The organism is Nonomuraea sp. NPDC051191, assembly GCF_044455665.1.
GTDB lineage: Bacteria > Actinomycetota > Actinomycetes > Streptosporangiales > Streptosporangiaceae > Nonomuraea.
In genome coordinates this window covers 1-40,709 of the sequence record NZ_JBITEZ010000029.1, presented here as the reverse complement: position 1 = coordinate 40,709, position 40,709 = coordinate 1, and the positions used below count along the sequence as shown (strand labels likewise).

Below are 40,709 nucleotides of genomic sequence, written 5' to 3'. Positions count from 1 at the left end.
ATTTCTTCGTGCGGGGGGTGTCGCGGTCCCTGGTGGGGGTGACGGGATGGGTCCGTTTCCACGCCTAATTCTGCCGGCCCCAGGTGGTGCGCCGGCCGGGGGGGGCCCCCCCCCCCCCGCGCCTCCGCGTCCTCGACGGCGGAGGCGAACCGCAGGATCGGGTCGATCAGGCCGGGGAAGCGGTCGCTCAGGTCGCGGGCGCGTGCCCGGACCCGCCGGTGACGGCCGTCGACGGTCATGCTGATCAGCCCGGCCTCCCGCATGATCCGGAAATGGTTGGACAACGTCGACACCGGCACGCCCATGCCGTCGGCGAGCGCGGAGCAGGTGGACTCGGAGGTGGCCCAGGCGCGGCGCACGAGCTCCAGGCGGACCGGGTCGCCGAGCGCGTGGAGCAGCGGCGCGAGGGTCAGGGACTCGCGGGCCGGTTCGGGAAGCGGTCGCATGCCTCCATGCTACCAATACTTCGACTTTTCCGAAGTGTCGAACTATGGTGTGCGATCAGCGTCGCTTCACGACGGCCTGACGAGAGGGAGCACTGTGGTGACCGCACCCGAAAGCACGATGACGCCCGGCGCCGCGGGCGTCCCACCGAACCGGACCGTGTTGCTCTCGGTGGCCTGTCTGGGCCAGTTCATGGTGCTGCTCGACAGCACGATCGTCGGGGCGGCGCTGCCCGACATGCAGATTCGCCTGCACACCCAGCTCAGCGGGTTGCAGTGGATCGTCGACGCCTACGTGCTGCTGGTGGCCATGCTGCTGCTGTCCGGCGGCGTGTTCGCCGACCGGTTCGGCCGCAGGCGGCTGTTCCTGACCGGCGTCGTGGTGTTCACCGCCGCGTCCGTGGTGTGCTCCGTCGCGCCCTCGCTCGGCTGGCTGATCGCCGGACGGGTGCTGCAGGGCGTCGGGGCCGCGGCGCTGAGCCCCGCCTCGCTGGCCCTGATCGGCGCCGCGTACCCGGTCCCGCAGGAACGGGTGCGGGCGATCGGCATGTGGGCCGGGTTCAGCGGCATCGGCCTGGCCGCCGGACCGCTGGCCGGCGGCGTCCTGGTGGACGCCTTCGGCTGGCCGTCGATCTTCCTCGTCAACGTGCCCATCGGCGCGGTGCTGCTGGTCGCCGGGCTGCGGGTGCTGGACGAGTCGCGCAACCCGGCCGCGCCGGGGATCGACGTCCCGGGCACGGTCCTGTCCGTCCTCGGTGTGGGGGCGCTGACCTTCGCGCTCATCGAGGGCGGCTCCCGTGGCTGGACCTCGCCGGTGATCCTGGGCGGCTTCGCCGTCGCGGTGGTGCTGCTGGCCGCGTTCGTCGTCGTCGAAGGACGCGGTCCGGCGCCGATGTTGCCGCCGCGGTTGTTCCGTCAGCGGCTGTTCACGGTCTCCAACACGGCGATGGTCGTGGTGGGGTTCGCGCTCATGGGCTCGTCCTTCTTCTTCTCCCAGTTCTTCGTCCACGTCCAGGGCAGTTCGATCCTGCGCGCCGGCGTGCAGACCCTGCCCGCGACCCTGGCCATGGTGGTCGTCAGCCCGTACGCGGGCCGGCTCGCCGCCAGGTACGGCTTCCGGATCGTGGTCACCACCGGCCTGGCGCTGGCCGGGCTCGGGCTGGTGGCGCTGGGCTTCGTGCACGCCGACACCGGCTACGGCAACGTGTGGTGGCGGCTGGCCGTCGCCGGCGTCGGGTTCGCCCTGACCATGTCCCCGCTGACCGGCGCCGCCATCCAGGCGGTCGGCCCGCAGGAGGGCGGCCTGGCCTCGGGCGTCAGCAGCACCACCCGGCAGATCGGCGCGGTGCTCGGCGTGGCGGTGCTGGGCGCGGTCGTCCGCACGCGGGAGTCCGGCGGCGCGTCGTTCGAGGCCGGGCTCGGCAGCGCCTTCGTCGTGGCCGGCGTCGTCACGCTGGTCTGCGCGGTGTTCACCGGCCTGTGGCTGACGCGGTCCAAGTCCGCCCGGGGTTAGGCGGTCTCGGGGCGGGTGGCCTTGCCGTCCAGCCAGAGGATGTCGGACTCGTCGCGGTGGGAGCCGGAGGTGCCGACGTGCTTGGCGTCGATCTTCGGGCCCTTCTTGATCACGTGGACGAGGGCCATGGCGTGGCCGCGGCCGAGGTCGTAGTCCTGCTTGAGCCAGTCGATGATCGTCCCGGCCTTGGTGGAGGGGGCGTCGAAGCCGCGTTCCTGGGCCAGCGCGATGAACTGGCGGGGCGTCAGCCCGGTCTTCTCTTCGATGGTGTCCAGATACGCCTGGAACGACATGGCGTTCTCCCTCCGTCGTGGCACGTTGCGGCCTTAGTGTCCCATTGATGGCGGTTCGCCGTTCCAGTGCGGGGGCTGTTCTCAGTAGTGTCGAGGGGTGCAGATGGACGAGCGCGAACTGAGCTCCCCTTGGGAAGGGGTCCTGGTCACTCCGGGATCGGCCGGCCGGACGGGCGTCCTCGTGCTGGCGGGGTCGAGCGGGCGGATCGAGCGTGACCGGGCCCGCCTCCTCGCCGGGGAGGGGATGACCGCGCTGTCGATCCGGTGGTTCGGGGGCCCGGGGCAGTCGCCCGGCATCTGCGAGATCCCGCTGGAGACGTTCGTGTCGGCCGTCGACCTGCTGGAATCCACCGGGGTCCGGCGGATCTGCGTGCTGGGCATGTCGAAGGGGGCCGAGGCCGCGCTGCTGACCGCCGTCCGGGACCGGCGGGTCGGCGGGGTGGTGGCGCTGTCGCCGACCTCGGTCGTGTGGGGGAACGTCGGGCCGGGGTCCGACGGGGAGAAGCGTCCCTACCGGTCGTCCTGGACGTGGCGGGGGAGCCCGCTGCCGTTCGTCCCGTACGACGACGACTGGGCCGAGGTCGAGCCGGAGCACGGCCCGCTGGCCCTGCGCGCCCTGTACGAGCTCAGCGAGCGCACGTTCGCCGGCCTGCTGCCGGCCGCGGCGATCCCGATCGAGGAGGCGGCGGCCGACGTGCTGCTGGTGGCGGGCGGCGATGACGCCATGTGGCCGTCCGTGCCGTTCGCCGGGCGGCTGGCCGCCCGCCGTCGTGCCGCCGGTCGTACGGTCCGGCTGGTCAGCCGGGCCGAGGCCGGTCACCGTCCGCGCCTGCCGGGGGAGGGGCCCGCTCCCGAGTCACCCGACTTCCTCTACGGCGGCGACCCGGCCGCGGACGCCCGGCTCGGCGCCGACGCCTGGCCGCACATCCTCGATCTGCTGCACGGCTGACCGCGATCTGCTGGTGTGGTACGTTTTCTGGCGCATCGACCCGAGGAGGTGAGACCGATCAACGTTGTGACAGGTCGGGGCTCCCTCGCGCGCATCGCCTAGGGAGCGCCCGCACGAGGCATCCCGAAAGGCTTTCGACGCGCATGCGTTTCACCTCTCAGACGTCGGCCGACGGCGTCACCGCACGATCCTTCACCCTCGGCGAGATCCCCGGCGTGCTGTGGACCCCGCGGCACGCCGAACCTCGCGGCCTGGTCCTGATCGGGCACGGCGGCGGGCAGCACAAGCAGGCCCCGGGCGTCGTGGGACGCGCCCACCGGCTGGTGGCCGAACGTGGCTTCGCGGCGGCGGCCATCGACGCGCCGGCCCACGGCGACAGGCCCAGGAGCGCCGAGCACGAGCGCGTCATCACCGCGATGCGGGACCGGATGGCCGGCGGGGGCGACCCCACCCCGCTGCTGGCCGAGCTCCACACGTCGCTGGCCGCCCAGACCGTCCCGGAGTGGCGCTCGGTCCTGGACGCGCTCGGCGACCAGGGGCCGGTGGGTTACTGGGGCGTGTCGCTGGGCTGCGCCCTGGGGATGCCGCTGGTGGCCGCCGAGCCGCGGATCGGCGCGGCGGTGCTGGGGCTGAGCGGCACCTCCTCGGCCTCGGCCGAGGCCGCCGCCGGGATCACCGTCCCGGTGCGGTTCCTCCTCCAGTGGGACGACGAACGGGTGCCCCGGGCCGAGGCCCTGGCCCTGTTCGACGCGCTGTCCTCGGCCGAGAAGACGCTGCACGCCAACCCCGGCGGGCACGGGGACGTACCGGACTTCGAGCTCGACGACGCCCTGCGTTTCCTCGCCGACCGGCTGCGCTGAGCCTCCGTACGACGGGAGGCCGGCCGCCGGGCGGCCTCCGAATCCCGTTGCGGCCTGGTGATCGTTGCTCCCGGCCCGCCGGGACCTCGGCGTGTCGTTCTGCGGCGTGGGAAGGGTGGGTCAGGGGCCGCCGGCGATCTCCACGACGGCGTGGCGGTGGTGTTCGTCGGTGACGTGGGTGAGCAGGTAGTGGGCCAGGTCGGCGCGGGAGATCGAGCTCGCCTTGGCCAGCGGGCCGTTCAGGGCGGTTCGGTAGCGGCCGGTCAGGGGGCCGTCGGTGAGCATCGGCGGGCGCACGATCGTCCAGTCGATGTCGGGGGCGGCGGTGACGGCGGCCTCCATGCGTTCCATGTCGGCGTAGCCGTGCCGGTAGAGGCGCTGGATGACGAAGCGGGTGACCAGGCGGCGGCCCAGCGGCGTGTCCGGCGGGATCTCCAGGCCCGCCGACGACAGGCACAGCAGACGGCGCACCCCGCCCTCGCGCATGGCGGCGACGACGTTGGCGGTGCCCTGGGAGTAGACGGTGGTGGGATTGCCGCGGTCGGTGCTGCCCAGGCACGACAGCACGGCCTCGTTCCCGGCGACGGCCGCCCGCCAGGGGCCGGGGGCGAGCACGTCGCCGCCGATCACCCGCACCCGATCGGCCGAAGGGACGCGGGCGGGGTCACGGGCCAGGACGGTGACGTCGTGCCCGGCGGCGACCGCCTGCTCGACCACCTGGCGTCCGGTGCCGCCGGTCGCGCCCAGGACCATGAGCTTCATGCCGCACCGGCCAGCGCCCGTACGACGGCCGCGGTGATCTCGCGCTGGCCCTCGATGCTCAGGTGCACGCCGTCGTCGAGGAAGTGGTGGTCCTCGGAGACGGCGAGCCTGGTGTCCACGGTGAGCTCGGGACGGCCCAGCAGGTGGTCGGAGGTGACGTCGAGGTCCTTGGCGGCCCAGCTGATGCCGGCCCGCCGGAAGTGCGGGTAGGCGGCGGCGCGCGGCTCGTCGACGGGGCTGGGGGTGAGCCAGACCCAGCGGACGGGCCCCCGCTCCTGGGCCAGGTCGTGCAGCATGGCCAGGTTGCGTTCGGTCTCGGCGGCGCTGACCAGGGTCGGCGCGCCGGGGGCCAGGTGCTGGGCGTCGTTGGCGCCGATCATGCACAGCACCAGGTCGGGCCGCTGGAAGCCGAGGGCGGGGAGCTGGGTGAGCGCCTGGGTGGTGGTGCTGCCGGTGATCGCCAGGTTGGTGAAGCGGACGGCGTCGCCGGGGCGGCACAGCGCGACGAGCCGGCCCAGGATCTCGAACCAGGACAGGCGGTCGGCGGTGGTGCTCTCGCCGATGGCGACGACGTGGAAGGCGTCCCGGGGGCCGTCGGCGCCCTCGGCGTGCAGGGGCAGCCGGTCGACGGCGTCGGCGAAGCCGGGCCGGGCCAGCAGCGTCGCGGCGGCCTGCCGGGCCTGGCGGTCGAAGCCGTCCAGCAGGGAGCGGTAGGCGTCGGCGTCCAGGCCGAACAGGGCGGCGACGCGGGCCTCGTCCGCGCCGATCAGGTAGGGCAGGGCGCCGGGCCGCTGGAACCGGACGAGCCGCTCGGTCATCGGGTCGATCATGACATGGCCTCCGTCTGGACGGTGGGTGCGAGGGACGGGAAGAGCGCGGCGTTCATCCGGAGACCCGTCCGCCGGTGAGGTCGAGGGTCGCCCCGGTCACCCAGGCGGCGGCGGGCGAGGCGAGGTAGAGGACGGCCTGGGCGACGTCGGCGGGGTGGCCGACGCGGCCGAGCGGGAACGTCGCGGCGAGCTGGGCGAGCCGCTCGGCGGGCAGGGCGGCGAGCTTGTCGTTGAGCACGGCCGAGGGCGCCAGGCAGTTGACCCGGACGCCGTCGCCGCCCACCTCGGCGGCCAGATGCCGGGCGAACATGACGACGCCCGCCTTGGCCGCGGCGTAGGCGGCGTTGGCGCCGCCGGGACGGCGGCCCGCGGTGGACGACATCAGGATGATCGACCCGGCGCGCCGCTCCAGCATGCCCGGCAGGAACTCGTGGACGGTGAGGAACACCGAGGTCAGGTCGGACTCCAGGACGGCCCGCCAGCGGCCCGGGTCGAGCCCGGCGGTCGGCGCGGGCGCGCCCTGCCCCCCGGCGAACGGGGCGAGGATCTCCACCGGCCCCAGCGCGGCCTCGACCTCGGCGCGGATGCGGGCCAGGACGGCGGTGTCGGTCACGTCGCCGGGCGCGGCCAGCGCCTGGCCGCCCTCGCCGGTGATCGAGGCGACGACGCGGGCCACCGCCTCGGTGTCGCGGCCGGTGACCGCGACCTTGACGCCGTTGGCGGCCAGCGCGTGGCACGTGGCCGCGCCGATGCCGCGCGAACCGCCGGTGACGAGGGCGACCTTGCCCTCCAGTCCTGGATGCCTGGGCCAGTCGGTCCGATCGGTGGTCATCTCGGTAGCCATCGCATATTGCTTCTCTCTAGAGAAAGGTTCACTCTTGTGAAAGGTTCTGTGCGGAGTACAGTATGCGCTGTGTCCGCGTCCCGCAACCGCCCGATGGGCGTCGCCTTCCTGCTCGCGCAGCTCGGCGCGCACGCCGCCGGCCGCTTCGCCGCACGGGTCGCCGAGCTCGGCCTGTCGCCGTCCGACGTCGGGCTGCTGCGGATGATCGCCTTCCAGCCCGGCCGCAGCCAGCAGTCGCTCGCCGCCGATCTCGGCGTCGTGCCGAGCCGGGTCACCGCGCTGCTCGACCCGCTGGACCGGGCGGGCCTGGTGGAGCGGCGCCGGTCGGCCGGCGACCGTCGCAACCACGAGCTGCACCTGACCGAGCAGGGCGCGCGGGTCATGGAGGACATCAAGAGGACCGCGATGGCGCACGAGGCCGACGTGACCTCCGCCCTCAGCCCCGACCAGCGCGGGCAGCTGCTCGCCCTGCTGGAGCTGATCGCCGCCGACCAGGGCCTGACCCCCGGCGTGCACCCCGGCTACCGCCGCTCCTGACGCCCGCCCCGGCCCGTGGCGGGCCGTAGGTCCCCGCGCGATGGGACCTACGGCTCTGGCAGCCGCATCCGCGCAGGCCGGAGGCTGGGTGCATCACCACCGGATGCGAAGAAGGTGTTCACGAATGAGGCACAGGCCCATCGCCCTTGACGCCGACGACGTTCAGGTCAGGATCCGCGGCGGCGGCGTGCGCGCGGCCGACGTGCGGCGTGCCCGGCACACCGTGGCCGACCTGACCCGGCTCGCCCACGAGCCGGTGCTCGGGGCGACGGTCAAGCTCGCCGCCACAACGGAGGTCGCGGGTGAGCGGCGTACGGCCGAGGCCGTGGTGGACGTCCAGGGCCGGCTCGTCAGGGCCCGGGCCGGCGCCGACTCCACCCGCGCGGCCATCCACCTGCTGGGCGACCGGCTGCGGACGCGGCTGCTGGAGACCAGCAGGGACTGGGAGAACCGGCGCGGACGCCACCCCCGGCCGCCTCACCCCGCCCCGCCCGCCGGGGAACGCCGGATCGTGCGCACCTTCACGGCCGCCCGCGCCGTGCCCGACGAGGCGGCGGTGGACATGGAGGACCTCGACTACGACTTCCTGCTGTTCACCGAGACCGCGACCGGCCAGGACAGCGTGATCTACCGCACCGAGGACGGCTACCGGCTCGCCCAGCTCGACCCCGGGCCCGGCCTGCCGACGCCGACCTGCGCGGCGATCTCGGTCAGCCCGCTGCCCGCCCCCCGCCTCACCACCGGGCAGGCCCTCGACCGGCTGGAGCTGACCGGCTTCCCGTTCGTCTTCTACGCCGACGCCGGCACCGGAGCGGGCTGCCTGCTCTACCGCCGTGACGACGGCGACCACGGCCTGGTCACCACGGCGCACGAAGGCTGACCACGGCGCCGCCCCCGGACCGCGCCGCCCTGGATCGGGGGCGGCGCGGACCGCCTCAGCGGGACGCCGCGCGGGCGGCGTCGAAGTCGTCGGCCTCGAAGGCCACCACGGCCCGCCGGGTCGCCGCCGCCAGTTTCGACCCGGTCGCGGCACGGATCACGATGGACCGCCCGTCGAGACAGAAGTTCACCGGCTGGACGGCGGGCAGGGCGCGATCGGTGAACACGATCCGCCCGATGGGCACCGAGGACAGCAGCAGGAAGCACTCCTCCTCGGAGAGCACCTGAAGTCCGGACGAGTCGAGCCGCATGGTCTCCAGGATCCCAGTCCGGCCCCCGCCCCCGGCAGGGACGAAAGTCCCATCTTCCACCGCCGACCGCCGACCGCCGACCGCCGACCGCCGACCGGCCCTCGGGCGCACGCGCCCGGATGTCCCGTCCGGGACCTTCGGCCCTTCAACTGCGGACGTTCGCCCCGGTGAACGGCCCGGCCGCGCTCCTAGCCTGAGATCCGGCCCGCGATCGCGGGTACGTTCCCCCTGGGACTGTGGAGGTCACATGTTGTCCCCGGAATCCGCCGCCGTCGTCCGCGCCACGCTGCCCGTCGTCGGCGCCTCGCTCGACGCCATCACCGAGCGGTTCTACGCGACGATGTTCGCCGACCGGCCCGAACTGCTGGACGGCCTGTTCAACCGCGGCAACCAGGCCAGCGGCGAGCAGCGCAAGGCGCTGGCCGCCTCCGTCGCCGCCTTCGCCACCATGCTCCTGGACCACCCCGACCAGCGCCCCGACCACCTGCTCGCGCGCATCGCGCACAAGCACACCGCGGTCGGTGTCACCGACGACCAGTACGTGATCGTCCACAAGTACCTGTTCGGCGCGATCGCGGAGGTGCTGGGCGAGGCCGTCACCCCGCAGGTCGCCGCCGCCTGGGACGAGGTCTACTGGCTGATGGCCGGCGCCCTGATCGCGATGGAGGCCCGCATCTACGCCGAGGCCGGCGCCGTCGAAGGCCGCACGTGGCGGCGCTGGCGGGTGGCCGGCCGCCGCGAGGAGACGCCCGACGTCGCCTCCTTCCTGCTCAGCCCGATCGGCGAGGAGCCGCCGCCGCCCGCCCGCCCCGGCCAGTACGTCAGCGTCCAGGTCGAGATGCCCGACGGCGTGCGCCAGCTCCGCCAGTACACGCTGTCCAACGCCGGCGACGGCCTGCGCAGGATCACCGTCAAGCGCGTGGACGACGACCCCGCGGGCGAGGTGTCCACCCTGCTGCACGCCACCGTGCGCCAGGGCGACGAGCTCACCCTGTCGGCGCCCTTCGGCGACGTGACGCTGGACGACTCCGAGGCGCCCCTGGTCCTGGTGAGCGCCGGCATCGGCTGCACCCCCATGGTGGCCATGCTCGACCACCTGGCCGCCACCGGCTCGCGCCGCCGCGTCCTGACCCTGCACGCCGACCGCTCGCCCGACCGGCACGCGCTGCGCGAGGACATGGCCCGCCTGGCCCCCGAGCACGTCTTCTGGTACGAGCACGGCGCCCGGGGCGCCGACCGCGACGGCCTGATGGACCTCGGCGACGTCCCGATCCCGCAGGGCGCGGTCGCCTACCTGTGCGGGCCGCTGCCGTTCATGCGCGAGGCGCGCGCCGCGCTGCTGAGGGCGGGCGTGGCGGCGCGCGACGTGCGCTACGAGGTCTTCGGCCCCGACCTGTGGCTGGCCGCCGGCTGACGCCCCCGGCGATCCACCCGCGATCCACCCGCGATCCACCCTCGATCCACCCGCGATCCACCCTCGATCCACCCTCGATCCACCCTCGATCCACCCTCGATCCACCCTCGATCCACCCTCGATCCACCCTCGATCCACGTGAGGAGCATTGACATGAGCGCTGTCCGAGGCGCGGCGAGGGCGCTGCTGGGCGCCGCCGGCGCCGCGATGGTGGCCGCCGGGCCCGTCATGGCCGCCCGGGGCCTCCAGGCGCGCGGCGAGATCCGGGACGAGCTGCGCCGCCAGGCCATCAGCTTCCCCGGCAAGGGACTGCCCGCCGAGCTCGCCGCCCACCAGGGCCGCGACGTGCTGACCGGCCCGCAGGCCAGGGCCTACGCCCAGGTGATCGGCCGCAACGTGCTGACCGCCACCGGCGGCCGGACGTACGCGCAGGTCAGCGCCGAGCTGTTCGCGGCGGGCGGCGAGGACGCCGAGCTGGAGAGCCGGCGGCAGACCGCCTTCACCGGCCAGATGTTGCGCGCCTCCCTGCTCAACGCCTACCAGGCCTGGCAGCTCGGCAACCTGGTCATCGGCCTGGGCGGACTGCTGACCGTCACCGGCGCCGCCCTGCTGGCCACCGGCGCCACCCTCGCCGGCGACGAGTGAGGGGGAGGCGGACCATGCGACCGGCGACGTCCGGAACGACACAGCTGGAGGACTGTGTGCTGTCCATCGGCCAACACTTCACCGAGACCTTCCACGCCGAGCACCGCGAGGTCAGGGACCTGCTGCTCGCGCTGATCGACGCCTTCCGGACCGGCGCGGCGGCGCGGGTCGGGAAGCTGGTGGAGGCCCTGTCGGCGGCCGTCGGGCCGCACTTCCGCTACGAGGAAGAAGCCATGTATCCCGGCCTGAGATCCGTCTTCGGCGCGCACTACGTGGACAAACTGCTCAGCGATCACGACGACACGATCCGCAACATCCGCGAGCTGACCGAGCTGGCCGACCTGGCCGCGATCGACGGCCGGGGCGAGCTCGACGAGAACCTGGCCGCCTGGGGCATCGCCCTGGTACGGGAGATCCTGCCGCACGTCGGCGACTGCGACGGCCTGTCCCTCATGGTCGAGACGCTGCCCGAGGACGACGTCGTGCACATCCTGGCGACCCGCGAGGTGGCCAGGGAGATCAACGCCGACGTGCTCACCTGGGCCGGGACGCTGCGGGCGCGACGTGTCTGAGGCCGTTACCGAGGCCGTGTCCGAACTCGCGCTCCCCGTCCTGATCCAGGGCGGCATGGGCGTCGGGGTGTCCGGATGGCGGCTGGCGCGCGCGGTGGCCCGTACCGGGCAGCTCGGCGTGGTGTCGGGCACCGCCCTGGACGTCACCCTGGCCCGCCATTTGCAGCGCGGCGACCCCGGCGGCCACCTGCGCCGGGCGCTGGCCTGCTTCCCCATCCCCGGGATCGCCGAACGGGTGCTCGGACGCTACTTCGTGCCCGGCGGGATCGCGCCCGGCACGCCGTACCGGCCGGTGCCCCGGCTCGGGCTGCGGCCCAGCAGGGCCCGCGACGAGCTGGCCGTGGTCGCCAACTTCGCCGAGGTCTTCCTGGCCAAGCAGGGCCACGACGGGCCGGTCGGCGTCAACTACCTGGAGAAGATCCAGCTCGCCACGCCGGCCGCCGCGTACGGCGCGATGCTGGCCGGCGTCGACTACGTGCTGATGGGCGCCGGCATCCCGGCGGAGATCCCCGCGCTGCTCGACGCCTTCGCCGCGCACCGCCCGGCCGAGATCACCGTCACGGTCGCCGAGGCGGGAGAGGCCCGCCACACGACCGGACTCGACCCGGCCGCGCTGTGGCCCGCGCCCGCCGAGCCGCTGCGGCGCCCCAAGCTGCTGGCGATCGTCTCCTCCCACGTGCTGGCCCTCTACCTGGCCCGCTCGCCCGTGACCAGGCCCGACGGGTTCGTCCTGGAGACGCCGGTGGCCGGCGGGCACAGCGCGCCGCCGCGCGGCCGGCTGCTGCTGGACGAGCGCGGCGAACCCGTCTACGGGCCGCGCGACGAGGCCGACACCGCCAAGGTCGCCGCGCTCGGGCTGCCGTTCTGGCTGGCCGGCGGGTACGCCGTCCCCGGCGGCGCGGCCGGAGCGCGGGCCACCGGGGCCACCGGCATCCAGGTCGGGACGGCGTTCGCCCTGTGCCGGGAATCGGGCCTGGACGACGGCCTGCGGCGGCGCATGCTCAGCCGGGCACGCCGGGGCGCGCTGGAGGTCCGCAACGACCCGCGTGCCTCGCCCACCGGCTTCCCGTTCAAGGTCGCGAGCCTGCCCGGCACCCTGTCGGAGCCCGAGGTGCACGACCGGCGTCCGCGGCTGTGCGACCTGGGCTACCTGCGCACCCCGTACGCCAGGCCCGGCGGCGCGATCGGCTACCGCTGCCCCGCCGAACCCGTGGACGCCTACGTCCGCAAGGGCCGGCCCGCCGAGGAGGCCGAGGGCCGCCAGTGCCTGTGCAACGGGCTGACCGCCGCCATCGGCCTGGGCCAGCGCCGCGCCGACGGCTACCACGAGCCCGCCCTGCTCACCCTGGGCCAGGACCTCGGCTTCCTGGACGGCCTGCCCGACGACCACTCGGCCGCCGACGTCGTGGACCACCTCCTGCGAGGAGCACCCGCATGACCGCCCCACCCGGCCGCGGGCCGCTGCGCCGGGTCCGGCGCGACGTCGCCGCGAGCCCGTTCATCGTGATCTGGGAGGCCACCCGCGCCTGCGCGCCGGCCTGCCTGCACTGCCGCGCCGGGGCCGTGCCCGACCGGAACCCGGCGGAGCTGGGCACGGAGGAGGCGTACCGGCTCGTGCGCCAGGTGACGGACGTCGGCGCGCCCCCGCCGCTGTTCACCGCGCTGCGCGAGCCCGACCGGCTGGGCGGGCGGTGCGGGGCGTGCGAGTTCCGCACGATCTGCGGCGGCTCCCGCTCACGCGCCTACGCCTGCTCCGGCGACGTGCTCGGCGAGGAGCCGTGGTGCGCCTACGAGCCGGGCAGCTTCCCCTACCAGAAGGAACCGGCCGCCCATGTTTGAGAAGAGAAGGGCCGGCGGGCTGGCCGCGCCCTACGACACGATGCTGGCCGCGTACGCCGCCGCGCTGGCCGGCTCGCCGCTGGCCGCCTCCAGCCGGGCCAGCTACCTGCGCCGGGTCGGCCGCTACCTGACGTGGGTCGCCGCCGCCTCGGCCCGCGGCCTGCTGGCGGGCGAGCCGCTGGCCGACACGACCGAGGCCGTCCGCACCGCGCACGCCTACCACGGCGAGCTGGACGGCCGCTACGCCGCCAGCACGATCAACAGCACCCTGGCCGCCCTGGAGGACTTCTACGCCCGCCTCCACCTCGGCGCGACCGGCATCCCCCGCCGCCAGGCCGCCGGAGAGCGGGTGGGCGCGCGATGACCTGGTGGTCGGTGGTGCGCTTCCTGCACGTGCTCGGGGCCGCGCTGTGGGTCGGCGGCCAGCTCGCGGTCTCCCTCATGCTGCTGCCCCTGGCCCGCCGCCTGCTCGACGAGGAGCGCCGCGCCCGGATGCTCGACGCCGTCGGACGCCGTTTCGGCCTGCTCACCGCCGCCCTGTTCCTGCCCCTCCAGCTCGCCACCGGCCTGGCCATCGCCTGGCACAAGGGCGTCACCTGGGCCTCGCTCACCGAACCCGGCTACGGCCGCGTCCTGGCTGCCAAACTGCTGCTCTTCTGTGCCGTCATGGCCGCCGCCGCGCTGCACGGCTGGGCCGCGGCCCACGCCCGCCCCCGCCTGGCCCGCGCGATGGCCGTCAGCGCGCTGGCGGGGTCGATCGGCGTGGTCCTGCTGGCCGCCGCGCTGCCCGCCACCTGATCATGGCCGATCGGACGTACGGAAAGGGACTTTGGTCCCTGACGGCGGCACGGCCGGCCACGACATCGTGGAGACATGCCCGCAGTTACCGTCGCGCCGGGAACCCCGCGATGACCGGCGTCGGCGTCCCCGGCGCCCGCCCCTGGGACAAGCCCTTCGCCTCGCGCGCCGCCGTGCTCCGGGTCGTCGCCTCCGCCGTCGCCGCGCCCTCGGTGCACAACACGCAGCCGTGGCGCTTCCGCCGCCTCGACGACACCACCATGGAGTTGTACGCCGACCTCGACCGGCTGCTCGCCGTCACCGACCCGCTCGGGCGCGGGCTCGGCATCAGCTGCGGGGCCGCGCTGTTCAACCTGCGCCTCGCGGTCCGGATGACCGGGCACGACCCCCGCGTCCTGACGCTGCCCGACCCCGACCGCCGGCCCGAGCTGCTGGCGACCGTACGCGCCAGGCCCGGCGGGCCGCCCACCCCGGACGAGCGGCTGCTGCACGACATGATCCCGCACCGGCGCACCAACCGCTTCCCCTTCGAGGGCCGCCCGCTGCCCGGGGACGTCCTCGTCGACCTGGTCAACGCCGCCCACGACGAGGGCGCCACGCTGCTGCTCGTCAAGGGAGGCACGGCCAGGCGGGTGCTGGACATGGTCGCCGTGGCCGACGACACGCTGACGGCCGACGCCGCCTACCGGGCCGAGCTGGCCCGCTGGACCCGCCCGGACGGCGGCGCCGACGGCGTGCCCGCCGCAGCCCGCGGCCTCCGTCCCCGCCACGGCGAACTGCCCATGCGCGACTTCGGCGGCGACGCGCGGCGTGCGCCGGAAAACGGCGAGATCGCGGACTTCGAGGCCGACCCGCAGCTCGCCGCCCTGTTCACCCGGGGCGACGGCCCGCGCGACTGGCTGCGCGCCGGTCAGGCCCTGCAACGCGTCCTGCTCACCGCCACCGCGCATGGCGTGGCGGCCTCGATGTTCAGCCAGCCGCTCGACCTGCGCCCGCCGCAGCACCGCGGCGACCGGCCCGGGCCGTTCGGGCACGTGCAGATGCTGATCAGGCTCGGCTACGGCCCGCCGGTCCCGCGCGTCCCGCGCCGCCCGGTGTACGAGGTACTCGACCGGCTCGGGGCCCGGCGTGCCTGACCGGCGCGGGCGGCGTGAGGGCGGGTCTCGCTCCGCCGGCGTTCGTGTGACAGGGGGGTTCCCGGGATGCCCGTCGACGTCGGCATAGAGAGCGGCAGGCCGATCGACCTGCCGCCGAGACGGGCCCGCGCGTCCTGGCACCTGCGCGCGAACGCGGTCGTCGTCGCCTGGCTGGGCCTGACCGTCGTGGCCGCGCCGGCGGGCGAGGTGCTGCCGGCGCCGTCGTGGCTGCTGATCCACGTGTTCCTGCTGGGCGCGGTCAGCACGGCCGTCCTGATCTGGAGCGAGCACTTCACCGTGGCGCTGCTGCGCGTCCGCGGGCCGTCCGGGCGGGGGAGCCTGACCCGGCTGGCCCTGCTCAACACGGCCACGGTCGCGGTGCTGGCCGGGGTGGCGTACGGGCCGTGGCAGGTGGCGGCGGCGGGCGCGGCGCTGCTGACGGGCGTGGCGGTGTGGCACGCGGCCGTCCTGGCCCGGCTCGTACGCGGCGCGCTGCCCGGCCGGTTCGGCCACGTCATCGGCTGGTACGTCACCGCCGCCTGCGCGCTCGCCGCCGGAGGCACGCTCGGCGGGCTGATGGCCGCCCAGACCGTCCAGGGCGCGCTGCACGAACGGATGAGCGCCGCCCACTCCCAGGTGAACGTCTTCGGCTGGGTCGGGCTCACCGTTCTCGGCACCCTCTTCACGCTGTGGCCGACGGTGCTGCGCACCCGCATGTCGGAGCGGACCCGCCGGGCCTCGCGCGTGGGGCTGTGGCTGGCCGCGCCGGGGCTGACGGTGGCCGTCACCGGGCTGCTGGCGGGCTGGCGGTGGGTGGCGCTCGCGGGGTTGGCGGCGTACGCGGCCGGCGGGCTGGCGGTGCTCACACCGCTGGCCGACGCGCTGCGGCGCAAGAGGCCGCACACCGGCGCGGCCTGGACGCTGGGGGCGGCGATCGTCTGGTTCGAGGTGGCGCTGGCCGCCGATCTGGTGGTCGTGGCCACCAGGCCGGCGCACGAGGTCGCCGCCGCGCTGGCGCCGCTGCTGCCGCTGGTGCTGGCCGGGTTCGTCGGGCAGGTGCTGCTCGGGTCGCTGCTGCACCTGCTGCCCGCGGTGCTGGGCGGCGGGCCGGTCCGGTTCAAGGAGAACGCGGCGCTGCTGGAGCGCGGCCGGGCGGCCCGGCTGGTGGCGCTGAACGTGGGGGTGCCGCTGCTGGCGCTGCCGGTGCCGCGGCCGGTCACGCTGCTGGGGTGGGGGCTGGTGCTGGCCTCGGCGCTGGCCTTCGTCGCCCTGGCCGCGACCGCCCTGACCCGCGCCCGCCCACCCGCCGTCCCTCCGGTCGTCGCTCCTCAGCCTTCTCCACCCGCTGACCCTTCGGCTTCCGCCGTCGTCGCGGACGAGGGTGGCGCGGGGTGGCGGCGCACGCTGCCCGCCGTCGCCGGGGTGGTCGTCGGGTGCCTGCTGACGGCCGGCGCGGTCGTCGTCGCCACGAGCGGCGGCTCGGAACCGGTGACGGTGACCGCGACCGGCTCCCGTACGGTCGAGGTGACGCTGTCCGGGATGAGGGTCCGTCCCGCCGTGATCGAGGCCCCCATGGGGACCGTGCTGACGTTGCGCGTCACCAACGCCGACGCCCAGCGGCACGACCTGCGCCTGGCGACCGGCGAACGAACACCGCCGCTGGCCCCCGGCCAGAGCTCGGCGCTGCGCCTGGCGCCGCTGGCCGGGCCGGTGGACGGCTGGTGCACGGTCGCCGGGCACCGCGCCGCGGGCATGACCATGCGCCTGGCCCCGACCGGCGCCACGGCGGCACCGCGGCGACAGGAGGCCACCGGCCACACCGGTCACACGACGACCGGCGCGCCCCCGGGCGTCCCCGCGCCTCCCGCCGAGCCCGTCGAGCCCGCCGCCCCCGCCGGGCTCGACCTGGCGGCGCCCATGTCGTCCGGCTGGAAACCCCACGACGCGACGCTCAGGCCCGCCCCCGGCGGCACCGAGCACCACGTCGAGATCCGCGCCGACGACAGGCTCGTCCAGGAGGTCGCGCCCGGGGTGCGGCAACGCGTCTGGACGTTCAACGGCACCATGCCGGGCCCGGTGCTGCGCGGCAAGGTCGGGGACGTGTTCGTCGTGACGTTCGTCAACGCGGCGACCATGGGCCACGGCATCGACTTCCACGCCGGCGCCACCGCACCGGACGGGCCGATGCGCACGATCCAGCCGGGCGAACGGCTCACCTACCGCTTCCGCGCCGAGTACGCCGGAGCCTGGCTCTACCACTGCTCGACCATGCCGATGAGCCAGCACATCGCCAACGGCATGTACGGCGCCGTCGTCATCGACCCGCCCGGCCTGCCGCAGGTGGATCGCGAGTACCTGCTCATCCAGGGCGAGCTGTATCTCGGCGAGCCGGGCGGCCCGGCGCAGGTCGCCAAGATCCGGCGGGGTGAGCCGGACGGCTGGATGTTCAACGGCACCGCCGCCGGCTACGACCACGCCCCGCTGCGGGCCACGGCGGGGGAGCGGGTCCGCGTCTGGGCCGTCGCCGCCGGCCCCAGCTCGGGCACGTCGCTGCACGTGGTGGGCGCGCCGTTCGACACGGTCTACAAGGAGGGCGCCTACCGGCTGCGCACCGCGGACGCGGGCGGCGCCCAGGCGCTCGACCTGGCCCCGGCGCAGGGCGGCTTCGCCGAGCTGGTCTTCCCGGAGGCGGGCACGTACCCGATCGTGGACCACACGATGCGGCAGGCCGAGGCGGGCGCGCACGGCCTGTTCAAGGTCGGCGCCCCGGAGCGGGACTGACCCGCTCCGGGGGGCGCGCGCCGGTCAGCCGGTCGTCGCGGGCGACTGGCCGGGCGTGATGCGGTCCCAGGCGGCCATCGGCAGCATGATGACGGCCGCCGGGAACAGGCCGTGCTCCTCGTGGTCGATGTGCCAGTGGAGACGGTCGAGGGCGTCCAGCACGGCGGGCCAGTCGGGCGCGGCCGGGTCGACCGCGCCGAGGATGCCGTGGATGTCGGCGTGCTCGGCGCACAGCCGCTCCACCTCCTCGGCCAGCGACCCTTCGGCACGCAGCTCGGCGAACAGCCCGCTCTCCTCGGCGTCGGTGTGCGGGACGAGCCGGGCCATCAGCTCCTCCAGCAGTGACACGGCCTGGCCGTGACGCAGCTCCCCGATGGCGCGGCGCAGCGCCCCCGCGCACTCCTGGATGTCCCAATGCTCCTGGGACAGGCGGCCGATCAGCGGAAACTCTCGGCAGCCGCAGTAATTGCACATGGTCACGTCCTTACAGGAGGGTTGCTTGCCGAGGACGACAGCCGGGGCGCACACCTGCGCGTCCTGCTCCTCAGGCCGCCCTGGCCTCCACCCTTCCCGGCGGGACGCCGCCCCGGTCAGGGCCGAAAGTCCCGCATCGGCCAGGCCCTCCGTCGGGAAACCCACGTGACGGGCGTCGCCGGTCTGGCCGAGGCGGGGCTCACCGTGACGTGGAGCGCGCAGGCGCGGGTGCGGACGGTGTTCCACGACGTCGGGGCGCTCGTGCTGTTCCTGCGGATGGTGCCCTGGCAGGTCCCCGGCTTCGACGCCGCCCGGTACGGCCACCGCCTGCGCGCCCTGCACGAGCGGATGGCAGGCGGCCGCCCCCTGACGGCGTACGCCCACCGCTTCGCGCTGCTGGCCCGCCGGTCCACCGGAAGGGAGGGCGCGGAGGGACGGTGACGGGTTGTCCCGTCCGGGCTGACTCGTAGGCGGCTTCGACCAGGGCGACCGCCGCTGCCGCGTCCTCGCCCGGCGCGTGGTTGGGGCCCCGGCCCGCGATCAGCTCTCCGAACGCCTCCACCGGCGCGTGCTTGGCCCACGCGGCGTGGCTCGGATCGGGTGACAGGCGGGTCCGGGCGCCGTCGGGCCGGTGGACGGTCGCGGGCCCGCGCCAGCAGCTCGCGCTCCCGCGCGGCCACCTGACCGGCGGGGACGCGCCGCACCTGAGGTCCGGCCGGAACGAGCACGGGCTCATTCTCACATGCTCCACGCCTCGTGGATCGTGGTGACGGCCGAGGAGACGGGCCGCCCGCCGGGCCGCGTGACGGCCGGAGCGCCCGCCACGGGCACGCCGTCGACGGTGATCGAGGCGTGCTCGCAGGGGATGATCTGCATCGACAGCCCGTGGCTGACGCCCAGCAGCGGGAAGTCGGCCATCGCGAACGGCCTGGCGTCCAGCGGCCCGGTGATGGCGACCGCCAGCCCGGCCGCCGTGGCGTGCGCGCCCGTGGCGGGGTCGACGCGCAGCTCCACGTCCGCCCGTTCCACCCGCGCGACGGGCCAGGACGGCAGCGCCGTGGCCTCGTCGAAGTGCCGGACGAAGTGCTCCTCGATCCACGTCCCCAGCCGCAGGTCGTCGCCGACGACGCGCAGCCCGGCGGGCGTCCACACCACCAGGACGGCCCCGGCGCCGTGCGTGGACCAGTCCACCTGCCACAGGGAGGCGTACCCGGTGGGGGTGTCGCCGTCGTACAGGGTGACGTACGGGTTGGCCCCGGCGAGCAGTGGCCGGCGGGTCAGGTAGGCGCTCGCGGGCGTGCTTTCACTGGTGCTGAGCATGAACCGATCATGGACGCTCGCACCCCTCGCGGGCCAGCCCGTTGCGGGATTCCGCAACCCGTCCCGTCTGAGTAGGGCGGTACTCATGCCCTCCCGCCGCCCAGGGCGCAGCCTTCAAGGGACGGAACGCACGACGGAAGGGAGCAGGCGATGCGTGAGGGCGTACATCATCGGCGGATCGGCCGCAGGGCGCTGCTGGCGGTGATCACGGTCGTGTCGGTCGCCGTGCCCGTGTGGTCGGCGGCGGCGCCCGCCTCCGGGGCCGTGGCGGCACGCGAGCGGACGCTCGCCGAGCCCTGGTCCTACCTGTTCGAGATCCGCCGGCGCTTCCCAGCGCCGGAGAAATGCGTGGACGTCGACAACGGCTACACCTTCGACGGCGCCAACGTGAAGCAGTGGGAGTGCGTCAACGTCCCGCAGCAGCACTGGCAGTACCAGCGGGCGGCGCCCGGGAGCGAGTGGTTCTTCCTGCGCGCCCAGCACAGCGGCAAGTGCCTCGACGTCGACAACGGCTACACCTTCGACGGCGCCAACGTGAAGCAGTGGCAGTGCGTCGACGTCCCGCAGCAGTTGTGGCGCTGGAAGTACGCCTACACCGACGCGTGGTGGAACACCTTCTACTTCCTGGAGAACCAGAAGAGCGGCAAGTGCCTCGACGTCGACCATGGCTGGACCCACAACGGCGCCAACATCCAGCAGTGGACCTGCGACGAGTACGCCGGCCAGCAGTTGTGGTACTTCCGGCCCGTGTGACCGGGCCGGGCGTCCGCGAGGCCGGCCCGGTGCCGTCCGGCCGGCCTCGCGTCAGGACGTGGCCGGCGGGATGTTGTGGTTGACGCGGAAGAGCTGGGCCGGGTCGTACCGGGCCTTGAGCGCGGCCAGCCGCCGGTGGTCCTCCTCGGAGTAGGCCCGCCTGACCCGCTCCGGGGCCGAGTCGTGGTCGAACAGGAACCCCGGCAGCATGGCGCCGGTGTCCCAGGGCCGCAGCCGGTCCAGCACCTCGTCGGCGGCCTCGCGCGCGGCCCCGGCCTGTCCGGGCGGGGCCGGCAGCCGCATCCACAGCAGATAGGCCGCGCCCCGGGTGCCGACCGGGTGCGGACGGCCCGGCGGACGATCGAGCGCCCCGCCCAGGTGACGGAGCTGGATGCCGGGGAACGGGCCGTCCGCCCGCGCGGGGTCGATGAACGAGGCCAGCTCCGCCGCGGCGTCGTCGTCCAGGTCGCGCAGCAACGCGCTGCGCAGGTGAGCCGAGACCGGGTGCCGGGGGTCCTGGTAGATCCCGGTGACGCTCGGGTACGGCATGGCCGCGCAGGTGTCCTTCTCCGGGCCGAGCGCGCGCAACGGCGCCACCAGGCGGGCGCCCGGCTCCTCGTCCCCGACGCAGAGCGTCCGCACCTGCACCATCGAGCGGCCCCGGAACGCCTCCGGCAACTGCGGCACGTCGGGGAAGCGCACGAGCGTCACGGAGGACGACATCTCCTCCGGCTGCTCCCTGGCCCAGGCAAAGTAGGAGCGGAGCAGGCGGGCGGTGTGCACGGGGTCCTCGCCCGGGTAGTACAGCTCGCCGCCGTGGACGGTGCGCAGTGGCAGCAGCTCGATCTCGGCCGCGACGACGACGCCGAAGTTGCTCTTGCCGCCCCGCACCGCCCAGAACAGGTCCGGCTCCCGGTCGGGCGAGACGGTCCGCAGCAGGCCGTCCGCGGTGACGACCTCGAGCGAGCGGACGCGGTCGGCGGCGAAGCCGTACGTGCGGGCGGCCAGCGGGAGGCCGCCGCCGGTCAGGAAGCCCATCACGCCGACCTCGCCGGACGATCCGCACAGCGGCGCGAGCCCGTGCCCGGCCGCCGCGGTGATCACCTCGCTCCAGCGCAGCCCCGCGCCGATCCGCGCGGTGGCGGCGTCCGGGTCCACCGACAGCTCGCGCAGCCCGCCGGTGGCGATGAACACGGCTCTGTCGGCCGGCACCGACTTGCCGTGCCCGGTGGACTGCACCGCGACCGGCCGTCCGGTCCGGGCCGCGTACCGGACGGCGGTGGCCACGTCGTCGGCGTCGGCGGCGAGCACGACGACCGCGGGCCGGTGCTCGACCGTCAGCAGCCAGCCCGAGCAGGCGTCCTCGAAGCCGTCGTCGCCCGGGTGGAGTGTGCGGCCCCGGATCCGCGCGTCCAGGCCCGTCAGGTCGTGCGCGTCCGCGCCGCCGGGGGCGGACACGGTCGTGACGGGGGTCGTCCGGTCGTCGGTCGGGGTGTTCGGCATGTCGGTTCCATCTCCCCTGATAGTTGGCCGCGCCAACGTTGGCGCGGCCAACAATACAGACAATCGTGGGTTGTGCCAACGACTTGTTAGATTGCCTCTGTGAACACCCCGGAGACGAGGCCGCCGGAGCGGCTGCGCGCGCTGCCGAGCAGGCTGACCAACCACGCGGCGCTGACCGCCAACCGGATCGTGGACCAGGCGTTCGCCCAGGCCCATCTCCGGCGCTACCACTACGCGCTGCTGGCCGCTCTGGAGGAGTACGGCCCGGCCAGCCAGGCCGACCTCGGCCGGCGTACCGGCATCGACCGCAGCGACGTGGTGGCGACCGTCAACGACCTGGCCGGACGCGACCTCGTCGAACGCGCGCCCGACCCCGAGGACCGCCGCCGCAACGTCGTCACCATCACGGCGGAGGGCCGCGAACAGCTGGACGAGCTCGACCGCCTGCTGGCCCGCGCCCAGGACGAGTTCCTCGCCCCGCTGCCCCCCGCCGACCGCCGCCAGTTGATCGACCTGCTCACCCGCCTGGCCGAGCACCACGGCGGCCACCCCGTGTGACCCGGCCCCGACGGCGTCGGCAGGTCACGCGGGCGAGGTCCGCGGCCGTCGCGCCGACCGGAAGAACGCCACCGGGACCAGCGTGATCAGGCACAACCCGAGGGCCCACCAGAAGGCGGTGCCGTAGGCGTGCGCCGGGTCGGCGCCCTGGCGCAGCCGGCTGTCCAGGACGGTCGTGAGGATGGCGGTGCCCAGCGAGCCGCCGAGCCGGTTGACGACGTTCAGCGCGCCCGCGGCGCCCGGCGTCTGGTGCTTGTCCACGGCCCCGTACGCCGCCGCCATGGTGGGCGCGGAGACGCCGCCGATGCCCAGGCCGTACAGGACCAGGCAGGCGGCCAGCAGCCAGGTGTCCGGACGGGCGGGCGCCTGGGTGAAGGCGAGCAGCCCGGCGAGCGAGAGCACGAGCCCGGCGGTCACGACGGCGCGCGGGCCGTGCCGGTCGGCCAGCCGTCCGGCGGCGAACGAGCCCACGGCGGCCCCGAGCGCCTGCGGGGTGAGCAGCAGGCCGGTCCAGAGGGTGCTCGCCTGCCGGTCGTGCTGGAAGAACAGCGGCAGCAGGATCATGGAGCTGTAGAGCGAGGCCCCGAGCAGGAACAACGCCACGCAGGCGGCGGCGAAGCGGCCCCGGGCGAACAGGCGCACGTCGATCAGCGGCTCGCGGCGGGTGCGCAGCGCGTGCACGAGGTAGCCGGCAACCAGCGCCAGCCCGGCGCCCACGGTGGCCAGGACGGCCGGCGCGCCCGCCCCCTCGCGGCCGCCGGCCATGGTCAGCCCGTAGACCACCGCCGCCAGGCCGGGGGAGAGCAGTGCCAGGCCGAGCAGGTCGAGCCGGGACGTGTCCGGAGCGGTCTCGTCCCCGGTCAGGACGCGGGCGGCCACCGGCAGGACGGCCAGGCAGATGGGCAGGTTGAGGTAGAAGATCCAGCGCCAGTCGAGCTGCTGGACGACCAGCCCGCCCACGATCGGGCCGAGCACCGGGGCGAACATGACGGGGATCGTCAGCACGCTCATGGCCCGCCCGATCCGGGACGGCCCGGCCGCCTGGGCCAGGATCGTCTGCCCGATGGGGTTCATCAGACCGCCGCCGACGGCCTGCACGAGCCGGAAGGCGATGAGGGCCGGCAATGACCAGGCCAGCCCGCACAGGGCCGAACCGGCCGTGAAGACCGCGACGGCGGCCATCCACATGCGCCTGGCCCCGTACCGCCGGCTCAGCCACCCCGACAGGGGCATGACCACCGCGATCGCGAGCAGGTAGCCGGCCGCCACCCACTGCACGTCGGCCAGCGACGTGCGGAAGTGCGCCGCCATGGCGTCGGCCGCGATGCCCACGGCGGTGGCGTCGATCGTGGCCAGGATCGGGGCCGCGATCAGGACGATCCCCGTGCGCAGCAGTCGCGGGTCGAGCCGGTCGCGGGCGGCCCCCGACGGAGAGGTGACGGTCATCGCACCCCCTTAGGATCGATCGACTGGGACGACTCCAAACACTAGGTCCGACCTAATCATTAGGTCAAACCTAATCAGCGTGCGGAAGGGCAGAGCTCGTGACCGAACGATCCAAGGGCTTGCGGGAGCGCCAGAAACACCAGACCCGGCAGCTCATCTCCGACGTCGCGACCGGCCTGTTCCTCGAACGCGGCTACGACGGCGTCACCATCGCCGACGTCGCGGCCGCCGCGGGCGTGGCCAAGATGACCGTCACCAACCACTTCCCGCTGAAGGAGGACCTCATCCTCGACCGGCACGAGGAGATGGTCAACGGCCTGGCCAGGGCCGTGTCGCAGCGCGGCCCCGGCGAGTCGGCGCTCGACGCGGCGCGCCGCGACTACGACGAACGGCTGCGCCGCCGCGACAGCGGGATCCCCGACGCGGGCGCCGACTGGCAGCGCATGGTCCGGGACACGCCGGTGCTGCGGGCCCGCCTGCGCCAGCTCCACGACCAGGCCGAGGCCGGGCTCGCCGCCCTGCTGGCGGAGGAGACCGGCGATCCCGGCATCACGCCCCGCGTGGTGGCCGCCGCCCTCGCCGGGGTGGAACGGCTGCTGTTCGACGAGGGCCAGCGCCGGGTCCTGGCCGGTGAGGAGTCCGAGCAGATCTTCGCGGCCCTCGGCCGTACCGCTCGGCAGGCCTACGACCTGCTGGTTCCCGCCATCGGCGACTACGCCCGCCGCTGACCCGCGCCGGGCCCGGCGCCGTGGCCCCCGGCCCGGCGCCTACTCCTCGACGAAGCCGAGCTGCCGGAGCTGGGCGTGGAGGTCCACGACCCCCCAGAGGTCGATGATCAGGCCGTCGGCGAACCGGGCGATGAAGATCTCGTCGTACGTCACCGCCCGGCCGGTCGCGGGCCTGCCCCGGTACTCGCCGGTGTGGGTCCCCGTGACCCTCTGCCGGGCGACGATCTTGTCCTCCGAGACGAGCAGGTCCTCGACCGACACGTGAATGTCGGGGAAGGCCCGCAGCAACACGTCCCAGACCCGTCTCTGGGCCTGCACCGCGGGCAGGGCGCCGCCCGTCACGTGGAACCGCGCGTCCGGGTGGATGAACTCCTCGGCGGCCTTGACGATCACCTCCAGGTCGCCGCTGTTGACGGCGTCGTGGAAGCGCCGGTACGTCTCCCTGTTGCGGGCTTCCTCGGTCGACGGCATGTCGTGTCTCCTCACTCGTGACGGGACGCCCGGCGGGGAAGCCGGCGCCCTCACAGTGATCGACAGGACAGCCGCCCGGTTTGTGAGGCCGGGCGGCCGGATCAGCGGTTGAGGTAGGCGAGGACGGCCAGGACCCGGCGGTTGTCGTCCTCCGACTCGGGCAGCTGGAGCTTGCCGAAGATGCTGGAGATGTGCTTGTTGACCGCGCTGGCGGAGATCACGAGCTGGTGCGCGATCGCCGTGTTGGAACGCCCTGCGGCGATCAGGCTCAGCACCTCCCGCTCGCGAGGGCTCAGCTCGCCGGTGCGGCCGCGCGCGTCCCCCCGGGTCAGCAGCTTGGCGATGACCTGCGCGTCCATCGCCGTGCCGCCCCTGGTCACCGAGGTGACCGCGTCGATGAACTGCCCGGTGTTGGCCACCCTGTCCTTCAGCAGGTAGCCGACCGCCCCGGCGCCGTCGGCCAGCAGCTCGCGGGCGTAGAGCTGCTCCACGTACTGCGACAGCACGAGCACCGGGAAGCCGGGCCGTTCGCGCCGCGCCTGGATCGCGGCCTGCAACCCCTCGTCGGTGAACGACGGTGGCAGCCGCACGTCGACGACCGCCACGTCCGGCCGCTCGTCGGCCAGCGCCTTGCGCAGCGACGGCCCGTTGTCGACGGCGGCCACGACGGTGAAGCCGTGCTCGGTCAGCATGCGGACCAGCGCGTCCCGGATGAGGAACAGGTCCTCGGCGACGACTACTCGGACCTGATCGCGCACGGCACCTCCAGATGCACCCGGGTGGGCCCGCCGGGCGGGCTGTCGACGGCGATCGTCCCGTCGAAGACGGCCAGCCGGCTCTGGATGCCGCGCAGCCCGGTGCCGTCGGCCGGATCGACGCCGCCGCCGCCGTCGTCCACGACGTCGCAGCTCAGGATCCCGTGCCGGTAGCCGAGCGTGATCTGCACGGTCGCCGCGCCGGCGTGCTTGGTCGTGTTCGCCAGCAGCTCGTTGACGGCGAAGTAGACGGCCGACTCCACCGGCGGCGCGGGCCGCCCGGCCAGGTCGGACGACACCTCGACGTCGAGCAGGCAGTCCAGCGCCAGGGCCCGGATCGCGTCGGCGAGGCCGCGGTCGGCCAGGACCGGCGGATGCACGCCGCGTACCAGGTCGCGCAGCTCGTCCAGGGCCTTGGAGGAGGACTCGCGGGCCGTGGCCAGCAGGGCGCGGGCCGCCTCCGGGTCCTCGTCGAACAGCCGCTCGGCGTTGCCCAGCCCCATGCCCAGGGCGACCAGCCGGGCCTGCGCGCCGTCGTGCAGGTCGCGCTCGATCCGGCGCAGCTCGGCGGCCTGCGCGTCCACGCTGCCCGCGCGCGTCTCCACCAGCGTCTCGACCCGCTGCTCCAGCGCCGACGTCCGCGACGGCCCGAGCAGCGCGCCGGCCCACCGGGCGCGCAGGCGCAGCAGCGGCGGACCGATGTACAGGCCGAGCGCGATGAGCGCGAGCCCGACGGGGATCGCCGCCAGCGCGGCGGCCGTCGAGGTGACGTGGATGAGGCCGTAGGCGTTGGCGCCGCCGGCCCGCAGGTTGGCCTCCCACACGAACGGCTGCACGGCCACGCCGTACAGCCCGTAGAGCGGCATGCCGAGCGCCAGCGCCGACGCCCACGTGCCCATGAGCGGGTCGAGGACCCCCCAGAGGACGTCCCGCCAGGTCGCCGGGTCCCTCAGCAGCGCGGCCTGGTCCGTCCCGGGGCCGTAGGGACGTTCGACGCGTACGCCGACCCGGCCCGCCAGCCGCCGGGCCGCGTCCGCGACCGTCCGCAGCAGCGACACCGCCGGCGGGAACACCCACCGGCCGACGCCGGCCACCGCCGGCACCGCGCTGATCACGACCAGGACGGCCGCCACGACCCCGGCCACCGACAGGCCGATCATGGCCAGCGCCAGCGCCAGCACCGGCGTCGCCAGTCTCGCCTTCACTCCGCGTCTCCCTGTCGTGCTCGTCTTCCTGTTCCGCGCCCGTGGCATCATCGCACCTTCCTCCGGAAATCCCATGGTCAGCCCCGGTACGGGGCCCGCCGCAGCACGGCGACCCCGGCCAGGGCGGCGACCGCCGCGGCGCACAGCCCGGCGAACAGGTCGCCGACCAGGCCGTACAGCGTCCAGGTGCCGCGCGTCGGCACGGACACGACCATGCTCTGCTGCGTCGTGCTGAAGTAGTTCGTCCTGGCCAGGGGCGTGCCGTAGGGGTCGACGGTGATCGCCAGGCCGTTGCTGGTCTGCCGGACGAGGCTGTAGCCGTTCTCGACGGCGCGGAACACCGCGTTGGCGGCGTGTGTGCGCTCGATGCCCTTCCAGTCGTTGGCCGGGACGAACATGATGTCGGCGCGCGTGCGCAGCGTCGCGGGGAAGTCGGCGTCGAAGCAGATGACGTGGGCCAGCCGCCCGTACGGCGTGCCCGTCACCGGCACGACCCCGTCGCCCGGCCGCAGGTCCTCCATGCCGGGCACGGGATGGGCCTTGTCGAAGACCGACGCCACCCGGCCCTCGGGGGTCACCAGCACGGCGAGGTCGCGGGAGCGCGGCCGCCCGTCGAGGACGACGGCGACGCCCATGTCCAGATAGATGCGCTTCTCCTTGGCCAGTTCCTGTGCCTTGCGCAGGAAGGCGGGGTAGTCCTCGCCGAGCACGACCGCGGCGGTCTCCGCCCACGCCACGATCTTCGCGCCGCCGTCGGCCTCGGTCCTGGTGCGGGCGAACAGGTCGTCGTCCAGCACCGCGAACGCCTTGCGCAGCGTCGGCTTCTGCTCGGGCAGGACCTGCGGCGTGTGGAAGTTGTCGATCTCCCGCATGCGCTGCTCGGCCGCCAGCGACGCGCTGATCCCGGCGACGCGCACCAGCTCCGGCGCGGTCGCCGCGGTCGCCAGCCGCAGGCCGCCGCCGAGCAGGACCGAGACGAGCACCGAGACGTACGCCAGCGTGACGGCCCGCACCGGCGGCCAGGCCAGCCGGTGTTCCAGCGCGAGGTTGACGACGGGCGCCGCCCACGCCATCAGGAAGCTGATCCCGTAGATGCCGGTGACGGACGCCGTCTGGAGCAGCGGCAGGTTCGCCGACTGCGTCGCGGCCAGGGGGCCGAAGATCGTGCCGAGCGGGCTGATCGCGGCGACCAGGAACTCGACCGTCACCCGGGCGGCCGGGAAGACCAGCGTGCCCAGGAACGGGCTCAGCCGCCGGAAGAGCAGCCGGTCGGCCAGCAGCGGAAGGCTCAGGACCAGGCTCAGCAGCAGGCAGCCGAGCAGGATCGGCGGGACGCCGAGCTGCCCCGCCGCCGCGACATGGACCACCGTCGTCGCGGTGGCCGACAGGCCCACGCACGCGAGCCCGGCCGGCACGCCCGAGCTGCGGGTGAACCGCATGAGTCCGATGGAGAACAACCATCCGGCGAGCGGGACCGCCCATTCGCTGTTCGTGCCGACCAGCCCGAGCGCGATCCCCGCGGCCAGCCAGCCGTATCTTCGCCGGCCGCCGGCGAGGTAGGTGTTTGCCATGCCCAGGAGCCTCGCGGATCGCGCGGCGGCGGCCATTGCGGCTGACTCTCGACTCTTCCTGTAGTTTTCTCCACCCCCGGGGTGAGTGGTAGAAAGCGATCATGACCCGAGCGTTCCTGCGACCCGACGACGTCCGCGACCTGGTCGCCGAGCAGTTCGGCGCCGACCGGCGGCCGGCCGCGCTCGACCGGCTGACCGGCGGCAGCAAGAAGGGCGTCTACCGGCTCCGGCTGGACGACGCGACCAGCGTGATCCTCTACGTCTGGGCCACCGCCGAGAACTACTGGCCGCCGTCCCCGGCGGTCGAGGACGATCCCTTCACCGACGCCTCCGGGGCCGGCCTGTTCGCCGTGAACCACGCGGCCCTGACCGCGGCGGGCGTGCGCGTCCCCCGGCTGCTGATGCTCGACCGCGACGGCCGTCACCTCGGCGCCGACCTCGCCCTGGTCGAGGACGCGGGCGCCACGACCCTGGAGGCGCTGATGGAGCGCGACCCGGCCGCCGCCGACCGGCCGCTGTCCGCGCTCGGCGACGCCCTGCGCCGCATGCACACCACCCTCGGCCCCTCCTACGGCCGGCTCGCCGACCTGTCCGGCGGCCGGGACCGGCCCCGGCCCGCCGAGGACGTCGTCACCGACCGCGCGCTCGCCCATCTCGCCGCCGTCGCCACCCGCGACGCCCGGATGGGCCGGGCCCACGACCGCGTCGCCGCCCACGTGCGCCGCCTGCGCGCCGAGGTCGCCCCACGCCGCCGGTACGGGCTCGTGCACGGCGAACTCGGGCCGGACCACGTGCTCGTCACGCCGGAGGGCGAACCCGTCCTGATCGACTTCGAGGGCCTGACGTACTTCGACGTCGAGTGGGAGCACGCCTGGCTGCGGATGCGCTTCGAGGACGCCTACCCCGCGCTGCGCCCGGTCGACCTCGACCCCCACAGGCTGGAGCTCTACCGGTACGCGCAGGTGCTCTCGCTGATCGAGGGGCCGCTGCGGATCGCCGGCACCGACTTCCCCGGCCGCGACTGGATGCTGGAACTGGCCGAGTGGAACATCGCCAAGGCCCTCGCCGTCCTGTGAACGGCGGTTCCTCCCGTCAGGCGTCGCGGGGGAGCGGGGGCAGCGGGAGCGGCAGCCCCGGAAGGCCGTCGATGCTGGACGCGACGTGCTCCTTCTTGTGGAAGTACGCGTCGAGCGAGTCGTCGTCCTCGCGGGCGAAGCGGGAGGCGTGCAGCGGGCGGTCGGCGTCGTAGGTCATGAACGGGACGGCGTACCCGCAGGTGTCGCGGATCAGCCGGGCGGTCACGACGATGATCGCGCGCAGGCCGTGCAGGGTGGGGTCGATGTCCGGGAAGTGCCGCATCAGCCCGGCCCAGCGGGGGTCGTCGCGGAAGACCGGCTCGCCGGTGCCGTGCACGCGCACGATGTTCGGCGGGCCGTCGAAGGCGCACCACATCAGCGTGACCCGGCCGTTCTCGCGCAGGTGGGCGATCGTCTCGGCGTTGCTGCCGGCGAAGTCGAGGTAGGCCACGGTGTGGTCGTCCAGGACGGCGAAGGAGCCCTTCAGCCCCTTGGGCGAGAGGTTGACCGTGCCGTCGCCGGACAGGGGAGCGGTCGCCGTGAAGAAGACCGGCTGTGACTCGATGAACGTGCGCAACCGGCCGTCGATCCGGTCATAGGTCTTTCCCATGACCCGGATTATCCACTTTCGGGGGTTCCTGTAGGGGTGATGGGCCCGTTTTCCGCCGAGTGGCAGAATGCCTGACACGACCCCGGCCCGCGCCCTCGGTCACGACCCCGTCGCGTGGGCACGCAGCCGGCGCAACATCCGCGCGTCGGCGAAGCCCACCTCGCGCGCGGCGACCTCGGCGGTCGCGCCGCGGCCCAGGAGGTGCTCGGCGCGCTCCAGCCGCAGGGCGGACTGGTAGGCCAGCGGGGTGAGCCCGGTCGCGCGCCGGAACAGCCGGGTCACCGTCCGCTCGCTGCATCCGGCGGTCCCGGCCAGCAGGCTCAGCGGCAGCCGCTCGGTGAACCGGGTCTCGATCAGGTCCTGGAGGCGGTGAACCGTCTCGTCCACGTGCGAGCGCCGCCGCAACAGCGGGCTGACCTGCTCCGCCGTGCCGTCGCGACGGCCCTGGACGAGCATCGCGCGGGCCACCAGCCCCCCGGCGTACGGGCCGTGCCGGGTGGTCACCAGGTGCAGCGCCACGTCGATGCCGCCGGCCACGCCCGCCGAGGTGACGATCCGGTCGTCCTCGACGTACAGCACGTCCCTGGCGACCTTCGCCCGCGGATAGAGACGGGCCAGCTCGTCCTGGACGGAGTGGTGGGTGGTGCACCGGCGCCCGTCGAGCAGCCCGGCGCGGCCCAGCGCGTCGGCCCCGGCGCACACGCCGGCCACCGTGCCGCCCGAGGCGTGGTGCTCGCGCAGCCGGTGCAACGTCCCCGCGCTCAACGGCCGGGCCGGCCCCCGCCAGCCCGGCACGACGATCAGATCGTCGGGCGTCAGGGACGGCCACCCGGTCTCCGCGCGCAGGGGCAGCCCCTGCACGCTGGCGACCTCGCGGTCCTCGGCGACGTAGTGCAGGATGTACGGCCGCCCGAGGTCGGTGGCGGTGGAGAACACCTGGGCGGGCCCGGCCACGTCGAGCAGGTGCACCCGCGGGACGAGCAGGAAGACGACACGGGACACGGCCGGCGCCTCCTAGTTCCCGGTGAGTTCGTCCACGGTCCTGATCGTGGCGAAACGGCCGGACAAAGCGTATTCGGTACGGGCGAGGATCTCGTCCACGCCGAGCGTGCGCGGGTCCCGCACGAGCTCGTCGAACGGGACGTCGTCCGGGGCGTCGCGGTGCGGGACCGGCGTGGTGGCGGTGGCGTCGATGGCGAAGTCGACCTCGAAGCCCAGGTCGGAGGCGAGGCGCGCGGTGGTCTCGCAGCACTGCTCGGTCCTGATCCCGCACACGGTCAGCCTCCTGACGCCGTGCCGGGTGAGGTACTGCTGAAGGTTGGTGGTGGTGAAGGCGTTGTGCGCGGTCTTGGTGATGACGGGCTCGCCGGTCAGGGGCTCCAGGCCGTCCATCAACTGGACGTACCCGAGGGCCGGGTCGAAGACCGTGCCCGCTCCGGGGCGCGTCGCCAGCACCCACACCACCGCGTCCCCGGCGTCCCTGGCGGCGTCGACCAGGCGGTTGACCTGCGGGACGATGTCCGGCCTCGACGTGTACCGCCAGTCGGGAATGTGCAGGAAGGAGTTCTGGACGTCGATGACGACGAGGGCGCTGGTCATGCCCCTCAGCCTGGCGGGACGAGCGGGCCCGACGGAAGGCACGACCTGGTCAGCCCGTGGACCGATCCAGTCGGCCGGCCGCGCCGGGTCCGATATCCCGCCCGCGCGGCACCGTAATCGGGCCCTCGCAAGGGCCGGGATCGCCTGCCACCATGGAAGCGCCAGGTGATCCGGACGATCTCTGGAAGGGCGGGCCATGAGGTGGTGGGAGGGCGACGACAGGCGCCACGAAGGCTGGGACGCCGCCGTCTTCCCGGACGGGCGGGTCTCCACCGGCCCGGCCGACGGCGGGGCCAGAGTGCACCCGATCGGCGCGGACGGCCGCATCGGCTACGACCGCGGCGACGTCGTGGACGGCCGGACCGCGATCGGCTGGCGTGGCCACTGCGCCTGCGGATGGCAGGGGCCGCTGTGGGAACGCGTGGCCCAGATGCGCCACGACTTCGCGTCCCGGCGCATCTACGCGCTGAGCGAGTGCCTGCTGTCCGGCGCCGCCCCGGACGACGTGGCCGTCGCGATCCGCGCCGAGTGGGAGACCCACCTCGACCCGCCGAGCCTCGTCGCGGTCCGCCAGGCCGCCGAGGCCGTGCGCCGGGCCCAGGGGCACCTGGACGCCGCGGTGCGCGCGGCCCGCAAGGACGGCCGCTCCTGGACCCGGATCGGCGAGTCGGCCGGGGTCCGCCGCCCGTACGCCCAGGAGCGTTGGGGACCCTGACCGCCGCCCGCACGCCCAGGAGCGGCGGGCCCCTGACCGCCGCCGCGGCGTCGCCGGGGTCAGGCCGCCGTCGTCCGGCGGCGGTAGCGGCCGGGGGCGACGCCGAACTCGCGCTTGAAGGCGTTGCCGAAGGCGAACTCCGACCCGTACCCCACCTGCTCGGCCACCCGCGCCACCGACGCGTCGGACTCGCGCAGCAGGCGGGCCGCGCTCATCAGCCGCCACCACGTCAGGTACGCCAGCGGCGGCTGCCCCACCAGCCCGGTGAAGCGGCGGGCGAACCCGGCCCTGGACATGCCCGCGTGGGCGCCCAGCGACTCGACGGTCCAGCGGCGGGCCGGGTCGCGATGGATGGCGTCCAGCGCGCGGCCGACGACGGGGTCGGCCAGCGCGGAGGCCCAGCCGGACACCGTGCAGGGCTCGTCCTGGGTCTCGAAGTAGGCCCGCAGGACGTACAGCTGCAACATGTCGAGCAGGGACGACACGACGGTGTCCGTGCCGGGCCGCGGGCTGTCGATCTCGGCGGCCAGCAGCTCGACGGCGGCCCGCAGCTCCGGGTGGCTGCCCAGCGTCGCGGGCAGGTGGATCACGCCGGGCAGCGAGCCCAGGATCGGGTGGGTGCGGTCGAGGTCGAGCCGGTAGCCGCAGGACAGGACGACCGTCTCGGCCCCCGTTCCGCCGAACCCGGCCGAGGCGAACAGCTCGGAGTGCGGCTCGCAGTCCGACTCGACCAGCGGCCGGGCGGGGTCGTCGGCCAGCCCGAAACGGTCGCCGTGCGGAAGGAACACCACGTCGCCCACGCTCAGCGGGACGGGCTCGCCGTCCGGGGGGATGAGCCAGCACGACCCGCGCAGCACCACCTGGAAGCCCGCCGACCCCGGCACCGAGTGGAAGGCCACCCCCCAGGGCGCCCGCCAGGAGATGCGGGAGGAGGTGGCGCGCCCGCAGCGCATGAAGGCCATCACGTCGCTCAGCACGTCCATGGGCACAGAGTCTAAGCGCTGAGACGCTGGCGTATAAATGGTGGATAGCAGCGCATTCAGTATCTCAGCCGTGCTTCCTACGGTGGTTCCCGTAACCGAACTGAGGGAGCACGCACATGCTGAAGGTAGGCATCATCCTTGGCAGCACCCGTCCCGGCCGCAACGGCGAGGCCGTGGCGCACTGGGTCCGCGACCTGGCGGCCAAGCGCGGCGACGCCGAGTACCAGCTCGTCGACCTGAAGGACTACGACCTGGGCAACCTGGACGAACCCGAGCACCCCGCCATGGGCAACTACCAGCACGAGCACACCAGACGCTGGTCGGCCACCGTCTCGGCGCTGGACGCGTTCGTGATCGTGACCCCGGAGTACAACAACTCCTACCCGGGCGCGCTCAAGAACGCCCTCGACTTCCTGTACGCGGAATGGACCAACAAGGCGGCCGGGTTCGTCGGCTACGGCGTGGACGGCGCGCCCCGGGCGATCTCGCACCTGCGGCACGTCCTCGGCCTGCTCGGCGTGGCCACCGTGTCCAACCAGGTCGGGCTGTCGATCCACACCGACTTCGCCGACGGCTTCAAGCCCGCCGCCACCCACGAGGACCGGCTGAACGCCGTCCTCGACCAGGTCCTGGCCTGGGGCTCCGCGCTGCGTCCGCTGAGGGCGTGATCCCGGCGCGGGGGTCCACAGCGGGCGACGGGTAGATTGCGCAGAGTGGAAGATGAGGTGGGCAGCGGCATCCGGGTGCGCGGCGCGCGGGTGCACAACCTGCGCGACGTCGACGTCTCGATCCCGCGCGACGCGCTCGTCGCGTTCACGGGGATCTCGGGGTCGGGCAAGTCGTCCCTGGCGTTCGGCACGATCTTCGCCGAGTCGCAGCACCGCTACCTGGAGTCGGTCGCGCCCTACGCGCGGCGGCTGCTGCAGCAACTGCCCATGCCCGACGTCGACGACATCACCGGCCTGCCGCCCGCGGTCGCGCTCGGCCAGCGGCGCTCGGTGCCGTCCGCGCGGTCCACGGTCGGCACGCTGAGCCGGGTGTCCAACTCCCTGCGGATGCTGATGTCCCGCGCCGGCGCCTACCCCGAGGGCGCCGGGCGGCTCGACTCCGACGCGTTCTCGCCCAACACCGTCGCCGGCGCGTGCCCGGAGTGCCAGGGGCAGGGGGTGTTGCACGAGGTCACCGAGGACTCGCTCGTCCCCGACCCGTCGCTGTCCATCGCTGAGGGGGCGGTCGCCTCCTGGCCCGGCGCCTGGCAGGGCAAGAACCAGCGCGACATCCTGGCGACGCTGGGCCACGACATCCACGCGCCCTGGCAGAGCCTGCCGCGCGAGGAGCGCGAGTGGATCCTGTTCACCGACGAGGAGCCGGTCGTCACCGTGCACCCCGTACGCGAGGTGGGCCGGATCCACCGCCCCTACCAGGGGAAGTACGCCAGCGCGCGGCGGCTGGTGCTCAAGGCGTACGCGTCGTCGGCCAGCGAGAAGAGCCGGCAGCGCGCCGAGCGGTTCATGACCGCCCGCACGTGCCCGGTCTGCGACGGGCGGCGGCTGCGTCCCGAGGCGCTGGCGGTCACGTACGCGGGCCGCACCGTGGTCGAGCTGGCCGCGATGCCGATGGGTGAGCTGGCCGGCGTGCTGCGCCCGCACCGGGGCGAGCCGGGCCCGGCGGGGGCGCTCACCCGCGACATCCTCGACCGCATCGAGGTCCTCGACGAGCTCGGGCTGGGCTACCTGAGCGTGGCCCGGCCCGCGCCCACCCTGTCCGGCGGCGAGTTGCAGCGCATCCGGCTGGCGACCCAGCTCCGCGCCGGGCTGTTCGGGGTCGTCTACGTCCTCGACGAGCCGTCGGCCGGCCTGCACCCCGCCGACTCCGCCGCGCTGTCGGAGCTGCTGCGCCGCCTGCGCGACAGCGGCAACACCGTCTGCCTCGTCGAGCACGACATGGACGTCGTGCGCCAGGCCGACTGGGTGGTCGACGTGGGCCCCGGCGCGGGCGGCGACGGCGGGCGCGTCCTGTACAGCGGGCCGGTTCCGGGGCTGCGCGAGGTCGCCGGGTCGGTGACCCGCCACTACCTGTTCGAGTCCGTCGTGCCGCGGCGTCCGGCCCACCGGCCGGCGGGCCTGCTGGAGCTGCGCGGGCTCACCCGCAACAACCTGCGCGGCGTCGACGTCGACGTGCCGCTGGGCGCGTTCACCGCCGTCACGGGCGTGTCGGGCGCGGGCAAGAGCAGCCTGCTGGCGGCCGTCGCCGAGGCGGCGGGCGGTGACCGCCGGGTGGTCTGGGTGAACCAGCAGCCCATCGGCCGCACCCCGCGCTCCAACCTGGCCACCTACACCGGCCTGTTCGACACCGTGCGCAAGCTGTTCGCCGCCACCGACGGCGCGCGTGCCCACGGCTACGGCCCCGCGCGGTTCTCCTTCAACGTGCCCGGCGGGCGCTGCGAGACCTGCCAGGGCGAGGGCTACGTCGCCGTCGAGCTGCTGTTCCTGCCCACCACGTACGCGCCCTGCCCCGACTGCGGCGGCGCCCGCTACAACCCGGACACGCTGCGGGTGACCTACCGCGACCGCACGATCGCCCAGATCCTGGACCTGACGGTCGACGAGGCCACCGCCTTCTTCGGCGACGTCCCCGCCGTGCTCCGCCCGCTGGAGACGCTGCACGAGGTCGGGCTCGGCTACCTGCGGCTGGGGCAGCCCGCCACCGAGCTGTCGGGCGGCGAGGCCCAGCGCATCAAGCTGTCCGCCGAGTTGCAGGGCCGCCGCGCCGAGTCCACGATCTACCTGCTCGACGAGCCGTCCACCGGCCTGCACCCGCACGACACCGACGTCCTCATGGACCGGCTCCACGACCTGGTCGCCGGCGGCGGCACGGTCGTGGTCGCCGAGCACGACATGCGGGTGGTGGCGACCGCCGGCCACGTCATCGACCTGGGGCCCGGCGGCGGGGCGGCCGGGGGCACGGTGGTGGCCGCGGGCACGCCGGCGCAGGTCGCCGCCAGCCCGCGCAGCCGTACCGCTCCGCACCTGAAGGGCCTGCTGTGATGCGTCGCGCGCTCTACCTGCCGCCGTTCGGGGAGCTGGCCGACCCGCGCGTGCTCGCCGACCTGGCCGCCCGCGCCGAGGACGCCGGGTTCGACGGCGTCTTCCTGTGGGACCACGTCGTGCGCCCGCAGAGCCCCGACCTGCCCGTCTGCGACGCCTGGACCGCGCTGGCCGCGATCGCCGCCGCCACCGACCGCGTCCGCATCGGCACCAGGGTCACGCCGCTGTCGCGGCGCAGGCCGCACGACGTGGCCAGGCAGGCCGCCGCCCTCGACCACCTCAGCGGCGGCCGGATGGTGCTCGGCGTCGGGCTGGGCTCCGACAACGGCGGGGAGCTGAGCAAACTCGGCGAGACCCGCGACCCCCGCGTCCGGGCGGAGATGCTCGACGAGAGCCTCGACGTCATCTGCCGGCTCTGGACCGGCCTGCCCGTCCACCACCAGGGCCGCCACTACCGCGTCGACGGCCTGGCCTTCCAGCCCCAGCCCGTGCAGCGGCCACGCATCCCCGTCTGGGTCGCCGCCCAGTCGGTCAAGCAGGCCCCGCTGCGGCGCGCCGCCCGCTTCGACGGGCTCTGCCCCGAGACCACCCCGGCCGGCCTCCGGGAGATGCTGGAGGTCGTCGCCCGGCACCGCGGCGGGCTGTCCGGCTTCGAGGTCGCGGTCGGCGTCCCGCCGGGGCAGCACCCCGGCCCCTACGAGGACGCCGGCGCCACCTGGTGGCTGGTGGAGTTTCCCGAGGTCACCACCGTCGAGCAGGTGATGGCGGCGATGATCTGAGGCGTTACGCGCCGACGATGGCGGGGTAGGCCACGCCAGGAGAGCGGTCCGCCGGGCGGCGCGCCGTACGACGTCACCCGGCCGGATGCGGCGGGGTCCCGCGTGAGTGAGGAGCGGCCGATGCGTCCGACCGGGCACCCCGAGGACGGCGGCCTGCGCAGCCAGGCGTGGTGGGACAACGCCGGCAACCCGGAGATGACAGCGCTCTATCTCGAACGCTTCCTCAACTTCGGGCTCACCCCGAAGGAGCTCCAGTCCGGCCGGCCGATCATCGGCATCGCCCAGACGGGCAGCGACCTCGTGCCCTGCAACCGCCACCATCTGGCCCTCGCCGACCGGGTCAGGGACGGCATCCGCGACGGCGGCGGCATCCCGTTCGAGTTCCCCGTCCACCCGCTCCAGGAGACCGGCAAACGCCCGACCGCCGCGCTGGACCGCAACCTCGCCTACCTCGGGCTGGTCGAGGTGCTCTACGGATACCCGCTCGACGGGGTCGTCCTGACGACGGGCTGCGACAAGACCACACCGGCGTGCCTGGCCGCGGCGGCGACGGTGAACCTGCCGGCGATCGTCCTGTCCGGCGGGCCGATGGTCAACGGCTACCACCAGGGGCAGCGGATGGCCGCCTCCGGGTCGGGGCTGGTGATCTGGCAGTCGAAGCGGCTGCTGGCCACCGGCGAGATCGACTACGACGAGTTCATGGCGCGCGTGGCCGCCTCCGCGCCCAGCGTCGGCCACTGCAACGTGATGGGCACCGCGCTGTCGATGAACAGCCTGGCCGAGGCGCTGGGCATGTCGCTGCCGTGCTGCGCGGCGATCCCCGCGCCCTACCGCCGCCGGGCGCAGATGGCCTACGACACCGGCCTGCGGGCGGTGGAGCTGGTGCGCGAGGACCTCACCCCACGCAAGATCATGACCATGCGGGCCTTCGAGAACGCGATCGTGGTCGCCTCGGCCATCGCCGCCTCCACCAACGTGCCCATCCACATCAACGCCATCGCCCGGCACACCGGGGTGCCGCTGACCATCCACGACTGGCAGCGCGTCGGGGCCGACGTCCCGGTGCTGGCCGACGTCGCCCCGGCCGGGGAGTTCCTCGGCGAGGACTTCTACCGCGCCGGCGGCGTCCCGGCCGTCATGCGGTCGCTGCTGGAGGCCGGGCGCCTGCACGGCGACGCCGTGACCGTCACGGGCCGCACCGTGGCCGAGAACCTGGCCGACGCCCCGCCCGCCGACCCGGTGGTCATCCGCCCGTACGACGATCCGCTGGACGCGCACGGCGGGCTGCTCATCATGACGGGCAACCTGTTCGACTCCGCGGTCATGAAGACCTCGGTCCTGACCGACGAGTTCCGCGCGGTGTCGGACTACCGGGCCATCGTCTTCGAGGGGCCCGAGGACTACCACGCCCGCATCCAGGACCCCGCCCTCGGCGTGGACGAGAGCTGCATCCTCGTCATCCGCTACACCGGGCCGATCGGCTACCCGGGGTCGGCCGAGGTGGTGAACATGGAGGTGCCGTCCGCGCTGATGCGGCTGGGCATCACCACGCTGCCCACGCTGGGCGACGGCCGCCAGAGCGGCACCTCCGACGCGCCGTCCATCCTCAACGCCAGCCCCGAGGCCGCCGCCGGCGGCAACCTCGCCATCCTGCGCACCGGCGACCTCATCCGCGTCGACGTGGACAACGCGCGCGTCGACGTGCTGCTGACCGAGGAGGAGATCGCCGAGCGGTGGGCCCGCCACACCCCGCCGGCGCTGGAGAACCAGACCCCGTGGCAGGAGATCTACCGGGCCACGGTCGGGCAGCTCGACAGCGGGGGCTGCCTGGAGCTGGCCCTGTCGTACCAGGACCTCGTACACACCAAGGGGATTCCCCGTGACTCGCACTGACGCCAGAGGCACGATCATGATCGCCGACTCCGACTTCGGCGACGTGGACATCGAACGCGCGATCGTGGAGGGCGCCGGGTTCGAGCTCCAGGCCGAACAGTGCAAGAGCGAGGACGAGGTGATCGAGAAGGGCCGGGACGCCGACGGCGTGCTGACCCAGTACGCCCGGGTGGGCTCCCGCGCCATCGACGCCCTCACCCGGTGCCGGGTGATCGCCCGCTACGGCACCGGCGTGGACATCGTCGACGTCGAGGCCGCGACCCGGCACGGCATCCAGGTCACCAACGCGCCGAACGAGTGGTGCGCCGAGGAGGTCGCCGACCACGCCGTCGCGCTCTGGCTGGCCGCCGCCCGCAAGATCTGCCAGTACGACCGCGCCACCCGCCGCGGCGTGTGGCGCTGGCAGACCGGCGAGCCGATCCCGCGGCTGCGTGGACGGATCTTCGGCCTGCTGTCCTTCGGCGCCATCGCCCAGCTCGTCGCCGCCCGCGCGCGGGCCTTCGGCGTCGAGGTCCGCGCCCACGACCCCTTCCTGGACGACTCCGAGCTGCTGGCCCGCCACGTGCGGCCGGTGTCGTTCGACGAGCTCGTGGAGAGCGCCGACTACCTGGTGATCCAGGCGCCGCTCACCCCGGAGACGCGCCACACCTTCGACCGTGCGACGCTGCGCAGGATGAAGCCGACCGCGATCCTCGTCAACACCGCGCGCGGCCCGATCGTCGAGGACGCGGCGCTCCACGAGGCGCTCACCGAGGGCTGGATCGCCGGCGCGGCCCTGGACGACCTGGAGGAGGAGCCCGCGAAGCAGCGCGACTGGCGGCCGGACAACCCCCTGTTCGCGCTGCCCAACGTGATCGTCACCCCGCACGCCGCCTACTACTCCGAGCAGGCGATCGAGACCGTGCGGCGCTTCGCCGCCGAGGAGGCCGTACGGGTCCTGACCGGGCAGGCCCCGCGCAGCCCGGTGAACGACGTGACGGCTGGGCCCTGACGCCCCTTCCGACCGCTCGGAAGGGGCGCCAGGGTGGGTGCGAAGGCGTTACTTCTCGCAGGTGCGGTGGCCGAGGAACACGTCGTCGATCCCCCACCACCCGGACAGCCGGCCCGTCGACGCTGACGTCCACCAGCGCCGTGCCGTTCACCCTCGGCTCCAGGTCGGAGGCGAACCGCAGGGCCGGGGCCGCGGCCTTCGACAGGTGCGTCCCTCGCCACCTCATGGAGAAGAGCGGGTGCCACACCGGCGAGTGCGCGACGGATGGGCGTGTGGATGCAATGCCGTCGGCACATCCGCCGACATGACCGTACGCCGCGATCGCGTCATGGCTGGTCCAGGCGAAGCCGGAAGGAGCAGCACTTTGAAGAGATCCAGGAAACTCGTCCAGCCGCTCGTAGCGGCCACGTCGGCCCTCGTGGCCGGACCGATCATGCCAGGCGCGGCGGCCTCGGCCGTCGCGAACGCCACAGTCGGCGGGACCGTGGTCGCCGGCGACGGCCCGGCCGTCAACGGCCCGTACGGCTGGACCGACGCCTGGGACGTCGTCTATCGCAGCGAGGGGCGCGTGGGCGTGGCGTCCGACGCCTGGATCCACACCGGCGACGACATCCGCGACCAACTGCCGCAGTGCTGACCGCCTGCCGGGCAAACGGCAGAGCGCGACGGGCTGGTGTGGGGGGTTCCTGCGGTCGTGGCCCGGCCGAGTTGGTCTTCCGGAGGGTGCCGGTCTAGGAGCTGTTTCTTAGATCTGCTGACTGATCGTGCCTGCGTCGTCACGATTGACCTATGGGTCGAGGTGACTTAACCAACGCGGAGTGGGAGC

The 40,709-nt window shown here is 74.2% G+C and carries 44 protein-coding genes; 26 read left to right on the top strand and 18 right to left on the bottom strand.

Annotation, left to right across the window (positions count from 1 at the left end; genetic code table 11):
• A partial coding sequence (locus ACIA8R_RS49480) for an ArsR/SmtB family transcription factor (RefSeq protein ID WP_397044905.1) occupies positions 1 to 446 on the bottom strand: 446 nt, incomplete at its 3' end.
• Positions 447 to 543: 97 nt separating this feature from the next.
• Here ACIA8R_RS49480 and ACIA8R_RS49475 point away from each other — a divergent pair.
• Positions 544 to 1,956, top strand: coding sequence for an MFS transporter (locus ACIA8R_RS49475; RefSeq protein WP_397044903.1), 1,413 nt, complete (start codon positions 544 to 546; stop codon positions 1,954 to 1,956).
• Here the strand turns inward: ACIA8R_RS49475 and ACIA8R_RS49470 are convergent.
• Positions 1,953 to 2,249: a DUF4287 domain-containing protein gene (locus ACIA8R_RS49470; protein ID WP_397044901.1), complete on the bottom strand. Its 297-nt coding sequence runs from the start codon at positions 2,247 to 2,249 to the stop codon at positions 1,953 to 1,955. The genes ACIA8R_RS49475 and ACIA8R_RS49470 overlap by 4 nt on opposite strands.
• 103 nt (positions 2,250 to 2,352) lie before the next feature.
• On the opposite strand from ACIA8R_RS49470, the gene ACIA8R_RS49465 reads away from it, so the two are divergent.
• On the top strand, positions 2,353 to 3,198 hold the full coding sequence (locus tag ACIA8R_RS49465; protein ID WP_397044899.1) for an acyl-CoA thioester hydrolase/BAAT C-terminal domain-containing protein: 846 nt from the start codon (positions 2,353 to 2,355) through the stop codon (positions 3,196 to 3,198).
• 143 nt (positions 3,199 to 3,341) lie between these two features.
• Positions 3,342 to 4,058 carry an alpha/beta hydrolase gene (locus ACIA8R_RS49460; RefSeq protein ID WP_397044897.1) on the top strand — a complete coding sequence of 239 codons (717 nt, stop codon included), beginning with the start codon at positions 3,342 to 3,344 and terminating at the stop codon, positions 4,056 to 4,058.
• 120 nt (positions 4,059 to 4,178) lie between these two features.
• On the opposite strand, the gene ACIA8R_RS49455 is transcribed toward ACIA8R_RS49460, so the two are convergent.
• Genes ACIA8R_RS49455 through ACIA8R_RS49445 form a run of 3 tightly spaced genes read right to left on the bottom strand, consistent with a single transcriptional unit; the run spans position 4,179 to position 6,482 of the window.
• Positions 4,179 to 4,820, bottom strand: a complete 642-nt coding sequence (locus ACIA8R_RS49455) for an SDR family oxidoreductase (protein WP_364102935.1) — start codon at positions 4,818 to 4,820, stop codon at positions 4,179 to 4,181.
• A complete protein-coding gene (locus ACIA8R_RS49450) occupies positions 4,817 to 5,650 on the bottom strand; it encodes an SGNH/GDSL hydrolase family protein (RefSeq protein WP_397044895.1) in 834 nt (277 codons plus the stop codon). The genes ACIA8R_RS49455 and ACIA8R_RS49450 overlap by 4 nt, the downstream gene beginning before the upstream one ends.
• 52 nt (positions 5,651 to 5,702) lie before the next feature.
• Positions 5,703 to 6,482, bottom strand: coding sequence for an SDR family NAD(P)-dependent oxidoreductase (locus ACIA8R_RS49445; protein WP_357709909.1), 780 nt, complete (start codon positions 6,480 to 6,482; stop codon positions 5,703 to 5,705).
• An 81-nt stretch (positions 6,483 to 6,563) separates the two neighbouring features.
• Between ACIA8R_RS49445 and ACIA8R_RS49440 the strand changes: the two genes are divergently transcribed.
• Entirely contained in the window at positions 6,564 to 7,031 is a 468-nt protein-coding gene (locus ACIA8R_RS49440; protein ID WP_364102928.1) for a MarR family transcriptional regulator, read from the top strand.
• Between the two features lie 124 nt (positions 7,032 to 7,155).
• Entirely contained in the window at positions 7,156 to 7,911 is a 756-nt protein-coding gene (locus tag ACIA8R_RS49435; RefSeq protein WP_364102925.1) for a sigma 54 modulation/S30EA ribosomal C-terminal domain-containing protein, read from the top strand.
• Positions 7,912 to 7,966: 55 nt separating this feature from the next.
• Here the strand turns inward: ACIA8R_RS49435 and ACIA8R_RS49430 are convergent, their stop codons facing one another.
• On the bottom strand, positions 7,967 to 8,221 hold the full coding sequence (locus ACIA8R_RS49430; protein ID WP_397044892.1) for a pyridoxamine 5'-phosphate oxidase family protein: 255 nt from the start codon (positions 8,219 to 8,221) through the stop codon (positions 7,967 to 7,969).
• Positions 8,222 to 8,468: 247 nt separating this feature from the next.
• Here ACIA8R_RS49430 and ACIA8R_RS49425 point away from each other — a divergent pair, with 247 nt between their 5' ends.
• The 9 genes from ACIA8R_RS49425 to ACIA8R_RS49385 all read left to right on the top strand — a co-directional run bounded on the left by ACIA8R_RS49425 (position 8,469) and on the right by ACIA8R_RS49385 (position 17,406).
• The gene (locus ACIA8R_RS49425; RefSeq protein WP_364102919.1) at positions 8,469 to 9,635 is read left to right on the top strand and encodes a globin domain-containing protein; all 1,167 of its coding nucleotides are present in this window, start codon (positions 8,469 to 8,471) and stop codon (positions 9,633 to 9,635) included.
• A 153-nt stretch (positions 9,636 to 9,788) separates the two neighbouring features.
• Positions 9,789 to 10,280, top strand: coding sequence for a hypothetical protein (locus ACIA8R_RS49420; protein ID WP_397044890.1), 492 nt, complete (start codon positions 9,789 to 9,791; stop codon positions 10,278 to 10,280).
• A 56-nt stretch (positions 10,281 to 10,336) separates the two neighbouring features.
• Complete coding sequence (locus ACIA8R_RS49415; RefSeq protein WP_397044888.1) at positions 10,337 to 10,852, top strand: hemerythrin domain-containing protein; 516 nt, start codon at positions 10,337 to 10,339, stop codon at positions 10,850 to 10,852.
• Positions 10,845 to 12,290, top strand: coding sequence for a nitronate monooxygenase (locus ACIA8R_RS49410; protein WP_397044886.1), 1,446 nt, complete (start codon positions 10,845 to 10,847; stop codon positions 12,288 to 12,290). Before ACIA8R_RS49415 ends, ACIA8R_RS49410 begins: the two co-directional genes overlap by 8 nt.
• Positions 12,287 to 12,691 (top strand): hypothetical protein, encoded by a 405-nt coding sequence (locus ACIA8R_RS49405; RefSeq protein ID WP_397044884.1) that lies wholly within the window; start codon positions 12,287 to 12,289, stop codon positions 12,689 to 12,691. Before ACIA8R_RS49410 ends, ACIA8R_RS49405 begins: the two co-directional genes overlap by 4 nt.
• Positions 12,684 to 13,055: a hypothetical protein gene (locus tag ACIA8R_RS49400; protein WP_397044882.1), complete on the top strand. Its 372-nt coding sequence runs from the start codon at positions 12,684 to 12,686 to the stop codon at positions 13,053 to 13,055. Before ACIA8R_RS49405 ends, ACIA8R_RS49400 begins: the two co-directional genes overlap by 8 nt.
• Positions 13,052 to 13,489, top strand: a complete 438-nt coding sequence (locus ACIA8R_RS49395; protein WP_397044880.1) for a hypothetical protein — start codon at positions 13,052 to 13,054, stop codon at positions 13,487 to 13,489. Before ACIA8R_RS49400 ends, ACIA8R_RS49395 begins: the two co-directional genes overlap by 4 nt.
• A 110-nt stretch (positions 13,490 to 13,599) precedes the next feature.
• On the top strand, positions 13,600 to 14,625 hold the full coding sequence (locus ACIA8R_RS49390; RefSeq protein ID WP_397044878.1) for an Acg family FMN-binding oxidoreductase: 1,026 nt from the start codon (positions 13,600 to 13,602) through the stop codon (positions 14,623 to 14,625).
• Positions 14,626 to 14,691: 66 nt separating this feature from the next.
• Positions 14,692 to 17,406, top strand: coding sequence for a multicopper oxidase domain-containing protein (locus ACIA8R_RS49385; protein ID WP_397044876.1), 2,715 nt, complete (start codon positions 14,692 to 14,694; stop codon positions 17,404 to 17,406).
• A 24-nt stretch (positions 17,407 to 17,430) separates the two neighbouring features.
• On the opposite strand, the gene ACIA8R_RS49380 is transcribed toward ACIA8R_RS49385, so the two are convergent.
• Positions 17,431 to 17,880 (bottom strand): hemerythrin domain-containing protein, encoded by a 450-nt coding sequence (locus ACIA8R_RS49380; RefSeq protein WP_397044874.1) that lies wholly within the window; start codon positions 17,878 to 17,880, stop codon positions 17,431 to 17,433.
• Positions 17,881 to 18,045: 165 nt separating this feature from the next.
• Here ACIA8R_RS49380 and ACIA8R_RS49375 point away from each other — a divergent pair, with 165 nt between their 5' ends.
• Entirely contained in the window at positions 18,046 to 18,321 is a 276-nt protein-coding gene (locus ACIA8R_RS49375) for a hypothetical protein (RefSeq protein WP_397044872.1), read from the top strand.
• A gap of 297 nt (positions 18,322 to 18,618) precedes the next feature.
• On the opposite strand, the gene ACIA8R_RS49370 is transcribed toward ACIA8R_RS49375, so the two are convergent.
• Complete coding sequence (locus tag ACIA8R_RS49370; RefSeq protein WP_397044870.1) at positions 18,619 to 19,200, bottom strand: hypothetical protein; 582 nt, start codon at positions 19,198 to 19,200, stop codon at positions 18,619 to 18,621.
• Between the two features lie 150 nt (positions 19,201 to 19,350).
• On the opposite strand from ACIA8R_RS49370, the gene ACIA8R_RS49365 reads away from it, so the two are divergent.
• Complete coding sequence (locus ACIA8R_RS49365; RefSeq protein WP_364102883.1) at positions 19,351 to 19,953, top strand: RICIN domain-containing protein; 603 nt, start codon at positions 19,351 to 19,353, stop codon at positions 19,951 to 19,953.
• Between the two features lie 51 nt (positions 19,954 to 20,004).
• Here the strand turns inward: ACIA8R_RS49365 and ACIA8R_RS49360 are convergent, their stop codons facing one another.
• A complete protein-coding gene (locus ACIA8R_RS49360) occupies positions 20,005 to 21,456 on the bottom strand; it encodes an FAD-binding oxidoreductase (protein WP_397044868.1) in 1,452 nt (483 codons plus the stop codon).
• Positions 21,457 to 21,555: 99 nt separating this feature from the next.
• Here ACIA8R_RS49360 and ACIA8R_RS49355 point away from each other — a divergent pair, with 99 nt between their 5' ends.
• A complete protein-coding gene (locus tag ACIA8R_RS49355; protein WP_397044866.1) occupies positions 21,556 to 22,014 on the top strand; it encodes a MarR family winged helix-turn-helix transcriptional regulator in 459 nt (152 codons plus the stop codon).
• Positions 22,015 to 22,038: 24 nt separating this feature from the next.
• Here ACIA8R_RS49355 and ACIA8R_RS49350 read toward each other — a convergent pair whose 3' ends face one another.
• Entirely contained in the window at positions 22,039 to 23,460 is a 1,422-nt protein-coding gene (locus tag ACIA8R_RS49350; protein ID WP_397044864.1) for an MDR family MFS transporter, read from the bottom strand.
• Positions 23,461 to 23,558: 98 nt separating this feature from the next.
• On the opposite strand from ACIA8R_RS49350, the gene ACIA8R_RS49345 reads away from it, so the two are divergent.
• Entirely contained in the window at positions 23,559 to 24,188 is a 630-nt protein-coding gene (locus ACIA8R_RS49345) for a TetR/AcrR family transcriptional regulator (protein WP_397044862.1), read from the top strand.
• Between the two features lie 39 nt (positions 24,189 to 24,227).
• On the opposite strand, the gene ACIA8R_RS49340 is transcribed toward ACIA8R_RS49345, so the two are convergent.
• The 4 genes from ACIA8R_RS49340 to ACIA8R_RS49325 form a co-directional block, all read right to left on the bottom strand.
• Complete coding sequence (locus ACIA8R_RS49340; protein ID WP_364102868.1) at positions 24,228 to 24,659, bottom strand: ester cyclase; 432 nt, start codon at positions 24,657 to 24,659, stop codon at positions 24,228 to 24,230.
• A 101-nt stretch (positions 24,660 to 24,760) separates the two neighbouring features.
• A complete protein-coding gene (locus tag ACIA8R_RS49335) occupies positions 24,761 to 25,351 on the bottom strand; it encodes a response regulator transcription factor (protein ID WP_357709925.1) in 591 nt (196 codons plus the stop codon).
• 44 nt (positions 25,352 to 25,395) lie between these two features.
• Positions 25,396 to 26,619 (bottom strand): sensor histidine kinase, encoded by a 1,224-nt coding sequence (locus ACIA8R_RS49330; RefSeq protein ID WP_397044860.1) that lies wholly within the window; start codon positions 26,617 to 26,619, stop codon positions 25,396 to 25,398.
• A 77-nt stretch (positions 26,620 to 26,696) separates the two neighbouring features.
• Positions 26,697 to 28,190 carry a nitrilase-related carbon-nitrogen hydrolase gene (locus ACIA8R_RS49325; protein WP_397044858.1) on the bottom strand — a complete coding sequence of 498 codons (1,494 nt, stop codon included), beginning with the start codon at positions 28,188 to 28,190 and terminating at the stop codon, positions 26,697 to 26,699.
• Positions 28,191 to 28,291: 101 nt separating this feature from the next.
• On the opposite strand from ACIA8R_RS49325, the gene ACIA8R_RS49320 reads away from it, so the two are divergent.
• The gene (locus tag ACIA8R_RS49320; RefSeq protein WP_397044856.1) at positions 28,292 to 29,266 is read left to right on the top strand and encodes a phosphotransferase family protein; all 975 of its coding nucleotides are present in this window, start codon (positions 28,292 to 28,294) and stop codon (positions 29,264 to 29,266) included.
• Between the two features lie 16 nt (positions 29,267 to 29,282).
• Here ACIA8R_RS49320 and ACIA8R_RS49315 read toward each other — a convergent pair whose 3' ends face one another.
• The 3 genes from ACIA8R_RS49315 to ACIA8R_RS49305 form a co-directional block, all read right to left on the bottom strand.
• Positions 29,283 to 29,876, bottom strand: a complete 594-nt coding sequence (locus tag ACIA8R_RS49315) for a pyridoxamine 5'-phosphate oxidase family protein (protein ID WP_357709855.1) — start codon at positions 29,874 to 29,876, stop codon at positions 29,283 to 29,285.
• Between the two features lie 99 nt (positions 29,877 to 29,975).
• Positions 29,976 to 30,878, bottom strand: a complete 903-nt coding sequence (locus ACIA8R_RS49310) for a DJ-1/PfpI family protein (RefSeq protein WP_364102856.1) — start codon at positions 30,876 to 30,878, stop codon at positions 29,976 to 29,978.
• 12 nt (positions 30,879 to 30,890) lie between these two features.
• Positions 30,891 to 31,475: an isochorismatase family protein gene (locus ACIA8R_RS49305; RefSeq protein WP_364102853.1), complete on the bottom strand. Its 585-nt coding sequence runs from the start codon at positions 31,473 to 31,475 to the stop codon at positions 30,891 to 30,893.
• A 196-nt stretch (positions 31,476 to 31,671) separates the two neighbouring features.
• Here ACIA8R_RS49305 and ACIA8R_RS49300 point away from each other — a divergent pair, with 196 nt between their 5' ends.
• Positions 31,672 to 32,190 carry a hypothetical protein gene (locus ACIA8R_RS49300; protein WP_364102850.1) on the top strand — a complete coding sequence of 173 codons (519 nt, stop codon included), beginning with the start codon at positions 31,672 to 31,674 and terminating at the stop codon, positions 32,188 to 32,190.
• Between the two features lie 59 nt (positions 32,191 to 32,249).
• Here the strand turns inward: ACIA8R_RS49300 and ACIA8R_RS49295 are convergent, their stop codons facing one another.
• The gene (locus ACIA8R_RS49295; protein WP_357709846.1) at positions 32,250 to 33,173 is read right to left on the bottom strand and encodes an AraC family transcriptional regulator; all 924 of its coding nucleotides are present in this window, start codon (positions 33,171 to 33,173) and stop codon (positions 32,250 to 32,252) included.
• Positions 33,174 to 33,289: 116 nt separating this feature from the next.
• On the opposite strand from ACIA8R_RS49295, the gene ACIA8R_RS49290 reads away from it, so the two are divergent.
• The 6 genes from ACIA8R_RS49290 to ACIA8R_RS49265 all read left to right on the top strand — a co-directional run bounded on the left by ACIA8R_RS49290 (position 33,290) and on the right by ACIA8R_RS49265 (position 40,520).
• Positions 33,290 to 33,841, top strand: a complete 552-nt coding sequence (locus tag ACIA8R_RS49290; protein ID WP_357709844.1) for an NAD(P)H-dependent oxidoreductase — start codon at positions 33,290 to 33,292, stop codon at positions 33,839 to 33,841.
• 45 nt (positions 33,842 to 33,886) lie between these two features.
• Entirely contained in the window at positions 33,887 to 36,220 is a 2,334-nt protein-coding gene (locus tag ACIA8R_RS49285) for an ATP-binding cassette domain-containing protein (RefSeq protein ID WP_397044853.1), read from the top strand.
• A complete protein-coding gene (locus ACIA8R_RS49280; RefSeq protein WP_364102843.1) occupies positions 36,220 to 36,999 on the top strand; it encodes an LLM class flavin-dependent oxidoreductase in 780 nt (259 codons plus the stop codon). The genes ACIA8R_RS49285 and ACIA8R_RS49280 overlap by 1 nt, the downstream gene beginning before the upstream one ends.
• A 120-nt stretch (positions 37,000 to 37,119) precedes the next feature.
• On the top strand, positions 37,120 to 38,892 hold the full coding sequence (locus ACIA8R_RS49275) for an IlvD/Edd family dehydratase (RefSeq protein ID WP_397044851.1): 1,773 nt from the start codon (positions 37,120 to 37,122) through the stop codon (positions 38,890 to 38,892).
• Complete coding sequence (locus ACIA8R_RS49270) at positions 38,879 to 39,883, top strand: C-terminal binding protein (protein ID WP_364102837.1); 1,005 nt, start codon at positions 38,879 to 38,881, stop codon at positions 39,881 to 39,883. The genes ACIA8R_RS49275 and ACIA8R_RS49270 overlap by 14 nt, the downstream gene beginning before the upstream one ends.
• A 364-nt stretch (positions 39,884 to 40,247) precedes the next feature.
• Positions 40,248 to 40,520, top strand: a complete 273-nt coding sequence (locus ACIA8R_RS49265) for a hypothetical protein (protein WP_397044849.1) — start codon at positions 40,248 to 40,250, stop codon at positions 40,518 to 40,520.
• Positions 40,521 to 40,709: the final 189 nt, after the last annotated feature.

Excerpts from the sequence above, each read along its gene's own strand:
- ACIA8R_RS49305 (WP_364102853.1), bottom strand. The coding sequence starts at position 31,475 with ATGACCAGCGCCCTCGTCGTCATCGACGTCCAGAACTCCTTCCTGCAC.
- ACIA8R_RS49400 (WP_397044882.1), top strand. The coding sequence starts at position 12,684 with ATGTTTGAGAAGAGAAGGGCCGGCGGGCTGGCCGCGCCCTACGACACG.
- ACIA8R_RS49320 (WP_397044856.1), top strand. The coding sequence starts at position 28,292 with ATGACCCGAGCGTTCCTGCGACCCGACGACGTCCGCGACCTGGTCGCC.
- ACIA8R_RS49360 (WP_397044868.1), bottom strand. The coding sequence starts at position 21,456 with ATGCCGAACACCCCGACCGACGACCGGACGACCCCCGTCACGACCGTG.
- ACIA8R_RS49420 (WP_397044890.1), top strand. The coding sequence starts at position 9,789 with ATGAGCGCTGTCCGAGGCGCGGCGAGGGCGCTGCTGGGCGCCGCCGGC.
- ACIA8R_RS49445 (WP_357709909.1), bottom strand. The coding sequence starts at position 6,482 with ATGACCACCGATCGGACCGACTGGCCCAGGCATCCAGGACTGGAGGGC.
- ACIA8R_RS49315 (WP_357709855.1), bottom strand. The coding sequence starts at position 29,876 with ATGGGAAAGACCTATGACCGGATCGACGGCCGGTTGCGCACGTTCATC.
- ACIA8R_RS49470 (WP_397044901.1), bottom strand. The coding sequence starts at position 2,249 with ATGTCGTTCCAGGCGTATCTGGACACCATCGAAGAGAAGACCGGGCTG.
- ACIA8R_RS49425 (WP_364102919.1), top strand. The coding sequence starts at position 8,469 with ATGTTGTCCCCGGAATCCGCCGCCGTCGTCCGCGCCACGCTGCCCGTC.
- ACIA8R_RS49380 (WP_397044874.1), bottom strand. The coding sequence starts at position 17,880 with ATGTGCAATTACTGCGGCTGCCGAGAGTTTCCGCTGATCGGCCGCCTG.
- ACIA8R_RS49460 (WP_397044897.1), top strand. The coding sequence starts at position 3,342 with ATGCGTTTCACCTCTCAGACGTCGGCCGACGGCGTCACCGCACGATCC.
- ACIA8R_RS49295 (WP_357709846.1), bottom strand. The coding sequence starts at position 33,173 with ATGGACGTGCTGAGCGACGTGATGGCCTTCATGCGCTGCGGGCGCGCC.
- ACIA8R_RS49395 (WP_397044880.1), top strand. The coding sequence starts at position 13,052 with ATGACCTGGTGGTCGGTGGTGCGCTTCCTGCACGTGCTCGGGGCCGCG.
- ACIA8R_RS49435 (WP_364102925.1), top strand. The coding sequence starts at position 7,156 with ATGAGGCACAGGCCCATCGCCCTTGACGCCGACGACGTTCAGGTCAGG.
- ACIA8R_RS49280 (WP_364102843.1), top strand. The coding sequence starts at position 36,220 with ATGCGTCGCGCGCTCTACCTGCCGCCGTTCGGGGAGCTGGCCGACCCG.
- ACIA8R_RS49350 (WP_397044864.1), bottom strand. The coding sequence starts at position 23,460 with ATGACCGTCACCTCTCCGTCGGGGGCCGCCCGCGACCGGCTCGACCCG.
- ACIA8R_RS49290 (WP_357709844.1), top strand. The coding sequence starts at position 33,290 with ATGCTGAAGGTAGGCATCATCCTTGGCAGCACCCGTCCCGGCCGCAAC.
- ACIA8R_RS49430 (WP_397044892.1), bottom strand. The coding sequence starts at position 8,221 with ATGCGGCTCGACTCGTCCGGACTTCAGGTGCTCTCCGAGGAGGAGTGC.
- ACIA8R_RS49450 (WP_397044895.1), bottom strand. The coding sequence starts at position 5,650 with ATGATCGACCCGATGACCGAGCGGCTCGTCCGGTTCCAGCGGCCCGGC.
- ACIA8R_RS49385 (WP_397044876.1), top strand. The coding sequence starts at position 14,692 with ATGCCCGTCGACGTCGGCATAGAGAGCGGCAGGCCGATCGACCTGCCG.
- ACIA8R_RS49325 (WP_397044858.1), bottom strand. The coding sequence starts at position 28,190 with ATGGCAAACACCTACCTCGCCGGCGGCCGGCGAAGATACGGCTGGCTG.
- ACIA8R_RS49455 (WP_364102935.1), bottom strand. The coding sequence starts at position 4,820 with ATGAAGCTCATGGTCCTGGGCGCGACCGGCGGCACCGGACGCCAGGTG.
- ACIA8R_RS49405 (WP_397044884.1), top strand. The coding sequence starts at position 12,287 with ATGACCGCCCCACCCGGCCGCGGGCCGCTGCGCCGGGTCCGGCGCGAC.
- ACIA8R_RS49465 (WP_397044899.1), top strand. The coding sequence starts at position 2,353 with ATGGACGAGCGCGAACTGAGCTCCCCTTGGGAAGGGGTCCTGGTCACT.
- ACIA8R_RS49390 (WP_397044878.1), top strand. The coding sequence starts at position 13,600 with ATGACCGGCGTCGGCGTCCCCGGCGCCCGCCCCTGGGACAAGCCCTTC.
- ACIA8R_RS49275 (WP_397044851.1), top strand. The coding sequence starts at position 37,120 with ATGCGTCCGACCGGGCACCCCGAGGACGGCGGCCTGCGCAGCCAGGCG.
- ACIA8R_RS49300 (WP_364102850.1), top strand. The coding sequence starts at position 31,672 with ATGAGGTGGTGGGAGGGCGACGACAGGCGCCACGAAGGCTGGGACGCC.
- ACIA8R_RS49365 (WP_364102883.1), top strand. The coding sequence starts at position 19,351 with ATGCGTGAGGGCGTACATCATCGGCGGATCGGCCGCAGGGCGCTGCTG.
- ACIA8R_RS49340 (WP_364102868.1), bottom strand. The coding sequence starts at position 24,659 with ATGCCGTCGACCGAGGAAGCCCGCAACAGGGAGACGTACCGGCGCTTC.
- ACIA8R_RS49370 (WP_397044870.1), bottom strand. The coding sequence starts at position 19,200 with ATGCTCAGCACCAGTGAAAGCACGCCCGCGAGCGCCTACCTGACCCGC.
- ACIA8R_RS49335 (WP_357709925.1), bottom strand. The coding sequence starts at position 25,351 with ATGCTGACCGAGCACGGCTTCACCGTCGTGGCCGCCGTCGACAACGGG.